General features: G+C 57.3%; 58 protein-coding genes and 3 pseudogenes (1 of these 61 cut by a window edge). 21 read left to right on the top strand and 40 right to left on the bottom strand.

The genetic code is table 11. From position 1 onward, the window contains the following. Positions 1-52 precede the first annotated feature (52 nt). The 9 genes and pseudogenes from RQI55_RS11740 to RQI55_RS11700 all read right to left on the bottom strand — a co-directional run bounded on the left by RQI55_RS11740 (position 53) and on the right by RQI55_RS11700 (position 11,590). On the bottom strand, positions 53-2,053 hold the full coding sequence (locus RQI55_RS11740) for an acetoacetate--CoA ligase (RefSeq protein ID WP_311272588.1): 2,001 nt from the start codon (positions 2,051-2,053) through the stop codon (positions 53-55). A 39-nt stretch (positions 2,054-2,092) separates the two neighbouring features. Continuing rightward, positions 2,093-2,947 carry an HAD family hydrolase gene (locus tag RQI55_RS11735; protein WP_311272587.1) on the bottom strand — a complete coding sequence of 285 codons (855 nt, stop codon included), beginning with the start codon at positions 2,945-2,947 and terminating at the stop codon, positions 2,093-2,095. Next, positions 2,944-4,413 carry a hypothetical protein gene (locus tag RQI55_RS11730; protein ID WP_311272586.1) on the bottom strand — a complete coding sequence of 490 codons (1,470 nt, stop codon included), beginning with the start codon at positions 4,411-4,413 and terminating at the stop codon, positions 2,944-2,946. The genes RQI55_RS11735 and RQI55_RS11730 overlap by 4 nt, the downstream gene beginning before the upstream one ends. A 1-nt stretch (position 4,414) precedes the next feature. Continuing rightward, on the bottom strand, positions 4,415-5,797 hold the full coding sequence (locus tag RQI55_RS11725) for an acetyl-CoA carboxylase biotin carboxylase subunit (RefSeq protein WP_311272585.1): 1,383 nt from the start codon (positions 5,795-5,797) through the stop codon (positions 4,415-4,417). Between the two features lie 3 nt (positions 5,798-5,800). Beyond that, entirely contained in the window at positions 5,801-6,280 is a 480-nt protein-coding gene (locus RQI55_RS11720) for a biotin/lipoyl-containing protein (RefSeq protein ID WP_311272584.1), read from the bottom strand. Position 6,281: 1 nt separating this feature from the next. Beyond that, positions 6,282-7,346: pseudogene (locus tag RQI55_RS11715) on the bottom strand (PEP/pyruvate-binding domain-containing protein). Positions 7,347-7,357: 11 nt separating this feature from the next. Next, positions 7,358-9,169 (bottom strand): PEP-utilizing enzyme, encoded by a 1,812-nt coding sequence (locus tag RQI55_RS11710; RefSeq protein ID WP_042618930.1) that lies wholly within the window; start codon positions 9,167-9,169, stop codon positions 7,358-7,360. A 288-nt stretch (positions 9,170-9,457) separates the two neighbouring features. Continuing rightward, the gene (locus RQI55_RS11705) at positions 9,458-10,264 is read right to left on the bottom strand and encodes a helix-turn-helix domain-containing protein (RefSeq protein WP_042618929.1); all 807 of its coding nucleotides are present in this window, start codon (positions 10,262-10,264) and stop codon (positions 9,458-9,460) included. 141 nt (positions 10,265-10,405) lie between these two features. Further along, positions 10,406-11,590, bottom strand: coding sequence for an MFS transporter (locus tag RQI55_RS11700; protein WP_155398920.1), 1,185 nt, complete (start codon positions 11,588-11,590; stop codon positions 10,406-10,408). A gap of 482 nt (positions 11,591-12,072) precedes the next feature. Between RQI55_RS11700 and RQI55_RS11695 the strand changes: the two genes are divergently transcribed. Then, the gene (locus RQI55_RS11695) at positions 12,073-13,017 is read left to right on the top strand and encodes a LysR family transcriptional regulator (protein ID WP_311272582.1); all 945 of its coding nucleotides are present in this window, start codon (positions 12,073-12,075) and stop codon (positions 13,015-13,017) included. A gap of 275 nt (positions 13,018-13,292) precedes the next feature. After that, positions 13,293-14,195: an alpha/beta hydrolase gene (locus RQI55_RS11690; protein ID WP_042618927.1), complete on the top strand. Its 903-nt coding sequence runs from the start codon at positions 13,293-13,295 to the stop codon at positions 14,193-14,195. Between the two features lie 126 nt (positions 14,196-14,321). Here the strand turns inward: RQI55_RS11690 and RQI55_RS11685 are convergent, their stop codons facing one another. Next, positions 14,322-14,981 (bottom strand): TetR/AcrR family transcriptional regulator, encoded by a 660-nt coding sequence (locus RQI55_RS11685; RefSeq protein WP_269082244.1) that lies wholly within the window; start codon positions 14,979-14,981, stop codon positions 14,322-14,324. Here RQI55_RS11685 and RQI55_RS11680 point away from each other — a divergent pair. Further along, complete coding sequence (locus RQI55_RS11680) at positions 14,962-15,267, top strand: hypothetical protein (RefSeq protein WP_311272918.1); 306 nt, start codon at positions 14,962-14,964, stop codon at positions 15,265-15,267. The two genes, RQI55_RS11685 and RQI55_RS11680, sit on opposite strands and share 20 nt — an antisense overlap. 35 nt (positions 15,268-15,302) lie before the next feature. Here RQI55_RS11680 and pcaD read toward each other — a convergent pair whose 3' ends face one another. The 11 genes and pseudogenes from pcaD to RQI55_RS11625 form a co-directional block, all read right to left on the bottom strand. Beyond that, positions 15,303-16,085 carry a 3-oxoadipate enol-lactonase gene (gene pcaD, locus RQI55_RS11675; protein WP_042618955.1) on the bottom strand — a complete coding sequence of 261 codons (783 nt, stop codon included), beginning with the start codon at positions 16,083-16,085 and terminating at the stop codon, positions 15,303-15,305. Continuing rightward, complete coding sequence (locus RQI55_RS11670) at positions 16,085-16,795, bottom strand: ABC transporter ATP-binding protein (RefSeq protein ID WP_042618925.1); 711 nt, start codon at positions 16,793-16,795, stop codon at positions 16,085-16,087. Before RQI55_RS11670 ends, pcaD begins: the two co-directional genes overlap by 1 nt. Then, positions 16,792-17,550, bottom strand: coding sequence for an ABC transporter ATP-binding protein (locus RQI55_RS11665; RefSeq protein ID WP_192064885.1), 759 nt, complete (start codon positions 17,548-17,550; stop codon positions 16,792-16,794). Before RQI55_RS11665 ends, RQI55_RS11670 begins: the two co-directional genes overlap by 4 nt. Beyond that, positions 17,547-18,554, bottom strand: a complete 1,008-nt coding sequence (locus RQI55_RS11660; RefSeq protein WP_042618923.1) for a branched-chain amino acid ABC transporter permease — start codon at positions 18,552-18,554, stop codon at positions 17,547-17,549. Before RQI55_RS11660 ends, RQI55_RS11665 begins: the two co-directional genes overlap by 4 nt. A gap of 2 nt (positions 18,555-18,556) precedes the next feature. Further along, a complete protein-coding gene (locus RQI55_RS11655) occupies positions 18,557-19,429 on the bottom strand; it encodes a branched-chain amino acid ABC transporter permease (RefSeq protein WP_042618922.1) in 873 nt (290 codons plus the stop codon). A 54-nt stretch (positions 19,430-19,483) separates the two neighbouring features. Then, positions 19,484-20,869, bottom strand: a complete 1,386-nt coding sequence (locus tag RQI55_RS11650; RefSeq protein WP_311272581.1) for an ABC transporter substrate-binding protein — start codon at positions 20,867-20,869, stop codon at positions 19,484-19,486. A gap of 15 nt (positions 20,870-20,884) precedes the next feature. After that, positions 20,885-21,376, bottom strand: a complete 492-nt coding sequence (gene benB / locus RQI55_RS11645; RefSeq protein ID WP_042618918.1) for a benzoate 1,2-dioxygenase small subunit — start codon at positions 21,374-21,376, stop codon at positions 20,885-20,887. A gap of 103 nt (positions 21,377-21,479) precedes the next feature. Next, the gene (benA, locus tag RQI55_RS11640) at positions 21,480-22,850 is read right to left on the bottom strand and encodes a benzoate 1,2-dioxygenase large subunit (protein ID WP_042618917.1); all 1,371 of its coding nucleotides are present in this window, start codon (positions 22,848-22,850) and stop codon (positions 21,480-21,482) included. A gap of 68 nt (positions 22,851-22,918) precedes the next feature. Further along, positions 22,919-23,847: pseudogene (gene catA / locus RQI55_RS11635) on the bottom strand (catechol 1,2-dioxygenase). 83 nt (positions 23,848-23,930) lie between these two features. Beyond that, positions 23,931-24,221: a muconolactone Delta-isomerase gene (gene catC, locus RQI55_RS11630; protein WP_042618915.1), complete on the bottom strand. Its 291-nt coding sequence runs from the start codon at positions 24,219-24,221 to the stop codon at positions 23,931-23,933. A 3-nt stretch (positions 24,222-24,224) separates the two neighbouring features. After that, positions 24,225-25,376, bottom strand: a complete 1,152-nt coding sequence (locus RQI55_RS11625; protein ID WP_042618914.1) for a muconate/chloromuconate family cycloisomerase — start codon at positions 25,374-25,376, stop codon at positions 24,225-24,227. A 94-nt stretch (positions 25,377-25,470) separates the two neighbouring features. Here RQI55_RS11625 and RQI55_RS11620 point away from each other — a divergent pair, with 94 nt between their 5' ends. The 3 genes from RQI55_RS11620 to RQI55_RS11610 all read left to right on the top strand — a co-directional run bounded on the left by RQI55_RS11620 (position 25,471) and on the right by RQI55_RS11610 (position 27,855). Beyond that, a complete protein-coding gene (locus tag RQI55_RS11620; protein ID WP_042618954.1) occupies positions 25,471-26,427 on the top strand; it encodes a LysR family transcriptional regulator in 957 nt (318 codons plus the stop codon). A 166-nt stretch (positions 26,428-26,593) separates the two neighbouring features. Next, positions 26,594-27,103, top strand: a complete 510-nt coding sequence (locus tag RQI55_RS11615; RefSeq protein ID WP_052496888.1) for a DUF417 family protein — start codon at positions 26,594-26,596, stop codon at positions 27,101-27,103. Between the two features lie 71 nt (positions 27,104-27,174). After that, on the top strand, positions 27,175-27,855 hold the full coding sequence (locus RQI55_RS11610) for an FMN-binding negative transcriptional regulator (RefSeq protein ID WP_082249932.1): 681 nt from the start codon (positions 27,175-27,177) through the stop codon (positions 27,853-27,855). Positions 27,856-27,897: 42 nt separating this feature from the next. On the opposite strand, the gene RQI55_RS11605 is transcribed toward RQI55_RS11610, so the two are convergent. Then, the gene (locus RQI55_RS11605; protein ID WP_162196036.1) at positions 27,898-28,353 is read right to left on the bottom strand and encodes a MarR family winged helix-turn-helix transcriptional regulator; all 456 of its coding nucleotides are present in this window, start codon (positions 28,351-28,353) and stop codon (positions 27,898-27,900) included. Between the two features lie 146 nt (positions 28,354-28,499). Here RQI55_RS11605 and RQI55_RS11600 point away from each other — a divergent pair, with 146 nt between their 5' ends. Further along, positions 28,500-29,021: a YkgB family protein gene (locus RQI55_RS11600; RefSeq protein ID WP_042618912.1), complete on the top strand. Its 522-nt coding sequence runs from the start codon at positions 28,500-28,502 to the stop codon at positions 29,019-29,021. A 96-nt stretch (positions 29,022-29,117) separates the two neighbouring features. Beyond that, positions 29,118-30,035 (top strand): YeeE/YedE thiosulfate transporter family protein, encoded by a 918-nt coding sequence (locus RQI55_RS11595; protein ID WP_162196035.1) that lies wholly within the window; start codon positions 29,118-29,120, stop codon positions 30,033-30,035. A 30-nt stretch (positions 30,036-30,065) separates the two neighbouring features. Here RQI55_RS11595 and RQI55_RS11590 read toward each other — a convergent pair whose 3' ends face one another. Further along, on the bottom strand, positions 30,066-30,689 hold the full coding sequence (locus tag RQI55_RS11590) for a TetR/AcrR family transcriptional regulator (protein WP_052496887.1): 624 nt from the start codon (positions 30,687-30,689) through the stop codon (positions 30,066-30,068). A 138-nt stretch (positions 30,690-30,827) separates the two neighbouring features. Between RQI55_RS11590 and RQI55_RS11585 the strand changes: the two genes are divergently transcribed. Genes RQI55_RS11585 through RQI55_RS11575 form a run of 3 tightly spaced genes read left to right on the top strand, consistent with a single transcriptional unit; the run spans position 30,828 to position 31,636 of the window. Further along, entirely contained in the window at positions 30,828-31,169 is a 342-nt protein-coding gene (locus RQI55_RS11585) for a hypothetical protein (protein ID WP_042618910.1), read from the top strand. Next, positions 31,117-31,470 carry a ketopantoate reductase family protein gene (locus tag RQI55_RS11580; protein ID WP_082249935.1) on the top strand — a complete coding sequence of 118 codons (354 nt, stop codon included), beginning with the start codon at positions 31,117-31,119 and terminating at the stop codon, positions 31,468-31,470. The genes RQI55_RS11585 and RQI55_RS11580 overlap by 53 nt, the downstream gene beginning before the upstream one ends. Beyond that, the gene (locus RQI55_RS11575) at positions 31,421-31,636 is read left to right on the top strand and encodes a hypothetical protein (RefSeq protein ID WP_052496886.1); all 216 of its coding nucleotides are present in this window, start codon (positions 31,421-31,423) and stop codon (positions 31,634-31,636) included. Before RQI55_RS11580 ends, RQI55_RS11575 begins: the two co-directional genes overlap by 50 nt. A 70-nt stretch (positions 31,637-31,706) precedes the next feature. Here the strand turns inward: RQI55_RS11575 and RQI55_RS11570 are convergent, their stop codons facing one another. Beyond that, the gene (locus RQI55_RS11570) at positions 31,707-32,678 is read right to left on the bottom strand and encodes an MBL fold metallo-hydrolase (RefSeq protein ID WP_042618909.1); all 972 of its coding nucleotides are present in this window, start codon (positions 32,676-32,678) and stop codon (positions 31,707-31,709) included. A 103-nt stretch (positions 32,679-32,781) separates the two neighbouring features. Here RQI55_RS11570 and RQI55_RS11565 point away from each other — a divergent pair, with 103 nt between their 5' ends. After that, positions 32,782-33,717 carry a LysR family transcriptional regulator gene (locus RQI55_RS11565; RefSeq protein ID WP_042618908.1) on the top strand — a complete coding sequence of 312 codons (936 nt, stop codon included), beginning with the start codon at positions 32,782-32,784 and terminating at the stop codon, positions 33,715-33,717. A 35-nt stretch (positions 33,718-33,752) separates the two neighbouring features. On the opposite strand, the gene RQI55_RS11560 is transcribed toward RQI55_RS11565, so the two are convergent. Next, positions 33,753-35,018, bottom strand: coding sequence for an FAD-dependent oxidoreductase (locus RQI55_RS11560; protein WP_042618907.1), 1,266 nt, complete (start codon positions 35,016-35,018; stop codon positions 33,753-33,755). Then, positions 35,011-35,829, bottom strand: coding sequence for a shikimate dehydrogenase (locus RQI55_RS11555; protein WP_311272580.1), 819 nt, complete (start codon positions 35,827-35,829; stop codon positions 35,011-35,013). The genes RQI55_RS11560 and RQI55_RS11555 overlap by 8 nt, the downstream gene beginning before the upstream one ends. A 111-nt stretch (positions 35,830-35,940) precedes the next feature. Between RQI55_RS11555 and RQI55_RS11550 the strand changes: the two genes are divergently transcribed. The 8 genes from RQI55_RS11550 (at position 35,941) to RQI55_RS11515 (ending at position 43,337) form a co-directional block, all read left to right on the top strand. Then, positions 35,941-36,873: a LysR substrate-binding domain-containing protein gene (locus tag RQI55_RS11550; protein ID WP_042618905.1), complete on the top strand. Its 933-nt coding sequence runs from the start codon at positions 35,941-35,943 to the stop codon at positions 36,871-36,873. Continuing rightward, positions 36,866-37,777, top strand: coding sequence for an alpha/beta fold hydrolase (locus tag RQI55_RS11545; RefSeq protein WP_042618904.1), 912 nt, complete (start codon positions 36,866-36,868; stop codon positions 37,775-37,777). Before RQI55_RS11550 ends, RQI55_RS11545 begins: the two co-directional genes overlap by 8 nt. Then, positions 37,764-38,717: a LysR family transcriptional regulator gene (locus tag RQI55_RS11540; RefSeq protein WP_042618903.1), complete on the top strand. Its 954-nt coding sequence runs from the start codon at positions 37,764-37,766 to the stop codon at positions 38,715-38,717. Before RQI55_RS11545 ends, RQI55_RS11540 begins: the two co-directional genes overlap by 14 nt. A 129-nt stretch (positions 38,718-38,846) precedes the next feature. Then, positions 38,847-39,869, top strand: a complete 1,023-nt coding sequence (locus tag RQI55_RS11535) for an ABC transporter substrate-binding protein (RefSeq protein ID WP_042618902.1) — start codon at positions 38,847-38,849, stop codon at positions 39,867-39,869. Positions 39,870-39,918: 49 nt separating this feature from the next. Then, complete coding sequence (locus tag RQI55_RS11530; RefSeq protein ID WP_042618901.1) at positions 39,919-40,686, top strand: ABC transporter ATP-binding protein; 768 nt, start codon at positions 39,919-39,921, stop codon at positions 40,684-40,686. Next, positions 40,679-41,518: an ABC transporter permease gene (locus tag RQI55_RS11525; protein WP_042618900.1), complete on the top strand. Its 840-nt coding sequence runs from the start codon at positions 40,679-40,681 to the stop codon at positions 41,516-41,518. Before RQI55_RS11530 ends, RQI55_RS11525 begins: the two co-directional genes overlap by 8 nt. Positions 41,519-41,547: 29 nt before the next feature. Beyond that, positions 41,548-42,579: a zinc-binding dehydrogenase gene (locus RQI55_RS11520; protein WP_052496885.1), complete on the top strand. Its 1,032-nt coding sequence runs from the start codon at positions 41,548-41,550 to the stop codon at positions 42,577-42,579. Next, positions 42,579-43,337: a hypothetical protein gene (locus RQI55_RS11515; RefSeq protein WP_052496884.1), complete on the top strand. Its 759-nt coding sequence runs from the start codon at positions 42,579-42,581 to the stop codon at positions 43,335-43,337. The genes RQI55_RS11520 and RQI55_RS11515 overlap by 1 nt, the downstream gene beginning before the upstream one ends. A gap of 181 nt (positions 43,338-43,518) precedes the next feature. On the opposite strand, the gene RQI55_RS24225 is transcribed toward RQI55_RS11515, so the two are convergent. From RQI55_RS24225 to RQI55_RS11470, 10 genes and pseudogenes are all read right to left on the bottom strand, one after another. Next, positions 43,519-43,842 (bottom strand): transposase, encoded by a 324-nt coding sequence (locus tag RQI55_RS24225; protein ID WP_409233723.1) that lies wholly within the window; start codon positions 43,840-43,842, stop codon positions 43,519-43,521. A gap of 77 nt (positions 43,843-43,919) precedes the next feature. Beyond that, positions 43,920-44,039 (bottom strand): annotated as a pseudogene (locus tag RQI55_RS24220) (transposase); the annotation flags it as partial. An 80-nt stretch (positions 44,040-44,119) separates the two neighbouring features. Then, complete coding sequence (locus RQI55_RS11505) at positions 44,120-44,359, bottom strand: hypothetical protein (protein WP_042618897.1); 240 nt, start codon at positions 44,357-44,359, stop codon at positions 44,120-44,122. 135 nt (positions 44,360-44,494) lie between these two features. Continuing rightward, complete coding sequence (locus RQI55_RS11500) at positions 44,495-45,361, bottom strand: sugar phosphate isomerase/epimerase family protein (protein ID WP_042618896.1); 867 nt, start codon at positions 45,359-45,361, stop codon at positions 44,495-44,497. A gap of 11 nt (positions 45,362-45,372) precedes the next feature. After that, positions 45,373-46,056: a nucleoside triphosphate hydrolase gene (locus tag RQI55_RS11495; RefSeq protein ID WP_042618895.1), complete on the bottom strand. Its 684-nt coding sequence runs from the start codon at positions 46,054-46,056 to the stop codon at positions 45,373-45,375. A 54-nt stretch (positions 46,057-46,110) separates the two neighbouring features. Next, complete coding sequence (locus tag RQI55_RS11490) at positions 46,111-46,959, bottom strand: sugar phosphate isomerase/epimerase (RefSeq protein ID WP_311272579.1); 849 nt, start codon at positions 46,957-46,959, stop codon at positions 46,111-46,113. A gap of 1 nt (position 46,960) precedes the next feature. After that, on the bottom strand, positions 46,961-47,956 hold the full coding sequence (locus tag RQI55_RS11485) for an ABC transporter permease (RefSeq protein ID WP_042618893.1): 996 nt from the start codon (positions 47,954-47,956) through the stop codon (positions 46,961-46,963). Next, positions 47,956-48,969 carry an ABC transporter permease gene (locus tag RQI55_RS11480; RefSeq protein ID WP_042618892.1) on the bottom strand — a complete coding sequence of 338 codons (1,014 nt, stop codon included), beginning with the start codon at positions 48,967-48,969 and terminating at the stop codon, positions 47,956-47,958. Before RQI55_RS11480 ends, RQI55_RS11485 begins: the two co-directional genes overlap by 1 nt. After that, the gene (locus RQI55_RS11475) at positions 48,962-50,452 is read right to left on the bottom strand and encodes a sugar ABC transporter ATP-binding protein (protein ID WP_042618891.1); all 1,491 of its coding nucleotides are present in this window, start codon (positions 50,450-50,452) and stop codon (positions 48,962-48,964) included. Before RQI55_RS11475 ends, RQI55_RS11480 begins: the two co-directional genes overlap by 8 nt. A gap of 118 nt (positions 50,453-50,570) precedes the next feature. Then, positions 50,571-51,545 (bottom strand): substrate-binding domain-containing protein, encoded by a 975-nt coding sequence (locus RQI55_RS11470; protein WP_042618890.1) that lies wholly within the window; start codon positions 51,543-51,545, stop codon positions 50,571-50,573. A gap of 239 nt (positions 51,546-51,784) precedes the next feature. Here RQI55_RS11470 and RQI55_RS11465 point away from each other — a divergent pair, with 239 nt between their 5' ends. Then, on the top strand, positions 51,785-52,864 hold the full coding sequence (locus RQI55_RS11465; RefSeq protein WP_042618889.1) for a LacI family DNA-binding transcriptional regulator: 1,080 nt from the start codon (positions 51,785-51,787) through the stop codon (positions 52,862-52,864). A 196-nt stretch (positions 52,865-53,060) separates the two neighbouring features. Here the strand turns inward: RQI55_RS11465 and RQI55_RS11460 are convergent, their stop codons facing one another. The 4 genes from RQI55_RS11460 to RQI55_RS11445 all read right to left on the bottom strand — a co-directional run. Next, the gene (locus RQI55_RS11460; RefSeq protein ID WP_042618888.1) at positions 53,061-54,017 is read right to left on the bottom strand and encodes a FecR family protein; all 957 of its coding nucleotides are present in this window, start codon (positions 54,015-54,017) and stop codon (positions 53,061-53,063) included. Between the two features lie 121 nt (positions 54,018-54,138). Continuing rightward, entirely contained in the window at positions 54,139-54,681 is a 543-nt protein-coding gene (locus RQI55_RS11455; protein ID WP_042618887.1) for an RNA polymerase sigma factor, read from the bottom strand. Between the two features lie 280 nt (positions 54,682-54,961). Further along, entirely contained in the window at positions 54,962-55,756 is a 795-nt protein-coding gene (locus RQI55_RS11450; RefSeq protein WP_042618886.1) for an ABC transporter ATP-binding protein, read from the bottom strand. Next, positions 55,743-55,990, bottom strand: partial view of an iron ABC transporter permease gene (locus RQI55_RS11445; protein ID WP_042618885.1) — the 3' portion only. The gene runs 739 nt beyond the window's last position; the window shows 248 of its 987 coding nt (coding positions 740-987); its start codon lies beyond the right edge, outside the window; its stop codon occupies positions 55,743-55,745. Before RQI55_RS11445 ends, RQI55_RS11450 begins: the two co-directional genes overlap by 14 nt.

Below are 55,990 nucleotides of genomic sequence, written 5' to 3'. Positions count from 1 at the left end.
TAGAATGCTCTTCCCGCGAACGCTCCGCATCAACAACCTTATCCATCTCAGTTTAAGACTTACCCAGATATCGCTCTGCGAATTCTGCAAACCACAGAATCGCAGATGGATCGCGCATCGCGCCTTGGCTGACGGCCTTTTCGATGCTTTCTCCCAGAAGGAGCTTTCTGATCGGAACTTCCATTTTCTTGTTTGTCAGCGTGTAGGGAATGGTTGGTACGGCAATGATTTTGTCTGGAACATGCCGGGGGCTGCGCTCGCTTCTCAGCCGCGTGTTGATGGCACGTGTCAAATCTGCGTCGAGCGTGATCCCCGGCGCAAGAGCCACGAATAACGGCATATAATAGCCACCATCCTTCGTTTCCACGCAGACGATGACACTGTCAGTAATCTCGGCCACACCATCGAGCGTACGGTAAATTTCGGCGGAACCGATGCGAACGCCGAAGCGATTGAGGGTCGCGTCGGCGCGGCCGTGCAGGTGGCAGCCGCCACGCGCATTGATGGTGAGGGAGTCACCATGGCGCCAGACACCGGGGAAGTGGTCGAAATAGGACTCACGATAACGCTTGAAATCCTCGTCACCCCACAGAAACAGCGGCATGGATGGCATGGGTTTGGTGATGACCAGTTCACCAGCCTCGCCAATGATTTCGCGCCCATCCTGATCGAAGGACTTGATATCGGCACCTAGCGTTCGTGCCTGAATCTCACCGGCATAAACGGGCAGCGTCGGGCTGCCACCCACCAACCCACTGCAGAATTCCGTTCCGCCCGATTGCGATGTCACCCACAAATCCTCGTCCAGCGTTTCGTAAAGCCAGGCAAATGTCTCGGGCGTGGCAGGCGAGCCGACAAGGAAGATGTTTTCCAGCCCCGGAAGATGGTATTTCTCCTTGGGAACGATGCCAAGTTTACGCGTATTGTCGATGAACGTCGGGCTTGTGCCGAATGACTGAACATTGGCCTTCTCCGCGAGCTTCCAGAGAAAGTCCGGCTCGGGATGAGCGGGGTGACCATCATAAAGCACGGCGGCGGCATTCATCAGCGGTGCCCACATCAACGTATTCCACATCATCCACCCGGTGGTGGAATAGAAATACATCGTCCTTCCCGGCTTCAGATTGAGGTGAAAGGCTGCGGATTTATAGTGCTCTAGAAGAATGCCAATATGCCCGTGAACAATCGGCTTCGGCAGACCCGTTGTGCCGGACGAGAAAAGTATCCAGAGAGGGTGACGACCGTCCACATATTCATATCGGAAGTTGGCAGGATTGATAGGCGGGCTGTCCAGCAGATCATCGAGATGGACGACCTCGGCGCTGAGATCAGCGGGCGGCGCGTCTTCATTCAGGTAATTGAACCAGACAATTTTCTCGATGCTCGGCACGGACTGTACGATCTCGCGTATCTGCGTCCGGCGGTCAAAATCCTTGCCCGCGTAACGATAGCCATCGGCTGCGAAAAGCAGTTTCGGCGCGATCTGCCCGAAACGGTCAACGACGGTTTGCGTGCCAAACTCCGGTGCGGCAGCGGACCAGACCGCCCCTATCGCCGTTGTCGCCAACATGGCGATGACGGCTTCGGGAATGTTCGGCATATAGGCGACCACACGATCGCCAGCCCCTATGCCCATTGCGCGTAGCTGTTGGGCAAGGATACGCACCTTGCTACCCACTTCCTGCCAGGAAACGGAGGCGTAATCACGTATTTCCGAGCAGTGGTACAAAAACGGTCGGGATGAATCCCCGGAATTTTCATGCCGCAACACATGCTCGGCGTAATTGACGGTGGCACCGCGAAACCATTCGGCACCGGGCATTTCAAGTGAACTCAGCACGGTCTCGATGGGGCTGGGTGAATGGATCTCGAAATAGTCCCAGATCGATTTCCAAAAGCCGGGCAGGTCTTCGACCGACCATGCCCAGAGTGCCGCATAATCGGCAAAATCGAGCCCACGCTCTGATTTCAGCCAATGCATATAGGCCGCGATATTGGATCCATCCGCGAAGTCTGCGGAAGGCGTCCAAAGTAATTGCCCCTCAGCAACCATAACCGATCTCCCTTTCAAGCCGGCATCGCCGGTTCTGGCCTAGGCCGCGTTCACAAGACCAGTTGCAAACAGGTCGGCGATTGAATCGAGTACAAAATGTGCGGCCTGATTTTCAGCCAGCGCGGCGAAGGCATCGTGCTTGGCAATACCCGTGGTGACACCGATACCAATGGCACCGGCTTTTCGCGCCATGGCAATCTCAAGGCTCGGGTCGTCGCCAACGACCGCAACTTCGCCGGGTTTTATACCCATCTGCAAGCATGCAAGACGAAGGCCATGGAGCGACGGTTTGCCAAGAACGGTTGTCCTTGCCCTAGTCGTTGAGGTGATCATGGCGGCGATGGCTCCGGACACGCCCAGAATGCGACCACTGGCACCAGCAAAGAATGGCGCATCGGAAACGGTGAACAGTTTTGCCCCGTTCCAGACCGCATCGCAGGCTGCTTGAAGATCGGGCATGGTGAACTCGGGATACCAGCCGATGAGAACGGCCTGAACCCCGCTTAAATCATCTCCCCGGCGCACGACGTCTATCCCTCTCTCGGTGAGGGAATGCGATACGCTATGCCCGCCCAAAACAAGGACTTTTTCTATTTTCTTTTTGACGAAGTAATCCGCAGCGACCACAGATGGCGTCAGAATGCTGCCTTCGGCAAAGTTGAAACCTGCCGCTGCGAGCAGATCGCGATATTCCTGGGGCGTCTGGAAGGTGCCATTGGTAAAAGGCACCATGGGAATACCAAGCCTGTTCAACCGATCCACGACGGCAACCGCGCCATCGAACGGGTTGAAGCGGCCCTTCTTTTTGTCCATCAGAGCGAGCGTGCCATCAATATCGAGAATGAAGCCCTTTACAGCTTGCATAGATGTCGGACCCAGGCTTGAGCTGCTCATTTTTGCGCCCCCTGCAACTCCAGACGAACACCCTTGGTCTCGACCACGATCTGCCTGTAGTTCTTGCGCTTTGCCAGACCCCGCAGAAGTTCGAGCTGTGTATTGCTTTCGGGATCATAGGAACGCACCGCAGGGCCTGCCGCAATCATGGCATCCACCTGCTCGCCGGGCATCACTGCGCGCAGCAGAAATTCCTCGTCGCTGAGGTCTTTGCCAAACCGGGCGCGAAGCTCTGGCAGTGAGGCCATTTGCGCTTCAGCCTCCAGTTCTTTCGCACGTCGACTGGACTTGATGCGATCTTCAACCTCAGGATCGAGCGGGCTACCGGGCTTGCCGAAACGACCGCTCACATAGCGGATGACCTCATCCGGCACATTTTCATAGCGTTTGCCGGACAGGACATTCATGACCGCCTGAGTGCCGACGACTTGCGAAAACGGTGTGACCATGATGGGATAGCCAAGCTCTGCACGCACGCGCTCGGTCTCTTCGAGCACCTGCGGCAGCAGGTGCAAGCGCTTCATTTCACTCAGCTGCCTCTTCATGGTCCCAAGCATTCCACCCGGCATCTGATGCTTGAAATAGCTGGCATCAAACTCCTGCGGCACACCGCATTCAAGACCTTCGGCCTCAGCCAGCGCTTGAAAATAGGCACTCATTTGCGCCAGCGCCTCGTCATCCACATCCACAGAATGGCCCATGTGCCGAAGGTTCGCGACCACACGTTCCGCAGCAGGCTGGGATGTGCCGTTCGCTGCCGGGCCTGCCGAGACATGGAGTGCTTCGATACCCATTTCCGCAGCCGCCAGATAGGAAAACGGTGCCAAGCCGATTGTGCAATGCGAGTGCAGCTCCAGCGGCATTTGCCCCTTCCCGGCCTGGATGGCGGGCAACAGGGTTCTCGCGCGCTCCGGCGTTAAAAGACCGCCAGGATCCTTCAGATACATGCGCGAGAATAACCCGGAGGCTGCCAGTTCGCTCGTTTTTCTCGCATAGTATGCATCGTCGTGAAAGGGGCTGACCGTATAGGTCAGTGCCGCATTGCAGTCATCGATGCCGGACTTGCCGACAAGCTTTGCCATGGCGATCATTGCGGACGTGTCATTCATCGGGTCCATGATCGCAAAGCGGTCTATGCCGCAATTGACCAGCAACTTGAACGCCAGCTGCATCAATTCCTGGCTGGCACTTTCCCACGAAATGAAGCGCATGCCGGTGGTCAGGAAGCTGAGTTTTGTGCTTGGCATCAGCTCTCGCATGACCCTGATGCGTTCCCAGGGATTTTCCTTCTGGAAGCGAACGGCAACGGCCATATGGGTGGATGTAATGAGATCGACAGCAGCGAAACCCACGCGCTCCATCACGGGTGCCATGGCCGCCTGCATCCCGGTCTTGAGCGCCGTCGCGCCCCAAAGGCTCTGATTGCCGTCCCGCACAGTCGTATCGACGAGTTCAACTCTGCTCATGTCAGCAATCCCGTCTCATTGTTTCAAGTGCCTGTGCAAGTTTGCCGGCATTGACAAGGTTTGTGAGGAAGTTGGTATCGACGGCACCTGCGGCGAAGGCCGGATGGGCCAGAACAACCTGATGGAGTTCCCGGTTTGTGTCGACGCCGTTCACCACCGCCGACTTCATGACGTCTTTCAGGGTGCCAATCGCCTCCTGCCTCGTGCGCCCCTTCGCGATCACCTTGGCAATCATCGAGTCGTAGTAGGGCACAACGAAAGACCCCGCCTGAACGAAGGTATCGACGCGAATATCAAGGCCCGCAGGAAACCATACCTCAGTGATCCTTCCGGGACTGGGCTGAAAATCCCGGTCGATGGATTCTGCGTTCAACCGGCATTCGATGGCATACCCGTCGAACGTGATATCCTCTTGACCGAATCTCAGCGCGTTTCCGTCTGCAACCCGGATCTGCTCTTCAACCAGATCAAGCCCGGTAATGGCTTCAGTCACCGGATGCTCCACCTGGATGCGCGCATTCATTTCGAGGAAATAGAATTCTTCGCGTTCGCAATCGACCAGGAATTCAACGGTTCCGAGGCTCTTGTAGCCGAGATGTCGGCTGAACTTCAAAGCGGCTTCGTGGATCGCGTGGCGGAACTCATCGCTGAGATCAGGAGCAGGCGCTTCCTCTATGACCTTTTGATAACGCCGCTGGACCGAGCAATCGCGCTCACCGAGATGAATAACATTTTCTCCATCGCCCAGCACCTGAACTTCCACGTGGCGCCCCGCCGCGACATAGCGTTCCAGATAAACGCGCCCGTCTCCAAAGGCTGCTGAGGCTTCGGCCATTGCCATATCGACCATGGCGCTGAGTTCGCCGGGCGTGTTGACACGCTTCATCCCACGGCCGCCGCCGCCAGCCACGGCCTTGATCAGCAGAGGATAGCCGGTCGCAACGGCCATCGCCTTTGCCTCTTCAAGCGTTTCGACCGGCCCACCCGGAACGACGGGGACACCAGCGGCTTGCGCGTGAGCGCGTGCCTTCAACTTATCGCCCACAGCAAGGATCTGATCTGCAGTTGGCCCGATAAAGATGATCCCATTGTCGGCACAGGCCTCAGCGAGCCTCGCATTTTCCGACAGGAATCCGTAGCCCGGATGCACCGCGTCACAACCCGTACCGGTTGCGGCGCTTACGATGGCTTCGATTTTGAGATAGCTCAGAGATGATGGCGCAGGACCTATGCAGACAGTCCGTGTTGCCAGCCGCGCACCCAAGCTGTCGCGATCCGCTTCAGAGACCGCAAGGACCGTCTCGATACCCAGCTTTCGGCAAGTCTGTATAATGCGAACAGCGATTTCCCCGCGGTTCGCGATAAGAATGCGTTGAATGGTCATGGCTCACTCCGGTCGCAAGCGGAGAATTGTCTGTCCAAATTCCACCATGGTGCCATCGGCAACTGCGATTTCGACCGCAATACCCGACAATCCTGATGTCACCGGGTTCATCAGTTTCATAACCTCGATGATCCCCACCACCGTCTCAGGTCCGATCTTCATTCCCGGTGTGACGAACGGTTCGGCACCGGGCTTCGGCGCACTGTAGAATATGCCGAGCATCGGCGCGGGCACGTTAATGCTGTCCCCCGAGGCCAGACCCACTGGAGCCGCAATCGCCGCCTCGGTTTGTTCGGCCTTGCTGTCGGGAGTGGTAACGGCGACAGGCTTCTGGCTCTCTGCGGGTGGCTGGGAGGACACCGCGCCTTTGCGCCTTGCCGTGAGCTTCAGCCCTTCGGTCTCGATATGCAGCTCGTCAAAATCCGAACTGTCGAGTATCGCGAATATCTCCTGGACATCCGCCTTTGTAAGCTTGTCGGCCATTTCAACCTCGATCTGTCAATGCACGGAGCACGTGCGCAAGTGGGTTGGCTGCGGCCACGATTGGGCCCTTTTGCCTGTCGCGCCCGCTCCAGACTGTTTCCGGCCGGGATTGCAGCAGCATGATTTCGCCGCTGTTCCGGCTGATGGCCCATTCAATATCCAGCGAGTGCCCTTAGTGCTTTTCCAGCAAACGTCCCGTACGCGCCAGCGCGTGGAGCTCTTCATCGCTGACGCTTGCAGCCGTTTGCTCAGCCTCGGCAACGGCCACTTCCGTCATTTCCTGCCTGTTGTAATCAGGCACATGCTTGACGAGTTTGCGCGAGATGTTGCGCTGCGTGATTTCGCCAGTGATCTTGCTGATGACGAAACGGTCCGGCGTAACCTCACCGCTGACGACGGAAGAGCCCACACCCCAGGCCGCTTCGAGAACAATAACGGTCTTGTCTCCGGTCGTCGGGCTGCGCGTGAACATGACGCCTGCGGTGCGGGCATCCACCATGTCCTGCACCACGACAGCCATGGCGACGTCATCCTCAGGCAAATCAAGGCGCAGCCGGTAGGTCACGGATTCCACGCTGTAGAGGCTCGTCCAACAGCGCTTGACGTGGTCAATGACGAAATCGGCTCCTTTGATCCACAGATAGGTATCCTGAAGACCGGCAAAGCTTGCATCCGCATTGTCTTCAGACGTTGCGCTGGAGCGAACGGCTACGGGAGTGAGACCATCCTTTGGCGACAGCTGATGATAGGCCGTGCCGATTGCTTCCTGCAGGGCCGCAGGCAAAGGTGCTCTCAGCATTGCCGCCCGGATCGCATGGGTCGCGGCTTCGATTTCATCGTGGCTCTTGTTCTTCAACTCGCTGATCCCTTGCCTGACCTTCCGGTCAGGGTCGAAGCTTTCCAGAAAGGCTTCAAAGGCAGCAGTGGTGACGACAAACCCGGGTGGAACCTTGGCTCCGGCTTTCACAAGTTCGCCAAGGCTGGCGCCCTTACCGCCGACTGTCGGGCGATCTTCAACGCCGAGATCGGCAAACCATCGCGTCAAGGGTTCAGAATGGACTGACATTGCACTCTTCCTTAATTGAGAATGGTCACGCGACCGGTGCTGCCATCGACGCGAATGCGTTGGCCGTCCTTGATCCGCCGTGTTCCACTCCCCGTGCCGACAACAGCAGGCAAACCGTATTCACGCGCGACGATGGCGGCATGAGACATGGTTCCGCCAATATCGGACACGGCTGCCTTGATGCGCCCGAAGATCGGCGCCCAACTCGGCGTTGTGACGGGACATACGAGGATGTCGCCATCCTGCAGTTTGTTGATATCCGCGACCGACTGGATGACTCTTGCCGTGCCCTCGACAACGCCGGGCGAGGCACCAAATCCGCAAAGTTCCATGTCGGAGTCTGTGCGTGACAGCCATGCCTGAACTGTCTTGGTGGTTACACCCCAGAGCATCACCACCATCGGGTCATTGATCGCCTCGGGAATGGGGCCGAGAGCTTCTGGCGCGTCCCAGTCAACCAGCTCAAGCATGCCTTGCTTGCGGGTTGCGATGATATCGGACCAACGCTCCCCGGCTGCAGGCTTGCCGCCGACGCTCCAGGTAAGACGCAGGTCGGACAGCACTTCACGGATTTCTCCCCGATTGAGGTGGAAGATATCCTCCTGATCCTGGATCAGATCGTTCTTGCAGAGCAAGGCACCGAATTCGCGGATCTTGTTAAAGAACACGTTGGTGAGCCAATGCTCGCAATAGAATTTGTGATCTTCCACATAGGGGAAAACCATATGTGCAAGCCCGAGCATCTGATCGAAGGTGCCGCGATCCTGATCCGTATCGAGATAGCTTCGGTACTCGCCGATGATTTGCTCACGCTGCGCTTTCAGCTGCTCGGTTGGCCGCTCCAGAGAATGGCCCGCCTTTAATTGGGCGACATAATTTGCCAGTGCGGAGAAAGGAATGCGCAGGTCATCATTCCAGCTTCGATGATGATGATAGAAGCCATCGCCGCTTGAGGTGTTGAACCAGGGATCGCGGATCTCGTCATATTTCGTCAGCCATTGTGCACCAGCATCGCCGCGCTGTTTCATGGCAGCCAGGACTTCTTCCGGCGTGCAGCCGGATGCGAGCACATCATCAAGGCCCAACTGGACGCTGAGCCGGGCCAGTACCTTGAGTTCATCGTCAGGCTTGAACATGAGGGAATCGACGCCGGCGACCATGTTTGCAATCGTCCGGTCTTCGATCTCGGGGAAGGCCTTCTTGCAGAATTCGAAAAAGGTCAGATAGGCGCCATATCCGAGGATCAGGAATTCCGAATGGTACTGCCACATCATGAAATAGTCTTCGAGCGCCTTGTCGTAACTCTTCAGCAGCAAAGCGCCGTCGGAATAGCCTCGGCCGCCAAGCACGGACTCTGCATCGTCGAATTCATAAAGCCCCGGAACCTCAATCGCCGCCATGGCCGCGATCAGGTCTTTCATCCGCGTATGCCATTCGCCGTACAGTCGTTCCCAGTTACCGAAATAAAAGAAGGCACGCTTTTCAAACTCACCAACGCGTCGACCAATTTCTTCCGGATCGGTGACAGAGTTCGCCGATATGTAAATACGGCCATTGACGATGCGGTGCTCGATGCCCTTGGACGTGGGAATGGCAAACATGCGCGTTGTCATCGCGCCAAGACCCGAATAGGCTCCTTCAGCGGTGATCGCATCAAAGGCGGGCATCGGCTCTGGGAAATGCATCTTGTTGTAGAACCAGAAGCGTTCGTCATCACCGGCACGGAAGCTGGTGAAATACGGATACATGCCGTCCACCTTCTCAGCGCCCTTGGCGCTTCCGATCTGCGACGGTAATGGAAAAATAGATGAAGTCGGGTTCATGTGTCAGAAATCCTCCCAATCTGACGGCGGAGTTTTGCGAAACCTCTCTTTCGGTTCCGGGCGGCGCAACTCCTTGCGCGCAGCCTGAAGTGCAGGCCGGTACGAGCCTCCTCGCTCTACCGGTAGTCTCCAAAATCCCTTTTGGGTCAATTGCTTACAAATCAGTCCGCTTGTTGATCGAGCGGTTTTCGTTTGCGTTGGTAATCTACGCAGGCAATAAAATGCGATCAATCGCGACAAGCGAAGGTTTCACCAGGTGAAACCTGAGGGCTATCAGCCTGGCACAATTCAGCCCTGTAGCTTGAGCGCAACAGTCCGGGCTGCCTCCTGCAGCGCGGGCAAGTGTGCATCGACGATCTGTCTGCGGTTCGCGACCTTTTGAATCCATGTCAGATTGATGCAGCCGAACACGCGCTCGCCAGACATGATCGGCACGGCAATGGAATCGCGGCCGTCATCGCTTTGTCGCCGGGGAATATCGAAGTCTCCGCCGAAGCGTGGATCTCTGATTCCGTATCCCAGGGCTTTCGTCTCTGCCAGAACCTTGTCGACCCATGCCGTATTCCGCGCGTTTATGTTTCCAATCCGTTGGCTGTGACGAAGACGGGTCAGGATCGCAGCCTTTTCGGTCTCGGGACAATGGGCAAGATAGGCCTTGCCAGTCGCCGACATCAGCATATTGACCTGAAACCCAACGGGTCCCAGCGGGATATGGTGAAAGTAGGACTTGGGCGAGTTGGTTTCGATGACCTCCATATGGTCGAGTCGGGCAACAGCCAGAATGGAGGGCCAGTCGATCCGGCTGGTCAAATCAGCCAGAACGGGCGAGGAAACCTCGACCAGATGCGACACATCATCGAGATACCGCGCCCGCTGCTGCAATGAATAACTGGCGAGATAGGCCTTATCGATGATTCGCTGCCAAACCAGACCTTCTTCCTGAAACGTGAGAAGAATACGCAGCAGCGTCGCTTTCGCCAGACCGGTCTCCCGATGAATATCGCCAAGGCTCATACCGCCCGATGCCTGAAGCAGTTGGAGAACCTCGATTCCGCGCGCCAAAGCCCGGATGGATTTTACGCCTTGCTTTTCCATCTTAGGTCAGCACCGTCTGATAAGACCGCATGTCCTCACCTACCCCAGGAAACAAGAGCTGTTTTTTGGGGTAGGTCAATGGAATGTGGCAATCGGTCATGTTGGCTGCTGTTTGCATTCTGATGGCCACCTCGGAACCTGCTAGACTGCTGCGACCGTTCGTTGTGTCTGCTTCTGCCGGGACAGCTCGCGCTGCACCAACAGCATCAATATGATTGATACGGTCGAGACACCAAGCGCTGCCCAACCGATGGCCCCAAACCCTATCGTCGCCACGATGCTCCCGCCCAAGGCTGGACCGATGGCTGAACCTGTCATCATCATGGCAGGCGTTGCGGCAACGGAACGCCCCGAGGGATCGATCTGTGACAGCAGACCAAAAAAGAAAGTGTGTGTGAAGATGGTGACTGCGGGAAAAAGCAGTACGGCTGCACCGAAAGGCAGGAAGGCGGGCGAATTCGTCATGACCAGAGCGACAATCGCCTGAAGAAACGGACCAATCATGACAACCGCAATCGCCGGCAGGCGTTTTTGCAGGAGAGCAGACAAAACACCCGGGAGAAGATTGACGAAGCCGAGCACGACGAAAACCATCTGGACCTGTCCGGCATCAAAGGAGCGCATGGCACCGACACGCTCAGCAAAGGCAAAGACCATTGACTGGTTGAGCATGAGGCACATGACCGACCCCATAATCAGAAACACGATTGTGGGTGTGGGTGCGCGGTCAGCTTTGTGGATGCTGTCGACCGGTTCCGTCTGGGCTACGCTCTGCGGAAAGAAGAACAGCGCTGCAACAGCCGCCACCGCCATAACACTCGCGAAGCCTACGAAGACGGTTTGCCCGCCGTGCTGCGCGATCTGGCCCGGCATGACGGCAAACATGAAGATCACCAGAAAGCCGATGACCGCGTTGGCAAGGCCAAAATGCCGGTGTGGATTGCTCGTGCGGCCCATACTGCCATGGACCATCGACAGCCCGGATCCCGTGCATAAACCGGCTATCGCATGGATGAAAAGCAGAGCGTTCAAACTATCCGGGGCGACGGAAAGGCGCGAGGCATAGATGAAGCAGATCGCAGAGGCGCCAAAGCCCCCGACGGCTATCCAGCGCTGCGGCAACTGATGAAACCTCGGTGCCAGAATCGCGCTTGCAACAACGATCCCCGCGAGGAACAGGGACACGGTCATACCTGCCTGCTCAGGCGCAAGATGATAGAGCGCCATCAAGGCCCCGAGCCATAGCGGCAGAGCCGCCAGATCGATCGTTCCGGCAGCATGCCCTACGTAGAGAGCGGCAATGCCGCGAAAGCTGTCTTTTCTCACCAATTTTTCCTCCTCCAAATGATAAACCACCGCCTCCCAGCGATGGGCCAATATTCCCCTAGAAAACCCAACCTCATCTCAGATCGATTTCGGAACCACGCTTTATGCAGCGTGCAGCAACGCAGAAGCCCCCACCCCTCCAGGCAGTGCATCGGATCGGTAAAGCAGCCCGAAGGCTTTGAAACGTGTTTCGTCGAACGCGCGGCTCAGCGCATGCGGATCATCTCGATCCACCTCCGCCCTCTTTCCAAGCGCGTCTTTTTCTTGGAAATGGGTGGCCTCCACCCAAATCAGGCACTTCGAAAAATGTTTCGATCAACATGCTGAAATCGCAGCCTGTGTGCCGTCCTCCCACGTGTTTCCCGGGTCTTTTTCCTACTCCTCGAAGAGCTAAGCAGGTTTTATGACATGATAGAAATCGATTGTTTTTATGGGAGCCATCCATACTATGGATGGAATTGCACCGACTGGGGAGGAGGAGAATGCGGTTCCAAGGTCTTGATCTGAACCTGCTGGTCGCACTCGATGAACTTCTCACGGAACGCAATCTCACGGTCGCAGCGAAAAAACTCAACCTCAGCCAGCCCGCCATGAGTGCGGCACTGTCACGGCTGCGCGCCTATTTTGGGGATGAGTTATTCACCATGCAGGTGCGCCGCATGGTTCCCACACCTTTTTCCGAAACCATCGCAACACCTATTCGCGGCGCCTTGATGCAGATAAGGGATATGCTGGCATCCCGTGAGCTATTCGATCCCTCGCTATCGGAAAGATGTTTCCGCGTTGCTGTGTCCGATTATGCGATGCTCATGCTGTTTTGCCGCGTTGTGGCGCGCATCAGCAAGATCGCGCCACGCATCACCTTCGATCTGGTTTCATTCGATGACAATCCTGATGAACTCCTCCGCCGCGGCGATGTCGACTTCCTGATCTTTCCGGATGTTTTCCTCTCCTCTGCCTCTCCGAAGTCACCGCTTTTTGAAGATCGATTGGTGGCCGTCGCCTGCCAGACCAACACGGAAATTGACGATTCTCTGTCCTTTGACCAGTTCATGTCCATGGGTCATGTCGCAACGCAATTCGGAAGATCGCACAAGCGTTCTATCGAAGCCTTCCTGATGCTCGAACATGGCTTGCAGCGGCGGATCGAGGTGGCGGTGCCAAATTTCGCGCTGATTCCGCACTTCGTTGTGGGAACGAACCGTATCGGCACAATGTGCGAGCGCCTGGCGGTGCAAGCGGCCGAAACATTGCCGTTGAAGATACTGGAATTTCCGATACCCCTTCAACGGTTTACGGAGTCAATCCAGTGGTCGGGGAGCGGGACAAACGACCCGGCTGCCGAATGGGTGCGCAACATCGTGATCGATGAGGCCAACCTGGCAATGTCGCCTTTCGTGCCCGGATTGCGACCCAAGACGCACTGAGTAACCTCGCGCACCACACGACCTCAGACCACGTCGAATCTACGTAGCTGTCGCAGAGCCAGCGGTCTGAACGCAAACGCTGAAATTGCCAGACAATCCTCAACTGTGAACCGAATACCTCACCGTATCGCCCGCCGATGGTGGGTGACGCGACTTTTTGACGTTTTAAAAACCGCCCGTTGACATTTGGAAACCAAGGTGTTTTCTAATTGCTTGTGCCAGTCGTGCGGTGAGGAGATCGCCCAGGGGGCAGACATTCACAACGGGAGAAGACCATGTACGAAGATCTTGAGTTTGAATTAGCCGATGTCACCTTGCGTGGCCGCCTTTACCTGCCAGAAAATGCAAAAGGCCCTCTTCCGGTCGTTATCGCGCATTCGGGAATTGGCAGCGTGGCGGAAGGTATTTACCGCGAGGCCCCATATTATACCGATGCCGGGCTTGCCGTTCTGTTCTACGATCACCGCCACTACGGCCTCAGCGGCGGCGAACCCCGTCAGCTCGCTGATCCATGGCAGTTCGGTCGCGATCTGCGCCACGTCATCACTCACCTTTCAGCACGCGCCGATATCGATGAAACTCGCATCGGACTGTGGGGAATAAGCCTTGGCGGTCAGATTTCCCTGTTCGTTGCGGGAACGGATCGTCGTGTCAGTGCTGTCGTTTCTCTTGTTCCGCCGGTTTCAGGCTATTCAGCACGCACACTTTTTGCTGCAGATGAGCTGAAGCAACTGGAAGATGCTGTCTATGCTGACCGCGAAGCGCAATTCCGAGGTGCGGCGCCCGTCAGAATCACGGTGTCCGGCGAACAGACTCCTGACGGTCCTCCCGTCATGTTCACCAATCCTGAAGGCATCAAATTCACCAAGCACTATCAGGATATCCCAAGTTTCCAGAATGAACTGGCCATCGCCTCTTTCGATTGCCTGTTCGAAATGGAAACACCGGCCTATGCCGCGCGCATCACAGCACCGCTATTGCTCATTCTGGCGTCTGAAGACACGGTCGCGCCGGTCGATGATGCGCGCAAGCTGTACGAAATGGTAACCTCCGACAAGGAACTCGTGGAGTATCCCGGCCAGCACTACGGCATTCTTGTGGAGCATTATCCCGAAATCATGGACCGTTGCATCAAATGGCTCGTCAAGAAGCTCGGTGTCGCTGGCTCGTCTAACTAAACCGTGCCATCGCAATAACGGCCCCTGCCAAGTGGCGGGGGCCGAACGCTATTCTCGAATAACGAGAAGCAGTGCGGCTGCGGAAGCCGCTTTCAAAGCTAGCATCGGGCGTTACCCGACTTGCGATCAAGTGTCTCGCAGCCCCAAACCACCGGCCATCATGGCGACAGCGGCCGCCGCTCTCCGCGCGGTTTCTTCTCTCTGCAAGTCCGCAGCCTTGTCCGGGAAACCCAGATAGCGAACGAGAGCATCGCCCAGCGTTGCTCCCAAGAGCAGGTCCGCAACAGAGTGCGGCGTGCCAGTGATCGATATCTGCTTGCGCCCGATCAGAAGTTCGAGGCGGCCCGCAACCAGATCTGTCATCACGTCATAGGCGTTCTCAAAAAAATCGTGGGTCACGTCTGGCAAGCTTCGAGCTTCCGCTATGGCAAGCCGCGCCAAGGCGATCCGTCGCGGTTCAAGAATGAAATGCGCGATAAAGGTCAAAGTGTCACACAAGATGCGACGGGGGTCATCGTCATCAGCGATCGGCGGCAGGTCAGGCACGCCGTCGCGAAAATTGACCACGGCGGTAAAAATTTCGCGCTTGTCGGGAAAAGCCTCATAAAGTGTGCGCTTCGACATGCCGGCGCACTGCGCAATGCGCACCATCGACGTGTTTTCGTATCCCAGTTCTATAAACAATGCTTCAGCGCAAGTGAGAATGCGTGCGCGACGCTCATGTGGCGTCAAAACAAGAGGGCGACCCGCGCGCGAAGCTGGGCTGTTGACTTTAGTGCATACCATCCCCAACAGAATGCCCATTTATGCCCCAAGACGCAACAATTTTTGTGCGTTTCGGCACGCTAGGCGATACCGCGCCGGCCCCATCGGCGCGGTCAAGAGTGGCCTTTGCCATGGCCTGCTGCCCTATCACCTCATCAAGGATGAATTGGAGAAGGGCACCATCGTGCGCCTGCATTTGGCTGAAGGGGGCGAAAGGCTCGTTCCACTCGGGCTGGTGATGGGCATATCCTCCCTGCGACCAACGCCTGTAGACGTGCTGGCCAACCTGATCCGCGACTCAGGGTGAGTGTTGCCTCCCCGCATCTGTTGCGCCTTACGCTTTCATGCAACCAGAAAGCTTCGGATTTCGCTCGCCACAGCCTCACTTGCGTCGATCATGGGAAGATGCCCCGCCTTTGGGACCGTTACGAAGCGGCTGTCTCGGATATCATGCGTCATTTGCTGCACGAGTGAAGGCGGCGTTGAAATATCCTCCGTTCCAGCCAGCAGAAGCACCGGCAGATCCAGTCGGTGGATCGATGCCGTCAGGTCAGCATCGCGCAACGCCGCGCAAGTGGCCATATAGCCTTCTTTCGGCGTCGCCTGAAGCATCCGCTTCCAGCCCTGCCAGGCCTCTGGCCACTCTTCAGCGAAGGATGGCGGGAACCAGCGGGCCAGGAAACTGTCGGCATGCGCCTCAAGCCCGTCTGCCTCGACAGTTTCAATGCGTGCAGCCCAGAGGTCGGCGTTGCCGATGCGGGGAGCGGTATCGAACAGCATGAGATACGAGACGCGCGCCGCATCTTTCAGCGCCGCATCCATGGCAATAAGGCCGCCGACAGAGACGCCGCAAAGTGCTGTTTTTTCCCAACCGAGCACGTCCAGCAACATCAGGAGATCGCCGGAGAGATCGTCAAGCCTGTAGGGAGCGACAACGTTTTGTGAGAGGCCATGGCCGCGTTGGTCAAAAAACAGCATCTCGAAATCATAGCGCAGGATCTGCTCGACCGTACCCCAGATGCGCATGTCTGAACCGAGCGAGTTCGTAAAGGCAATCCGAGGTTTGCCAGCGCGCCCACCGATCCGGTAATGCAGTGTGACGCCGGAAGAATAGAGAAATGGCATCATTGAACTCCCAGGTGACGCTCCAGCAGGTCGCCCTGCCCGGCCAGTTCCGCAGGAGTTCCGGCAAATACCAGCTTACCCTTGGACATGATGATCATTCGGTCGGCAACCCGGCTGAGGTTTTTCACATCTTTGTCGACCACAACGGTCGCGATCCCTTCGGATCGGATGATCCCCAGCGTCTTCCAGATTTCCTGTGCAACGAGCGGCGCAAGGCCTTCAGTTGCCTCATCGATGAGCAACAGATCAGGATTTGTCATCAGAGCGCGCCCGATGGTCAGCATCTGCTGCTCGCCGCCGGACAATTGATGACCGCCATGCCCACGCCGCTGTGCGAGCCTCGGAAACACGGAAAGGACCCGGTCTAACGTCCATTGGCGCTTGCCCGTGGGACCCGGCCGCGCTGCCATGACAAGATTTTCGATAACCGAAAGCGAGCCGAAAACGCCCCGCCCTTCAGGCACGATGGCAACGCCCGCCTGCGCGATATGCTCCGGCAATCGCCCACGGATGCTCTTGCCGTTGAGAGCGACCTCCCCCGCCACTTTCGGCAAGGCACCCACCAGCGACCGCAGGAAAGAGGTCTTGCCCATGCCGTTTCGCCCGAGAAGAGCGATCTGCTCGCCCGGGCTGATCTGCAGGTCAATCCCATGCAGCACCTGGCTTGCACCATAAAAGCCTTGAAGGCCCTCGACTGTCAGAAGTGTCATGCGGCGTCCTCCGTTTCTCCCAGATAGGCGGCGCGCACTCTGGCATCGCGGCGCACCTCTTCAACCGCACCGGATGCGATAACCTTCCCGTCCGCCATCACGGTCAGCCTGTCGGCGATGGCAAAAACGATATCCATGTCGTGCTCGACGAGAAGAATGCCCCGCCCGACAGCCAGTCCACGGATCACGTCTGCCATACGCTTGGCCTCGGAATGCCCCATACCGGCCAAAGGCTCATCGAGAAGCAGCACTCTGGGCTTCGTCGCAAGCACCATCGCGACCTCCAGCTGCCGTTGTTCGCCATGGCTCATCTGGCGCGCAACAGTCGCGGCCCGGTCCGTCAGACCGGTTTCCTGCAGGGCAGCCAGTGCCGCTTCTTCCGTCTCCATCTCGACCAACGTGACGCGCCGCATCGCGAGCGTGTTGTGCCTTGCGCTTTGTGCGGCGAGGCGAACATTGTCGAGAACGGTGCGTTCATGAAAGATGGTCGTCTTCTGATAGGAGCGCCCGATACCGGCGCGGCAGCGGCGGTGGGGGGCCTCCCCTGTCACGTCCTTTCCCTCGAGAAGAACGCGTCCAGCGCTGACCGAAAGATCGCCCGACAACAGGTTGATCAGCGACGACTTGCCAGCCCCGTTGGGTCCGATAACGGCATGTATTTCATCTTGACGCAGGCTGAGTGAAACATCACAGACGGCGAGCAGGCCGCCGAAGCGTTTGCTCAATCCCTCAACAACGAGCAGATCTTTGGTCATTGCTTGCCTCCCACAACAATTGGCTGCGTCACAGGCTCTGCGCGACGAAACAAGCCCTGCGGCCACATCATGCGCAGAATGTCCTGAAGACCGCCCGGCAGGAACAGGACGAGCGCCACGATCACGCCTCCATAGACCAGCTTCCATTGCTCTCCCAGATAGACCTTCAGAATGTCCTCCAGCATGACCAGGCCGACGGCACCGAAGAGCGGGCCAGTCACCTTGCGGCTACCGCCGAGAACCACCATGACCAGTGCAACAGCCGACATGTGCCATCCCAGCATCTGCGGCGCGACAAAGCCGAACTGTGCGGTGGACATGTAACCGGCAAGCCCGGCCATGACTGCCGAGATGATGAAGGCGACGAGACGGACGGCAAACACCGGAATGCCGAGTGACATGGCCCGCCGCTCATTGTCACGGGCAGCCGTCAGCGAATCTCCAAAAGGGCTCGCAAGCAGATGAGTGATCAACGCCCAGGACAAGGCGCAGCAGACAAGCGCCACTATGTAGAAAGTGAGCGGGTTTTCCAGATCAATGGAAAGACCGCCCAGCGTCAGCAGCGGCTTTACATAAAGGAATATACCGTCCGAACCGCCGCCGATGGAGGTGTCATGAAACAGGAAAAACAACATTTCCCCGAAGGCCAGCGTGACCATAATAAAGTAGATCCCGCGCGTGCGCAGCGAAAGCGCACCGATGACAGCCGCCACAACGGCAACCACGACAAGCGCAATGAAAAGCGTCCAGACAAGGTTGGGCGCCTCATATTCCGGCGTTACCAGCACGAGCACATAGCCTGCCAGCCCGAAGAAGGCCGCATGACAGAGGCTGACCATGCCGCCGAAACCGACATTTAGGTTGAGCGACATTGCGAGGATGCCGAGCAGCATCACCTTGGCGGTAAACTGCAAATAATAGTCACCGACCATCAGCGGCAGAAACAGAGCTGCAGCAAACATCGCCGCCATCGGCGCGCTGTTTTTCGAAAATAAGGGCATCATGATCAGATCTCCCGCTTGCCCATGATGCCGGTGGGCCGCCAGAGCAGCACAAGAGCCATGAGCAGATAGATGAGGACGCCGGCAAATTCCGGCAGGAAGACTTTCCCGAAGGTGTCGATAAGGCCGATCAATAGCGCCCCGATGGCGGCACCGGGAACGGACCCCACGCCACCCAGCACGACCACCACGAAGGACAGGATCAGCATACTGTCACCCATGCCCGGAAAGACGGTAGAGACTGGCGCAATCACAGCACCGGCAAGCGCCGCCAGCGCGATGCCAACGGCAAACACCAGCCGGTTGACCTTGTCGAAGGGAATACCGAGCGCCCGCGTCATGTCCCGGTTTTCCGCCCCCGCGCGAACGATCATGCCGATCCGCGTGCGGTTGATGACGAAGAAGATCGCGGCGGCCACCACAAGGCAAAAGCCGATCAGGGCCAAACGGTAATGCGGATAGGATTGCATGTCCGTCACCTGAACTGCCCCGGATAGCCACTCCGGCAAGGCGACAGATTGCACATCGCGACCGAACAGGATCTGGCGCACCTTGTCCAGCACAAGGATGAGACCAAAGCTCAGGAGAACCTGTGAAAGATGGTCACGCCCATAGAGCCGCTTGATGAACAGGCTTTCCAGCACCATACCGACAAGAAAGCTGATTACGAAAGCCGCGACAATGCCGAGGAACAGATTGCCGGTCGTCATGGTGAACCACCAGGCCAGATAGGCACCCAGCATGTAGAATGCACCATGGGCGAGATTGATGACACCGAGAATGCCGAAAACCAGCGTCAGCCCGCTGGCAACCAGAAACAGCACAAGCCCGTATTGCACGGCATTTAAAAGCTGGATGGCGAAAGTCGCGATATCCATGATCGTCTCCGAACGTTCGGGAAAGCGGGGCAGTGAACTGCCCCGCGGCAAAAATCAGGTCATCTTGCATCCGCGAGCCGGGTCCTTGACCGCTTCGCCCGCCACCGACACCAGCACGTTCTTGCCCCCGCGCACTTCGCGCAGATAGATGTTCTGGATCGGGTTATGGGCCGCCGAAAAGCTCATCTGGCCGCGCGGACTGTTGAGCTTTGCGCCCTGCATTGCGGCGAACATCGCGTCGCGTGCGCCAGTGTCGCCCTTGGTGGCGGCAAGCCCCACATCCAGCAGCGCCCCCGCATCAAAGCCCTGCACCGCATAGATGTCGCCGGTCTGGCCGGTTTTCTTCGCAAAATCGTCTAGGAACGTCTTGTTTGCGGGATTATCGAGATTGTCGGCATAATGCAGCGTCGTGCGAATGCCCTCGGCTGCCGCCCCTTGCGCTGGCAATGTACCGTCGGTCAGGAACCCGGTTCCATAAAGCGGGATCTTGCCCTGCAAACCGGCGGCTGCGTAATCGGTCACGAACTTCACCGCGCCGCCACCGGCAAAAAAGGCGTAGACGGCATCCGGCTTCAGCTGTGCGATGCGCGTGATCAGCGCCTGGAATTCCACTTCCGGGAAGGGCAGCGTCAGTTCCTCCACCACCTTGCCGCCAGCACTGGTGAAACCCTCGGCAAAGCCCTTGGCCATCTGCATGCCCGCAGCATAGCGCCAGGTGATACTGACCACATTGCGATGGCCTGCATCAAACATGACCTTGCCCATGGGATGGGACACCTGCCAGCTGGAGAAGGAGGTGCGGAATATGTTGGCAGCGCAGAGCGGGCCGGTTGCTTCATCGGCACCTGCATTGGGGATGATGAGCGGAACACCCGTATCACGCGCCACCTTCACCATGGCCATCGCAACGCCGGAATGCACAGTGCCGACAACGAAATCCACCTTGTCGCGTCCCACCAGCCGGTTCATGTTGTCAGTGGCTGTTTCCGGCTTCGATTCATCGTCCAGACGAATGAATTCGACCGGCCTGCCGCCCAGCATGCCACCCTTTTGCTCGACATAAAGGCTGAAGCCGTTGTCGACGAATTGGCCGAGCTTGGCGAAGGTGCCACTTGATGGCAGCATCAGGCCGATCCTGATCGGCGTGGCCTGGGCAATGGCTGGCCTCGGCAGGCCGACGCAATCGCTGCTGGGGCGCATCTGGCAGCTTAGGGCAAAGCCCTGACCACGCTCATCATCCGACAGCGCATCCTCGATGTAATCACCAAGCTCGAAGGAACCGGCCTCCACCTTGCACTTGCACGTGCCGCAAACACCATCGCGACAGTCCATCGGAATGTTCAAACGGGCGCGGTAGGCGGCATCCACCAGAACCTCGTTTGCGCCGCATTCGATGAAACGGGTGACACCGTCCTCGAAGTTCAAAGCCACTCTCGGCATGATCTGTTCCTCCGCTCAGACGTGGTAGATGTCGATGACGTGGTGGATGTAATCGTTGACGAGAACGATTTTCTTGGATGCGATCAGCATCTGGCCACCAGATACGTCGAGCGTGTAGAAATTCGTCCCGTAGTGGGTGTCGGTGGTCTTGTAGCGGAAGTTCTGCGTCATCCAGTTGAAGCGGATCTCGAGCTTTTCCGGCGTCTGCGACAGGATCTCGACATTGGAAATGTGGTGCAGCGTGCGCGGCTCCGGCAGGCTGGTGGCGCTGGATCTGTCGGTGCGGATGCGGAAGATGCGATCTTCCAGCCCCTGCTTGCTCGGATAGTACATCAGCGAGATTTCGGTCTGCGGATTTTCTGTCAACCGGTCGTCATCATCCCAGGCCGGCATCCAGAAATCGACATGCGGCGCATAGAGCGCAAGCCAGCTGTCCCAGTCACGGTCGTCGAGATAACGCGCCTCGCGATACAGGAAATCTTCCACCTCTTGGCGGGATATCGTCATTGTTCCTCCTCAGGCTGCACCAAGGCAGCCTTTCCCGTTGAGGCGGGCAGCGCCCTCCCGGCCCGCCCGCACCTCATCATGTCTTGAATTGCCTATGCGATGCTCAGAGTGTCGGGTCGCGCCCGATCGCCTTTTGCAGCGCCTGTTTCCAATAGCTGTGCTGAACGACGAATAAGCCTTCATCCTCGGTCTTTACGCCAGAAAGCAGCGGCTGCAGCCCGATGGCGGCAGCGCCCTCATCCGGGCCTTCGATCCAGTGCGCGGCACCACGGCTCAGGTCGTTCCATTCCGCATGGCGCGCCTGATAGCCGATCTGGCAGGAGCGGAATTCCTCCAGATCATCGGGTGTCGCCATGCCGCTGGCATTGAAGAAATCCTCATACTGACGAATGCGGCGTGCGCGTGCCTCAGCGCTCTCGCCCTTCGGTGCAATGCAGTAGATTGTCACCTCGGTTTTATCCACGGCAATCGGCCGGTACATACGGATCTGCGAGGAGAACTGGTCCATCAGGTAGACATTGGGGTAAAGGCAGAGATTGCGTGAACGGTCGATCATCCAGTCAGCCCAGGCCTGACCGAACTGATCCGTCAGTGCTCCGCGCTTTTCCGCCAGCGGCCGGTCTTCCGGGTTTGCCCAGCGGGTCCAGAGCAACAGATGTCCGTGCTCAAAGGAATAGAAACCGCCGCCCTGCTTGGCCCAGCCACCGGCATCCATGGCGCGGGTCACATCCTGGCCATTGGCCGCGGCAATCGCTTCCTTGCGGTGTTGCGTGGTCGCAGCATAGTTCCAGTGCACGGAGGAAACGTGATAGCCATCGGCACCGTTTTCCGTCTGCAGTTTCCAGTTGCCGTCATAGACATAGGTTGAGCTGCCGCGCAGGATTTCCAATCCATCGGGCGACTGGTCCACCACCATGTCGATGATCTTGCGCGCCTCGCCCAGATGGTCTTCCAGCGACAGCACGTCGGCGTTGAGGCTGCCGAACAGAAAACCGCGATAGCTTTCAAACCGGGCGACCTTGGTCAGATCGTGCGAACCGTTCTTGTTGAACTGCTCGGGATAACCAGCGCCATTCGGATCCTTGGCCTTCAGCAGCTTGCCCGCATTGGAGAAGGACCAGCCGTGGAAGGGGCAGGTATAGGTGGACTTGTTGCCACGCTTGTGGCGGCAAACCATCGCGCCGCGATGGGAGCAGGCATTGAGGAAACAGTGCATCTCGCCGTTCTTGTCGCGTGAGATGACAATTGGCTGACGCCCGATATAGCCGGTGAGGTAATCATTCGGGTTGGGGATCTGGCTCTCATGCGCCAGATAGACCCAGTTGCCCTCCCAGATATGCTTCATCTCCAGCTCGAAGAGTTCCGGATCGGTGAAGATATCGCGGCGGCAGCGATAGGTACCGGTCTCAGCATCATCGACCACGGCTGCTTCAAGCTTGTTCTCGATGTAGGGATCGACTGTCACGTCAAGCATGCTTTTCTCCTCCTAAACGGGGTGCGGCAAAGCCCCCACCCCTTCCAGTGACCAGACAGACAGGACGCTTACGCAGCCTGCGCCCGTTCGCGATCAACGATGGTGCCGACGACACCTTCGACGGCGGGCATCAGCACGAAGTCGAATTCAATCGTGGCGAATGGCTCCTGAACCTGGTTGTCGGCCATCGCCTTGGGATCGCTTACCCGCTCAACCGGCGGGATCAGATCGTCACGCGTGCCGAAGGCGAAATCGTCGAACAGATAGGGGTCGCCCTCGATGTTGATCTGTGTCGTGAGGTGACGGTGACCGGGCGCTTCCACGAAGAAGTGGATGTGGGCCGGCCGGTTGCCGTGGCGCCCGATGGCGAACAGCAGCTTTCGGTGTTGCCGCCCGGAGGCGTCGAATAACCGCTTGGCATGATGGAGCGGAAGCGATATCGTCCCTCGTCATCAGTGACGATCCGGCGGCGCAGGTTGTATGGTGCCTGCTGTGGATCGAAGTGCGAATAGTTGCCACGCGTGTCGGCGTGCCAGACATCGACCACGGCACCGGCCACCGGCTTACCGTTCTGGTCGCGCACCTGACCGTTCATGAACAGGACTTCGCCCTTGTCCGAACCGTCGTCGAGACGCGCAAAGTGCTGACACAGAGGCGCACCGGCGATATAGAGCGGGCCTTCGATGGTGCGGGGCGTGCCGCCCGCCAGACCGGCGCGACGCTCTTCCTCGTCCAGACGCAAGTCGAGGAAATGTTCAAGACCGATGCCGGGCGCAATCAGGCCAAGTTCGTTGCTGCGACCGGCTGCTCCGATATAGGCGACCGCGCTCCACACCTCGTTCATGCTGATATCCAGATCATCGATTGCCTGGAAGAGATCCGCCAACAGGCGGTTCATGATTTCCTTCAAACGGCCATCGCCGCCTTCCTCGTCAATTCCGCTTGCCCGTCGTGCGAGCGCCGCGATGACTTCCCTTTCGATTAGACCCTTTGCCATGACATCCTCCTTTGGCATGTGCGACCTCGGGAGGTCGCGATTGATGGGTTAGAAAACCGTCCCTCCCGAACGGTTCACGTATTTCAGCTGTCGTCGTCGCGGATTGACGAGGGATGCCTGCACAGCGGCGTCACCTTGATTTCCATGAACGGAAAAAGCGGCAGATTGAACAGGATGTCATGCAAGGCCTGCGGGCTTGCGACATCGAAAATACTCACATTGGCAAAGCGACCGGCAATGCGCCACAGGTGCCGCCACTCACCCGACCGCTGCAGTTCATGCGCCTGCGCTTTTTCGTTTGCCTTCAGGCGTGCGACTTCGTCTGCAGGAATGTCGTGCGGAATATTGACGGTCATTTCGACATGAAAAAGCATGATTTACCCCACCACACGTAAGGAATTGGCCGGTTTGCCATCGCGCCGGAACCGTGCGACAGCGGCTTCATTGAGATCGATCCCGAGACCGGGGCCTGTCGGCAGCTTCAGTTCGAAATCAGAGTAGTTCAGCGGTTCCTGCAGAATCTCTTCCGTCAGCAGCAGGGGTCCAAAAAACTCCGTTCCCCAGTGCAGATCCTTCACGCCAGCCATGAGCTGGGCCGCAGCAATCGTGCCGATGGGGCCTTCGAGCATGGTCCCGCCATAGATGCCGATACCCGCCGTCTCGGCAATGGCAACCACCTTGGCTGCAGCAAAGAGGCCACCAGCCTGTTCGATCTTGATGGAGAACACGTCACCCGCGCGCGCCGTGGCCGCTTCCAGCGCAGTTTCAGGGCCGACAAGCACCTCATCAGCCATGATGGCGATCGAAGATGTGCGCGTCAGCCTCGCGAGCGGTGCGATGCAAGCCACCGGCTGTTCGACCAGCACGCAGCCCGCATCAGCTAGGGCATCAATGCCCAAGCGAGCTTCGCGTTCGCGCCAGGCCATGTTCACATCCACGCGGATGGAAGCATGATCGGGCAGCGCTTTGCGGATTTCCGCCACATGGCGAACATCATCGGCAAGTGCGCGACGACCGATCTTCAGCTTGAAATCCTTGTGGCGGCGCAGATCCAGCATGGTCTGCGCCTCATCGATATCCTTGGACGTATCGCCCGACGCAAGGGTCCAGGCAACCGGCAGACTGTCACGGCGACGACCCCCGAGAAGTTCCGATAGCGGCAGGCCCAAACGACGCCCATGGCAATCCAGCAACGCGGTTTCTACTGCACATTTGGCGAAATGATTGCCCTTCACCGCAAGCGCGACGCGGTCCATCAACAACTGGATGCGCGCTGCATCCTGACCGATCAGAAGCGGCGCCACATAGGTATCAATGGTCAGCTTCATACCTTCGGGGCTTTCGGGACCATAGGCCAAACCGCCAATCGTGGTGCCTTCGCCAAAACCCTCAAAGCCGTCGGCGCAACGAACCCGCACGATCATCATGCTCTGGCCACTCATGGTCACCATCGACAGACGGTGCGGCCTGATGGTAGGCAAATCGAGTATAATCGTTTCGATCTCGACAATGCGACTTTCTACAGACACCACGTTTCCTCCCTGTGTGTTAGGGAAACTAGCGCTCTGCAGGGTGTCCGTCCAAAACTATAAAAGTGGCATTCGATACTCAAAAGGTATGAAGATGGAACTGAGACAGCTACGATACTTCATTGCGGTTGCACGCGAGAGAAACTTTTCCCGTGCTGCGGAAATCCTGCATATTGCCCAGCCGCCCCTTAGTCGGCAGATCCAGCAGTTGGAGGAAGAACTTGGCGTTCTTCTCATCGACCGCAGCCATCGTCCCCTGACGCTGACTGAGGCCGGGCGTTTCTTCTACCAGCAAGCCGGGCAAATCATCGCCAGAACAGAACATGTTCGTGAACAGACAAGGCGCATCGGCCTTTCGCAGCGGGAGCGATATATTATTGGCTGCGTTGGCTCGACGCTCTATGGCGGAATGCCGGACCTCGTCCGCCGGATGCGCATACGCTGGCCAAATCTTGACTTCGAAATCCGCGAAATGGCCTCAACCGAGCAGGTCACCGCGCTAAAGGAACACCGGATCGACCTCGGCTTCGGCCGGGTGCGCTTCAACGACCGGGAAGTAGAAAGACTGACATTGCGCGAAGAACGACTGGTTGTGGCCCTGCCCAAGGGGCACCCGAAGTCCTTCTCCCATGAACCGATTGCACTGACCGAATTGCAAAACGAGCCGCTGGTTGTCTATCCCTCGCAACCCCGACCCAGCTTTGCCGACGAGGTTCTCAACATGCTGGAGGAAGTGGGCGTCTCCCCATCACATCTCGATGAGGTGCGCGAAATCCAAACGGCGCTCGGTATCGTCGCGGCGGGTGTCAGCCTCTGCATCATTCCGGCGGCTTCGCAGCGGCAGCGACCGGACGATGTCTGCTACCGAATGATCAAGGACGAGAATGCGACCTCTCCCATCATCATGAGCTACCGGCGCGAAGATGCGGGCAACCGGATTGATGAAATCAAACAGATCATCCGCGAAATGTATGCCTCCAATCCCATCTGGCTGCAGCTCTCAAACGTGAAGATGGATGCCGGCCTCGAGCTACCAACCGAGGAACTTTGACATAAGCAACCGGCCATCCAGCAGTCTGCCACAGCGCTAGCGCTTTGGGGCCAAAGCACGAAGCATCACAGTTTATATGCGTGACGCATAGACATTAGAGTGATTTCATGTTTATATGCGCCATGCATGCATTTTTGCAGGCTCACTCAAAAATGGACGGTGAACAATGACCCTGCTTTCCCCAACCGCTGCAGCGGCCAAGCTCCTGAATTCCCAAAAAGCACATCATTTCACTCTCACCGCGGGTCGGGCCATTTCCCTCGCAGGTGTCGTTCTTCCGCTGCTCCTCATCGGGCTCTTGAAGTTTACTCAGGTCGAGGTAGAGGCGCTGAAGCCGCTGATCAGCGGCACGCCATGGCTGGCCTGGCTCTATCAGGTTTTCGGTTTTGCCGGGACCAGCTACTTGCTCGGCGTCGTGGAAATGATCACAGCCGTCCTGTTCATTGCGTCTCTCTGGTCGGTCAGTGCCGGGATCGTCGCTGGAGCGCTAGGCGCTCTCATATTTCTGACAACCGTTTCGACCCTATTCGCGCTCCCGATCTGGGATGCCTCTTCAGGCGGCTTTCCGTTCCTGAACTTCATCGGAACATTCCTGATCAAGGATGTCGCCTTGCTGGGTGTCAGCCTTGCGATCCTGGGAGAGAGCCTCCTCAAGAACGTCACCGCTGGCCACTGAGATCGTCGGGCGCTCGACCAAACCGATTTACAGAATCCAATTCGGCACCGAAAACCAGAAGAGGACCCACCATGCACTATTCAGAATACAAGCACACCGATCCCGCACTCCTTCGCGCCTTGGTCGAAACATTTCCATTTGCTGCCATATCCATTAACGGACCAGAAGGGCCGCGTATTGCCCATGCGCCATTGACCTTCCGGCCTAGAAACGCACCAGCAGGCGCACTTGAATTCCATTTGGCCAAGGCAAATCCGATTTCAAGCGACATGACGGTGGGCGTGCCCGTCACCATTCTGGTTCAGGGACCCGGGGCGGCAATATCGCCCAGTTGGTTCACGTCGAGCTTTCCTGATCCAGATTCGGATCGCAGCAGAACGGCCCCGACCTATAATTACATCAGCCTGATCATGCATGGGCGGCTTGCATTCATGGACGATGTTGCCCTGCAGCGCCAGATCAAAGACCTTGTGAATGCCAGCGAACCGCAGGGCGGATGGCAAACGGAGGAACTGGCTGCCGATCTCTGGCAGGGCTGGCGAAAGCTGATCCAGGGATATCGGCTTGAAATCACCAGCTTCGATTTGACCGCAAAGCTTTCACATGGCGACGTACCGGAAGACAGGCGCGGTGTCGTCGAAGGATTGCTTCAGCGTGGCGTGCTGGCAGACGAAAACATGGCGCATCTTGTTGGCGGCCATGATGGCACGTCAGCCTCTCTCCAATCGCTGATCCGCTCCTTGAAGCACTGACGCTCGAAGCCTGCGAAATCCATGCTGCATTCTCATGCCCTGTCATGCCTCATTTTTTGCCTGGAGGCTGCAAACGACAGGACAGTTCGGGCAGGAACTCAAATCGCAAAGCCTGCAAACTGAATAGGCATGATCGAGGTCTTCAACAAAGTTGGTGAGCAGTTTTTCCGTCAGCAGGCGATAGGTCTCTTTCTCAACTGACGTAAGAACATCCAAGGCGCCTGCGATGCGTTTAAAGCGTGAGGACAAGATAGCATCGCAGCGCGTGTCTCCGGCTTCCGTCAAGTGAAGGGCGACCGCCCTGCGATCGCTTGCGCTCGGCTGCCTCATGAAAAGGCCATCGGCCACGAGCCGATCCACCAACCGCACCGTGGCGGAATGAGAAAGGCCAAGCGCGCGCCGCATTTGCTCAATGGGCATGCCCGGTTCGTGCCGCAACAGCGTTATGGCCGCCGCAGCCTGACCCTTCTCCGGAGCCTGGTTTTCTGTTTCGCGCAACACCGCATCCGCCAAACCCAGAACCAGTGCGCCGATTACGTTTTCTGTCTTTTTCTCAGTCATGACGAATTAATATATGCGCCACGCATAGACATCAAGCGGAATTAATGTATGCTTCATGCATATAAATAGAAACGATAATAAAAATGACCCGGACAATCACATCCGCCGCCGACCGCGCCATCCTTGGCGTTGATCGCATCATCCCCGCCGGCACAATCACAAAAATCGGTCGCGGCGTTGCCCTTGCAGGCGTGGTCCTTCCGCTCCTGCTGATAGGCGTCCTTAAATACACGCAGATCGAGGTCGATGCCCTCAAACCCCTCATAACAAACACACCGTGGCTATCGTGGCTCTATCCAGTATTTGGCGAGGTGGGCGCAACCGCTCTGCTCGGTACTGCAGAGATTTTCACAGCCATCCTGCTGATCGCCTCCATCTGGTCGGCACGCGCTGGCGTCCTTGGTGGCGCAATCGGCTCGATGACGTTTCTGACCACGGTCTCGGTCATGTTCGCACTGCCGATCTGGTACGCGGACCTTGGTGGCTTCCCCTGGATCAATCCGGTCGGCCAGTTTCTGCTAAAAGACGTCTCGTTGCTCGGCGTCAGTATTTTCATTCTCGGCGAAAGCATCGCGCGCGTCAGAGCTCAGACATCGCTGACCTGAGACCGCATCGAAAACAGGGCAGCATCCTCAGGTCACCAACCGCTGCGCCCTTTACAGAACCTTGTCGCTTATCGCAGCCCCTATACTGGATCGATGATGACATATCTCGACGGCATTTCCATTCCCACTCTGGCGGCGCTCCTGATAGCGGGAGCGTTCGCACTTGGGGTCGCCATTCAGCATGGTACCACCTGCGCCGTTCGTGCCATGTCCGAACTCATAAGGGATCGAAGGGCAGACGGCTTGCTCGGTTTTTTCGAATGTGGGCTGTGGGCATTGCTTGTCGCATGGCTATTGACACCAGACATAGCTGTTCCGCAGTGGGGGCCTTTGGGGTCTCTCGGCCTCGGGGCCGTTCTGTTCGGGGCTGGGGCCACCATCAACGGCGGCTGCGCCTTCGGCTCCATTGCACGCCTTGGCGAAGGCAGGTCCGAGTTTCTGCTGACTGGAGCGGGGGCGTACATTGCCTTTCGCCTTCTTGACGCGATGGGAGCCGGCGCCATCGCGGCACCGGAACAAACCCCTCTTCCCGAACATGCCCTGCTTATCGTCGCGCTCGGTCTGCCCGGCTTCATCCTGCTGCGCTTTGCGCTGTGGAGACGGCCGCTGCGCGTCATTCTCAAGCTGTCATTTTTGATGGGCGTGATCGGATTGGTCGGCGCTTTTGTCGGAGCCCTCCACCAGCCATGGCCGTGGATGCCTGCATTGAGATATATCGGAACCTCGGATTGGCTGACGGCCATCGGCCTCACAGGACTGATTGCGGGAAGCATCGCGAGCGGAATATTCCAGGGACGGTTCCGGCTTGGAGTGCCGGGGCTCGCTGCGCTCCGCGACAGATTTACAGGAGGTTTGCTGATGGGAGCGGGCAGCACCTTGATACCCGGAGGCAATGACAGTCTGGTCCTGCAGGGAATACCGTCAGGTAGCCCATCGGCTTTTCTCGCTTATGCAATTCTTCTGGCCACGATCATAGCGATGTTGAAGCTCTTGCCACGCTTCAACGTCCACTAAGCGACCTCTACGGTTTACGGGACTGACGCGTTACGATCTGGCCGTATCGATGCCGGTTCCGTCGATCAGACCACGGGAGATTATCTGCCCAATCAGTTCATCCAGATTGGCGCCAGGCACATTCTGCGCCATCGCTTCAAGCCTGCCATCGATGATCAGCGTCGCCAATCCATGCATCAGGGACCAGCGCGTGCTTGCGACAACCAGCGTTTCGAAATCGCTCCTGTCTGTCGCTTTACCGGAAGCTTCACTCGAAAGAAGTGCGAATGCCGCAGGACCCGCAACGGATAAGGAGGGCGACGACCAGTTCAGGCGCTCTGAGCGGAACATCAGTAGAAAGACACCTGGATGTGCCCTGGCAAAGCGGATGTAACCGCGTCCCAGCGCCGTGGCGTAAACAGGGGAATCGGCCTGAGCGGCAGCCTCTTCCACCTCGGCCAGGACAGTCTCGCGCAATCGCACGAAGCCTGAAGCAGCCAACTCCGTCAACAGACCGGAGAGATCGCCGAAGTGATGGGCAGGAGCGCCGTGCGAAACGCCCGCCTCGCGTGCCGCCGCCCGCAAGGTCAGCCCGGCAATACCGTCGCGGTCGAGGATTGTTTCCGCCGCCTCCAGCAAAGCCTGGTGCAGCGATCCGTGATGATAAGGTTTCATGCCTAATCTTTACACTGACTAGATTGCGCTTGACCAGAGAAAATGATCCTGACATTGATTTAGACAGCGTCTAAATAAGGACATTTCAATGCCACTGAGCCCCCTTTCGGGTGGTGCCAGACGGCCAGGAGGACTGCGATGGAGAAGGTCTATGTATCGATCACCGGCCTCCAGCTGAAAGGCAGGCGCCATTTTTTCCGTTTCTGGTGGCATGCGATCAGGTCAATGGCTCAAGCCAAGCAGGCCGAGGGCAACATCGCCACAGATGCGCGCCTCATCAATGGCGTGCATCACACAAGAACCGTGTGGAAGGATGAGGGCGCAATGCGTCGATATCTGATCGCTGGCGCGCACCTGAAAGCGATGAAGGCCTTCGGCTCTATCGCGACAGGCAAGACACTCGGCTTCTACTGCGACAGCATTCCCGATTGGGACGAGGTGCACCGGGCATGGCAATCACGCGGCAGGCAAGTCGGATGATCAAAGACGCCCGCGATATCCCACCGGCCCAGATCCTACATGCCTTTGCCGAGAAAGAAAACGCGTTACAGAGTTTTCCACCCCGAGTGCGCTTCGCATCGCAGTCATTGGTGTTGGCGGAATCGGAAGCACATTCGCATTTCATCTGGCCCGTGCCGGCGGGCATGAGGTCACCGTCATCGCAAGGCCGGGTTCCGCCCGCCTTGGGCGATTGTTGACCGACACCGGAATCATCAGCATCACGGGTGAGCATGCGGCTGTCGGCGTCACCGACGCGTTGGACGAAGCTGTGCCGCTATGATCTTGTGGTCGTCACATTGCTCGCACATCAGGTGGATGCCGTGCTGCTTGCGCTGAAAAGACGTGCAGTCAGATACATCCTGTTCATGTTCAACAACTTTGACCCCGAGCGACTGCGCGACACCATCGGCATTGAGCGCAGGGCGATGGCACCGGCTTCATTATAAGTGTCGCCGCTGAACCAGGCTTAAAGTGCAGAGACGAGGCTCCATCCCGCAGGTGGAGCCTCATCAGACATCAGTAATTGGCGCTATAGACCAGCGGAACCCAATCATAGTTCGTCTCGTCCCGCCTGATATGGCCGATGCCCGGAAAGGCGTGATGGGCGCCTGCAACCAGATATTTTTGATCGGCTGCCTCGGCGAAAGCAACAGCGCGTGTGGCGGCAGCCGTCGTCTGGTCCACGTCAAAATCGACCGTGACCTCCGGATGGTCATATTGCAGCACGTCGCCATGCGCGATATCGCCCCAGAACACGATCTTTTTTCCCTGGCTTTCGACGATGATGCCACTGTGTCCGGGCGTATGGCCAGCGCGCAGCACCGAGCCAAAACCGGGCAAAGGCGCGGCATTGTCCTCAAAGGTTTCGAACTTTTTCGCATCGACATACGGGCTGACGCATTGCTCGGCCTGCGTAATCTGGGGACCCAGAACCTTGTCAGCCTTGGCTTTGGCATCCGCTTTCAACCAGAACTCGGCTTCGCGATGGTTGACATGCAGGATCGCGTTTTTAAACACGCGCTTGCCATTGGCAACGAGACCGCCGGAATGGTCAGCATGGATGTGCGTGAGGATGACGTCATCGATCTGGTCCGCTTTGTAACCCGCAGCCTCGATATTGGAAACGAGTTTGCCAAGCGCCGGTCCCATCAGATCGCCCGTACCGGCGTCGATGAGAACAAGCTTCTCGCCGGTATTGACCAGAAAGGCGTTGACCGAAATTTCCGAACCCGCCTGAAAATGATCGACAAGATAGGTTTCTGCGTCACCTTCGGTGATGCCCTTGTATATTTTCGACATTGGCAGTTTCACCGTGCCATCGGATACCGCGGTGATTTCATAGTTACCGAGTTTCATGCGGTAGAAGCTGGCCGCTTGCTTGCCAACCACGGGCGCCTTCGCAAAGGCGGCGGCGGGCAAGGTTGTCATGGCACTTGCAGCAAGGGCAGCGCCTGCTGTGCTGATAAGTAGGGAACGACGGGTTTGCATGGGAAACTCCTGGGCACTCGGCGGCCCGTTGACGACAAGGTCTTGGAACTGACCTTTTTAGCACGTATGCATGGACGCATTAGTAATAAAATCGATGCGGCTCATGACAACTATCGATCATTTCAATTTGCGATCTTTCGATCTCAATCTTCTGGTTGCTTTCGACGCCCTCATGGCGGAAGGAAACGTCACCAAGGCGGCTCGACGGCTGAAGATTCAGCAACCTGCGATGAGCCATTCCCTTTCAACGCTTCGGGTCCTCTTGCAGGACGAATTGTTTATTCGCGTAGGACAGGTGATGCAGCCGACAGCGCGGGCGCGCAGCCTGGCAGCCCCTGTCCGCCATGCTCTCCGTCAGGCGCAGATGGCGCTGACCGGCAACTTCGGGTTTGATCCGGCAACGGAAGAACGAACGTTCCGCATCGCCATGTCTCCCGAAATCGAGCTGTTGCTGATCCCCGAACTAACGATGCGCCTGCGCCGCGACGCACCCGGCATCAAGGTTTTGGCCAGAGTGTTCCCATACGAGGCAATGGAACCTTCACTGGAAGATGGCAGCATCGATATCGCGGTCGGCTGCACATACACAAAGACGAGCCGCCGATCCTTCGAGACATTGTACGAGCCGGAAATGGCATGCTGCTACAATCCAGCTCTGCTGCCTTTGTCGAACCCGGTGGAACTCTCGAACTATCTTTCCGCTGACCATGCGACGATCTCCCAGAACGAGACATTGCAGGGCTGCATCAAGGATGCGCTGGAATTGGCAGGCGTTGAGTTGAACGTGATAGCCGCAGCACCCGGCTATATGTCGGTTCTATCGGCGGCGCAGATCGCACCTGTCATTGCCACGGTGCCGAGCCGCATCGCTGATCGTTACGCGGCACTTCTCGGCCTCAAGGTCAGCCCGTTACCCGTCAGCCTTTCCTTTCCGCCCGTGAAAATGGTCTGGGCGAGCCACGCCGACGATGACGCTGCGAACGCCTGGCTGCGGCATATCATTCGCGACATCCTTGGTACGACGGGGGTCGGCAGCTAAAACTTAGATGCCCCTGACGCCGGTTCAACGCGCTATCAAATGATCGCGTTTTGAGAAGAAAGGTTCTTCCTGACATTGCAAGCTGAAACCGAAGCTGATGAAGCTCTCAAAGCGGCGGCAATACCAGCTGCCTGACCGGTGACGAATGCTGTACCCATGACTCTTAGAGAGCCATAAGCGGCGGTATCTGCGCCGACAACTCTGCCTGCAAGAAAGAGATTATCCGCGCCAGACACCTCGATTGCGCCCATTGGTATATCGGCAAAGCCCTCGCCACCGAGATCGATGAAGCGCGCCCGTCCAGGCGCTTCGTGAACCTCAATCGGCCAAGCGGCACGACCAATGCCATCTTCGCGCCGCTCACCTGTTTCAAGCGCTCGACCGGTCATATCCTGGCGCGAACGTGGGCGACGTGTTTCACGAATACCAATTTGCGGTCCCGTAGCTGCTATGAATGCATTTTCGAAGCCCGGCATCTGTCGCAGCAATTGCAGGTTCCTCCAGGCTTCCAGACGCGCCTGGCGCTCAGCCGCGCCTAGACTGGCACCGCTTAGACCGTCGGTCTCAAGATCGATCGTCATCCACCAATAATCGTTCGAGATTGGCAGCCGCAGCATCACACCGCCGTCCAAACGGTGGATTGGGCTAACGGAGCTGGCATTGTGCTGCGCAATCAGTTGCGCCATTCGTACACGGTCAAACGGCACGCCGGCCGCAACCCCACCAATGCGAACCGGCATCGAGGCCGGCTGGACGTGGTCGCCGGAAAGGCTATCGGTCGTCATCTCCAGCCCTGCCAAGGACGCTATCGTCGCCTCGCCGCTGGCGTCGACAAATGCTTCCGCGTTAATGTCATAGCTACCCGCATGATCGGTTACCGTAATGGCGGCAATGCCGTTCGATTGTCGAGCCAGAGCGGTGACGCGACTGTGCAGCAGGACATCCAGACCAGAAACATCGGTCATCAGGTCGAAGGCAAATTTGACCGCCTCTGGATCCAGCATGACGATCCAGTTGCCGCTGCTCGATTTGATGGGCGCAACATTCTGGCCAATTTTTTTAAGACTATCCAGCAACTCGCTGCCGATACCGCCTACCGCAAAAACAGGATTGGAGCCTTTGACAAAGAACCCGCAATAGGCAAGCACAAGCGAGTGAGCAGCCGCGCCACCTAGGAAACCGTAGCGTTCTATCAGCGCGACTTTCGCACCCAGCCGGGCAGCGGCCACCGCCGCACTCATGCCAGCCGCACCACCTCCGACGACCACGACATCGTATCGACCACCACGCGTGTTACACATCCGATGGCTCTCCTTCGATGACGCCCATCGCCTTTGCGAGCGCAAAGAGCTGTGCCTTGGCCATTTCTTCTCCGGTCTGGATATTGAGGCCTCGCTGCCTCGCCAACATCAGCAGAGGTGTGATTTTTGGACTTGTCACGACATCTGCCACCAGCCCGTGCGATGGCATCAATGATAGGATGCTATCCGGCACCGGCAGAGGATCGTCCGCCTGCATGCCGGAAGACGAAGCGTTGATGACGAGATCAAAAGCACGCTGGGGTATCGTCCCGCCAGATATCATGACGGATGGGAAAGCTGTGGCCAGCCGAGTGGAAAGATTGGCGGCGCAGTCTTCGTGGCGATCGGAAATAACCAGATGCGAAGCGCCAGCGGCAGCCAGCGCATAACCAATGGCGCTACCCGCAGCCCCTGCCCCGACCAGTAATATGGCTTTGCCTGCTGGTTCAAAACCATGCGCTTCAGAGGCCTTCAGAAACCCCAGCCCATCGGTCATGTCGCCGTAAAGCTGGCCGTCGGCATGTCGTCTCACCACATTTGCGGCGTCCAGAAATTGCGCTGTTGGGCTGAGGTCATCGACAAGGCCTGCCACTGCCCGCTTGTGGGGAATGGTAACAACGAAACCATCAAGATTCTGCCAGCCACGCACAGTTGAGACAAAATCGGCCACACTGTCGGGAACGAGATCAATGGCGATCATTGCCCTCTGCGCTCGCGCATCGGCAAAGTAGCGGTTGAAATTATCCGGTGACTTCACTTGGGCGATAGGTGATCCGATAATTGCCACCAGGCGTGTTTCGCTACCAATCATAACTATCTCTCCCCGTTTCGCAAAAAGGATAGGAAGCAAAGACTATTGACGCCAATATAAATTTCGGCCGATGACATAACCCGAATTTATAGGATGGAGGCGATCGCACGGATGGACAATCCCAAGCTCAAAGAGCGGCAGATCGAGATTTTTCGGACGATCATGGCCACCAATTCGCTCACGGCAGCGGCCCGCCATCTCGGCGTGTCCCAGCCCAGCCTGTCAACCGCCATCAAGCGGCTGGAAGATCAGCTTGGCATCGCATTGTTTGCCCGTATTTCCGGCAGGCTTGTGCCGACGCGCGAGGCGGATCTCATTCTTGCCGAAGTCGAACGTGTTCACCAGCAATCAATGATGCTGTCGGATGTGATCTACTCGATCGCCCGAGGTGACAGCTCGATTTTTCGCTTCGGTTCGACGCCAAGCCTTGGTATGCGGCTGATCCCCAAAGCGCTGAGACGTCTGCAACAGGAGGGAGCGGCTGCCACCTATTACAGCGACTCTCTATCCCAGCGGGACGTCCGCGATTACCTGCTCTTCGGTCAGGGTGCCTGTGTCGCGACGATAGCGGAGGTCAACGATCCCGTCATCGAGACGGCGCGGATCGCCAGTGCCGGCCTTGTCTGCGTGGTACCAGTTGACCATCCTCTCGCTGGCCGCAGATCATTGACGCCGCCGGAACTGGCAAAGGAACAGCTCATCTCCTTCGGCCCCACCACCACGCATGGCGCTCTGATCGATGAGACCTACCAACGCTGGGGCGTGTCACGGACAACGGCGGTCTATGTCCATTTCGTCGAGGCTGCGCTGTCTTTTGTGACCGAGCGGATCGGCATCACCATTCTTGACGCATTCTCTGCGATCGATTGCGAAACAAATGGGCTCGTGGCAATACCTGTCGAAAATAGCGTCACCGTTTCCGCCTATGTTCATATCTGCCGTCTTCGCCCGCGACAAAGTGGCGTCGACAGCCTGATCAACGCGTTGCGGGATATCGCCGCAGTTGCGATCAACTCACAAGCTGGACTGAAAACCGATGCATAGACGCGCAAACGACCTGTTTCCGGGCTTTAGAGAGACGCGTATCGAGACGTCAGACGTTGACTTTGCCGTTCTGACGAAAGGAAGTGGTCCCGCAATCCTCCTACTCCACGGCTATCCCGAGACCCGCACGGCATGGCATCGGATAGCGCCAGTACTTGCTGACACCCATACCGTGGTCGTTCCGGACTTGCCGGGCTATGGCGACAGCCGCATGCGTGCCAACTCACATGGCATGGGTTCCAAACGCCAGATGGCAAAAAACCTGCACGAGATGATGCTCGCACTGGGACATCAGCGCTTCGTCGTCATCGGTCATGATCGCGGTGGCCGGGTTGCCTATCGGATGGCGCTCGACTTTACCCAATCCGTCACGGCTCTCGTGTCTGTCACCGTCGTTCCGACGCCGGAAATGTGGGAAGGTGCCAGCAAGGCTTTCGGCATGGGTGCCTGGCACTGGTTCATGATGGCCCAACCCGCACCGCTGCCTGAAACGCTGATGGCGGCAGATCCGCGTTTTCTCATCAACGTGACGCTTGGTAAGATGGCCGAGAATATCCAACTCATCCATCCCCTGGCGCTGGAAGACTACAGGCTCGCATTCGACAACCCCGATGTTCGCCATGCCATGTGTGAGGACTATCGGGCTGGCGCCACAGTTGACGAAGCAGACGATCTGACCGACCGCACCTCAGGCCGTAAAATCCAGGTGCCGGTTTTGGTGCTGTGGGAAAAAGACAGGCTCTATGGCGGAGGCCGCAAGCCGCTCGACATATGGGCTGATTGGGCAAACAGGATCGAAGGAAAAGGCATTGGCGGCGGCCATCTGCTGCCCGAAACCGCTGCTGCCGAAGTGCTAGACCAACTCCTGCCATTCCTTGAGAAGACCACCAATGCCCCATGCTGAAGATGACAAAGAACCGGTTGCGCAGGGTTCTGGCGATGGGTTGCTGAGCCTGCGGCAAATGGAAGTGTTTCATGCGGTCATGCAGGCACGCTCAATCACCGGTGCATCCAAGGTTCTCAACGTTTCTCAGCCTGCCCTTAGCCGCACGATCCGTCGCATCGAGGACCTCTTGGCCATCGCACTCTTCACGCGCGACCGAAATGGCTTGGTACCAACGTCCGAAGCACTTGAGATATATGCCGAGATCGATCCTTTGATCCGGCAAATGACCGGTGTCGGCACGCAGATCGGCCGCATAGCCCGCGGCGAAACAGCGGTTTTTCGCGTCGGTTCGACGGCAAGCGTTGCGCGTGCCCTCGTACCTCAGGCTTTGCGAACATTATCCGTCGAGGTTCCGGGAATAGAGCTGTTCTTCGACGTCTTGCCTGTCGATCAAATCGAGGAATATCTGATTACCGGACGCGGCGAAGCGGTGGTGACGATTGCTTCGCCCGACCATCCGTTGATTGCCGTGGAGCATGTGGGGCGGGTCGATCTGGTGGCCGTTATTCACAAGAGCCATAGCCTTGCTGACAAACCCATCATTCGTGCTGCTGATCTGGCGGATATGGATTTCATTGCTTTTGCCGCAGGTGGCGCGCACCAAACCGTCGTTGATCTCTTTCTCAGCCGGGAAAAACTGAAGGTCAACACACGCGCAGTCGCGCGATTTTCCGATACCGCATTGGCGCTGGCGAACGAGGCGATGGGCATCGTGCTTGTCGACTACGTCACGACGCTTGGGCCAGTCGGCAGCAATCTCGTTGTCAGGCCCATAGAGAATGCACCGCAATTTTCGATATCGGTTCTGTGGAACCGTCGCCGCTCGCATTCGGCCAATTTGCGCAAACTGATTGAGATTCTGTCGCGGCGATTAGCCGACCTGCCGCCTTTCGTCTGACGAAACGAGGCCATCGACATGCCTCAAAGGCATGGGAGACATAATCTTTGTTCGTTGTCTTCCTATTCAGTCGGTGGCAATGAAAGCCTAGGACGCTTTAGAGACGTCATCTTTGGGAGGAGAATTGGAATGAACGTATTTTTGAGCCGCCGTCAGGCACTTATCGGCATGGGCGCACTCGGCACTGCTGCAACCTTCGGCTTGCCTGCACGCGCTGCGACCCGAAACCTCGCCGTGCTTCACCTTGCCAGCCATGCGCCAAGCTTCATCGCTTACGAGCGCGGCTACTACAAGGAAGCCGGACTGGATATCGATCTGAAATTCTTCGAGGCCGCCCAGCCGATGGCCGTAGCCATCGCTTCCGGCGATGCCGATTTCGGCGTGACCTCGATGAGCGGTGGCCTCATCAGCCTCGCCCAGAAAGACGCGATCAAAGTTATCGGAGGCGCGCTGACCGAGGAGAAGGGCGTTACCGGCGCGATCATCCTGGCATCCAACAAGGCCTATGAGGCTGGCCTCACGGACCCTTCCAAGCTTTCCGGCAAAAGCTTCGGCATCACCACGGCAGGCTCCTCCTTCCACTTCATGGCCCACAAGATTGCGGTCGCCAACAACATCAAGCTGTCTGACATGCAGTTGCGTCCGCTGCAGAAGCTGGGCGTCATCGTTGGCGCATTGACCACAGGCCAGATCGACGCCTGGGCAATCCAGCCGAACGTTGCCAAGAAAATGATCCGCGAAGGCGCTGCCAAACAGATCGGTCTGGTCTCCGACTACGCACCGGATTATCAGGTCACGACAGCCTTTACCTCCACAAAGAATGCGGCCAGTGAACGCGAGATGACGACAGCCTTCGTCAAAGCCTATTCGCGGGCGATTGCGGATTACAATGCTGCGTTCGTAGACAACAAGGCTGACGACGCCGAGCGGGATGCTCTGGCTAAAATCGTCCATAAATACGTCGAAAGCGACAGCCCGTTCGAAACCGCCAAGCAGAATCTCGTCGATGGCGCCATGCGCATCAATGCGGATCTGGCGCTGTCGCTCGGCAGTTGCGTTGAACAGCTTGATTGGTTCAAGGCGGAAGGCATGGTCAAGGACGCGATTACCCACGAACAGCTCTTCGACACGTCCTACGTCAAGACGATCTGATCAGACTGCTATTTTCGCGCAAGCCTCAAGGCGTTCGCATGGAGGACCTATGGACCTGAAGCTGAACAACATCAGCCACTCCTATGGAGCCGTAGAGGTTCTGAAAGACATATCGCTCGATATTCCACAAGGGCAGATCATCTGCCTGATCGGACCATCCGGCTGTGGCAAATCAACCTTGCTTCGGTTTCTCGGTGGCCTGGAGCGCCCAAGTGCAGGCGAGGTGTTGCAGGTCGGAAATCCTCCGCCCGGATCCCTCAATCCTCTCACTTATGTCTTTCAGCATTTTGCCCTGCTGCCGTGGCGTACAGTCGAAGGCAACATACGCCTTGTGCTTGAAGATCATGGCATCAGTGGGCGCGAGATGGATGAGATCGTCACAGACGTTCTAGACCGAACCCGCCTGTCGGATTTCCGAAAGGCTTTGCCGAAGCAGCTTTCCGGTGGCATGCGCCAGCGCGTCGCAATCAGTCGCGCGCTGGCCGTTCGGCCAGCCGTCATGCTGATGGACGAGCCCCTCTCGGCGCTTGATAGCCAGACGCGCGAGCTATTGATGGATGATCTGGTCTCGCTGTGGACACGGCAGCCATTTACCTCCGTCTATGTTACCCATAACCTCAACGAAGCCGTGCGGCTCGGCCACCGTGTTGTGGTGCTATCCCGCCGCCCCGGCCAGATCAGGGAAATCGTCGATATCGACATTCCCTTATCCGACCGCCATCTCGGCGATCCCGTGCTGGAAGAAAAACAGAAACAGCTCTGGGACCTGATGCGCGATGAGGCCATGGCTGCCGACAAGGAGTTGGTCAATGTCTGATGTCATTCTGAGTGCCAATGCTCCTAAACCGGTCAGCAAGTCCGTGCCCGTGCGCCCCGTAGCATTTCGAGGCGGCGGCTTTGCACCTATCCCGGTCCGTGGCATGGGCATCGCCGTCTTCATCGTCTTGATCGCGCTTGCCGAAATTGGAACCCGCAGTGGCTTCATTTCCAACCTGACTTTGCCACGGCCCTCCGCCGTACTCGATACCTTCGTGCAACTCTGGCAGACCGGTCTTTTGTGGAAACACCTGCTGCCGTCACTACAGCGGTTGTTCGTCGGTGCGTTCATGGGCATTGCGGTCGGCATCTCCGTCGGCGTCATGATTGGCCTGTTCAGCTATGTTCGCGCTGGTTTGGTGCCGCTGGTTGCCGCGCTGTTTCCGATTCCAAAGATCGCGCTTCTGCCACTCTTCGTCATATGGTTCGGCATCGATGAAACATCGAAATACGCTCTCATTGCCTTTGGCACATTCACGCCAACGGTGGTGGCAACCTACGGCGCAGTCGACAATGTCGATCGCACGCTAATCCGCATGGGACAGAGTTTCGGGCTGAGCTGGTGGTCGATCATCCGCAAGATTGTTCTGCCCGGAGCTTTTCCGGCCATCCTTTCCGGGCTGCGTGTGTCCATCTCGATTGCCATCATCCTGCTCGTCGCAGCCGAAATGCTGGGTGCGCAATATGGTGTCGGTTCCTACATCCTTGAGGCCGGCTCGCTCTATGATCTTGAAAAGCTTTTCGCCGGCGTCACGATCCTCTCGGTCATGGGCCTGATTGTGAATTTCGCTATCGGACAGGTCGAGAAGCACTTCCTGAGCTGGCGCGGCTGACACCAGAATTTACGAACGGAGATTTCAAAATGCTGGCATTGCAAAAGGTCCGGCCCGGTACCGGCGTGCGGTTCAACAGGATTGAACAGCCCGACAACGTAGCCACAGGCGAGGTGCTGATCCGTGTGCATTCCGCTGGCATTTGCGGCACTGACCTGCATATCGCACAGTGGACGCCGGGCTACGAGTCGATGGAAAATGCTATGCCCATCACCCTCGGTCACGAGTTTTCCGGCACAATCGAACGTGTCGGCCTGAATGTTCCAGTTGAGGCCATCGGAACCCGCGTCACCGCAAGACCCTCCACCACCTGCGGCCAGTGTGACCCGTGCCTGAAAGGCGATGAGGACAATTGCACGGCGCGCAAAGGCATTGGCATTGGCAGAAACGGTGCCTTCACATCTTACGTTTGCGTTCCCTATAGCAATTGCCACCTGCTACCGAACAGTCTCGATATGGATGTCGCGGCACTGACGGAACCGATGACGGTTTGCGCAGAAGCTGTCGAGACCGCCGAGGTTGCGGCAGACCAGACCATTCTCGTCATCGGGCCAGGCTTTATCGGCCAGGGCATCGCAATCCTTGCTCGTTCTCGTGGGGCGAATGTTGTGGTTATGGGCCGCGATGATAGGCCTCGCCTCGACCGGCTGCGAGCCGCTGGTTTCGAACATCTGATCGATACGAGCGATGTTGAAATGGAAACCGCACTTTCGGAATTTGCGCCGTTCGATGCAATTATCGAAGCGGCGGGCGTGCCAACGCTCGTTGCCGCTACGATGCCATTCCTGAAGAAGCGTGGAATTTTCACCATCGTCGGCATCCATCCTGAACCCGCCGAAATCAATCTCACCTCACTCGTGCGCATGCACCAACAAATACGCGGTTCTTACAGAGCGCCGATCGCAAGTTGGGATAGTGTCATCAGCTTCCTCGATGGCCATCAGGATTTAATGCGGAATCTGATTTCGCACACCCTGCCTTTAACTGACGCTCTCGATGGCTTTCAGGCTGCGCAAGACCATACCGCCTCTAAAGTTATTTTACGCATGGGAGAGGCTTGATGGCCGGAGCGATTCTCGCGATCTGGAACGACTATCCGGCAGAATTCGCCGAAGAATACACCTCATGGCACACGTTCGAGCATGTGCCGGAACGTTTGACAGTACCGGGCATGCAGGCCGCGCGCCGCTACGTATCGGCCAGTGAAATCGAAACCTATTTCACGCTCTACGATCTTGAGGATCTGAGCGTGATCGAACAACCCGCCTATATCGACCTCGTCCGCAACCCGACCCCCTGGTCGCTCAAGATGCGCCGACATTTCTCAAAGGTCCTTAGAATTCCAGGCAAGATAGCGGCAACTGGCGGACATGGAATTGGTGGAGCCGCTAACGTGCAGGCTTACTCCGTAGATCGTCGCGAAGCGCAAACATGGGTGCTCGCACTCGAGACGATGTTGCGACACTTGATCACGCAGTCCCACCTCGCCGGCTTCAGAGTAGCTCTTGCCGAACCGAACCAGATTTACGAGGTTTTTTCGCAGGATGAGGGGACTGACCCGGACACCATGAACGTTGTGATCATCGCCGAAGGCGAATCCGTTCAATCGCTTGCTGCCTTGCAGGAGACATTGACCGAGCAGATCAACGCCACGCTCCAACCTCGAAAAGTTCTGCGCAACGACCTTTTCACGCTGTTAATCAGCTACCGCGGCGACGAGTTTCCAACAGACAGATCAGAAATCGCCACGACCAGAGCTACGGCACATCTGTCAGAATGCACGGACCAAGGATCGATCGATTCGCACGTCTCGCCTTGAGGTCTGTGAGCAACAGAAACTGCCCCTGCTCAAATCAGCTACTGCAGCTCAGACATTCCCCTCTTGGATCACTCCAGAGGTGGTTCACCAAGAAGAAGAGCTTGAAGCTCTCTATGGCTGTCCGCAAAGCACTTAACGCCGGCTTGAGACAGCAGTTGGCACTGGATGTAACGATATCCAGCTATGACACGGACTCATTAAGTGAGGCGATCCATATTCTTACAGCTGCAAGCTTGAGTGCTGCCAGGTAGTTGTCTGCGCGTCTGTCAAATCGTGTGGCTAGGCCGCGCATCTGTCTGATGCGGTTGAAGAAACGCTCCACGAGATTGCGCTGTCGGTCTACCCATCGGCTGAAGCTGATGGTTTGCTTTCGATTGGCCTTAGCAGGGATATGCGCCCAACATTTTCTTTGCTTGACGAAGTTCCGGATAGCGTCGGTGTCGTAAGCCTTATCGGCCAGCAGGGTTGCTCTAGGCTTCACGTCACTCAGCAGCTTTTCGGCCATGGGTGCATCGGCGGCCTGACCGGCGGTAAGTTCCAGATAGCGTTCCGGCACATCTCGCGAAGACGAAACCGTCCTGAAACGGCAAAAATGCCGTTGATCACTTGACGATCGTCAACGCGTTCAATTCCACGGCTCTTGTGCGGCAAAAGCGGCTCAATGACCGCCCATTCTTCGTCGCTTAATTCATGACTGCGCATACCAATCTCCTTCCAAAGAGATCGAATCACACAACATCACCAAGATGAACCCGGTTTGTGGGGACACGGCCTAGCCTGCTTCAGGCCGAAAATTTGACGCTGACACCGCGCTGACGAAAATAGGCCTGCATCAGCTTACGCCCTGACCGGTTTCCATGCGGCAATCTGGATGGATCGAACACGGCCTCTTTGACGCCTTCAGCCGCCAATGCGAGTTTTAGGGCCGCAATATGCTCATCGAGCCCTGCATTATCTGCATTGAGCGATTCGTAAATCTTGCCAGTCAACTCGGCCACGGTATGTTCGCTCACGGTATTCATCCTTCAATCTTTGGACGGGACCGATACCACACATTGTTTCGCTGCAAAACATGCCAAAAGCAGGTCAACACAGTTTTCCCCCAGCGCGTGCTCGCAACCCTATCCGGCTGCGAGCACGACAGTGCCGTGGGGTTATCAACCCAGAACAAAGCGGGAGAATGCGAGAGAATCTCGCGCATCCTCATCCATTTTCGCCACGTCCGCGCCTTCGGTCAGATCTCTCCAGACCCTGATATCAGAGCCGATCGTTCCGCCGGTTTTCACAAAGGGCTCCATGACGACGACACCGTTGTAGTTGATTTCGCGCAGGGCTGCGCCGATCTCGTGCCACGGCATCCTGCCTTTTCCGGGTACCCGGCGATTGCTTTCGCCTGTGTGGAAGTGGCCGAGTAACGGGCCGGCGGTGCGGATCGCGTCGCCGAAGCTGTCTTCCTCGATATTCATGTGGAACGTGTCGAGCATCACTTTCACATTCGGCTTGCCAACCTCGGTCACGAATGCGACGCCTTCGGCTGCTGTGTTGAGCACGTGGTTCTCGAAGCGGTTGAGAACTTCGATGCAGAGATTGATGCCGAGATCATTGGCGAAATCTGCGATGCCGTGAATACCCTCCACGCCGCGCGCGCGATCCCCTTCCTTGTCCACAGGCTGCGAATAGTCCACCGGCCAGTAGGAATGAAGCGCACCGCCGATGGTCTTGATGTCGAGTTTAGCGACGTTCGTCAGCGTCTTTTCGAAGAATGCCTTGCCTGCCTGGCGCACGGCGACATCAGGCGATGACAGGTTCTTTGACTTGGACGGACCAATTCCGGCCGTCAGGATGATGCCATTGTCCTTTGCGCTCTGCTTGATTGCGGCGAGTTCAGCGTCGCTATAGTCGTTGATGTGATGAGCAGCGACTTCGATGACATCGAACCCAAGCTTTGCAACCTTCTCGATGTAAGGGCCGAATTTGGCGCTCCACTCATGTTCCCAGTAGGAGTAATAGATTCCGTGTTTCATCTGTGCCTCTCTCAATCGACGTGTGTCTTGGTGAAGGTTGGGGATTTGCCCGGATTTTTCACCCGAAGATCGGGCTCCAGGCTCGTTGACGCGACCAGAAGCCCGTTTGGAAGATCGTTTTCCTCGACCTTGCGGGTAATTTCGGCGTCATCCATATTGAAATTCTGCCATCGCGCACGAAGGCGTTGGCGCAAGTCATCTTCATCGACATCGACGAATACGGTGACATCGAAGATCGGCTTAAGAAGATTCCAGGGCGACTGGCTTGCGAGGAGATAATTTCCTTCGCATACGATGATGTTGACGGATTGCGGAATCAGACGCCCGCCTGCCCGGGCAATTTCGATGGCGCGATCAAACACTGGCACGGCAACGACATCGTCCTCGTTACGTTTCAGCCGCTCCAGCATGTGTCGCAGACCATGCACGTCGAACGTATCGATGGCGCCTTTGAACTCCCGGCGCCTCATCTCGTTGAGGACGGCATCATCGTAGTGGTAGCCGTCCATTGGGAATAGAGCCGCACACACACCGGCTTCTTCGTTCAGTACTTCCACCACACGCTCGGCAATGGTCGATTTGCCGGAACCGGGCGCACCGGCAATCGCGATCATCAGGCGTGGCCCTTTTTCCTGCTTGAAACGCTGGAGGGTTCTTGCGGCAATCTGGTGCGCATTGTCGTCAATTGTACTCAAGGTGCATCTCGTTGAATGAATGAAGACGTGGACGTCTGGACAAGTGAAAGGGGTTCAGAACAGCCGATACTGGTCTGCCTTGTCGCGCAGGAACGGCAGTCCCTTTTCCAGCACCTCTTCGGCGCTGCGGGCGACAGGGCGCCATGTCGAGATTGCGCCTGCCATCTCGACCGGCATGCCCGCAAAGCTTTCAAGCACCAGGAGCCCTTTGAAGCCGATAACTGACAGGGCTGCAAAGACTTCATTCCAGGCCACATTGCCAAAGCCTGGCGTGCCCCGGTCGCTCTCCGACATATGCATGTATTTCAGGTGATCACGGGCGGCGATGATGCCGTTGCCAATACCCTTCTCTTCCATGTTCATGTGAAACGTGTCGAGATGAATGAAGACGTTGTCCATTCCAATGCGCTCCACCAGAGCGACGGCCTGCTCTGCGGAATTGATCAGGTGGCTTTCATAGCGGTTCACCGCTTCGATGCCGAATTGCAGGCCCAGCGTTTTGGCATGTTTCGCAGCAGCAGCCAGCGCGCGGGTAAGGTTGTCATATTCACCTTGGGTCGGCCGCACGCCGGTGCGTTCGTTCGTGCCACCGAAGGTTACTCCTGTCAGCGCCTCGGCACCCATCTCGGACGCCTTGTCGAGCGCAGATCTGAGATGCTCTACCGCAGCATCGGGACGAACCGATGCCCATGCCGGTTCCGGCAGCACCAGAGAGCAGGTGGCGCGCAGATCATGCTTTTCCAGCAATGCACGACTGTGTTTCGTATCAACCGAGGCAATGTCGATCAGCGGTATCTCGATGAAGTCCTGCTTGTAGCGTGCAGCGCAAGCAATTGCCCGCTCTGCACCAGCGTGGTCCCAAACTGTGGACCACATCATTGCGTGAACACCAAAACCTTGCACGTCATGCCTTCTTTCTGCGCGATGCGAAATAGGTGGAAAACAGTGTGCGTGCCGCCATGACGACAATCATCAGCACACCCCAGAGCGCTGTCGCAAGATGCTGGTTGGCGCCCATCAGGTTCAGCCCGGAAGACAGAAGCTGCAACACGATCAGCGCGACGAACACGGGCAGGACCCGACCAAAACCACCGAACGGGTTGATGCCGCCCAGAAACGCTGCCAGCACCGTGATCAACAGATAAGATTCGCCGTGACCGACACGCACGGAGTTGAAGCGCGCCAGCATGATAATGCTTGCAACCGCGCACATGAGCCCAGACAACGTGTAGACGAGCACAACGATCTTGCGGGTGTTGAGGCCGGAATATCTCGCCGATTCCATGTTGGAACCGATCATCAACAGGCCGAAACCAAGCTTGGTGCGCGTCAACAGCACATGCCATAGAGCGACGCAGACGATGAAAATCAGAAGCGGTATCGGCAGGCCGAAAACGGAGCCATGGCCAATGGGTGCGACATAGCCCGGAAAGCCGGAGACATCGCCGCCACGCGTGAGAAATTCGCCAAGACCACGCAGAAAAATCATCATCGACAGCGTGATCAGAATGGGATGGGCGCGCGTGTAGGCAATCGCCGCACCGGTCAACGCACCCGCTGCACCGCCAGTGGCGAGCGCCGCCACGCAGGCCAGAAAAAACGTTGCTGGCGGAGCATCGACGCCGCCATAGGCTTGCAACACCCATGCGGCAGCAAGCCCGGAGAGATTGGCGGCAAAGGTGACGGACAGGTTGATACCGCCGGTCAACAGCGGCAACAGCATGGCCAGCGTTAAAAGGCCAAGCTCGGGAAGTTGGAAGGCAACCGAACCAAACGTGCCAAGCGATAAAAAGTTATCCGCCAGCAAACCGAAAATAAGCATGACCGCAACGAAAGCGATGCAAGGGCCTGCCATATCGGCCCCGAAAATGGCGTTGAATTTTTGAACGAAAGACTTCATCAACGCTTGCTCCCTTTTCTGGAAGAACCCTTCAAGCTGGCTGGTAAAAGCTTGTCCAACCGTGTGGAAGAAAGCGTAATTGCAACCAGAATGATCGCGCCGACAATCATCTTGAAGGCGAAGGGCGAAACACCCATCAGGTTGAGACCGTTTTGCGTGATCGAGACCATCAGCACGCCGAGAACGCAGCCCAGGACAGAGCCCTTGCCACCGCCCAGCCGCGCGCCGCCAAGCACGGTTGCCGCAAGGACATCAAGTTCACGTCCATACAGAGCGTTGGGCACCACTTCCTGAGCGTAATGCGCCTGCATCAGGCCCGCAATTCCGGCCATCAACCCCAGCCAGCCAAAGGAAATGTAGTGCATGGCACCGATATTGATACCGAAGCGGCGCGCACCCTCCGGATTATCGCCAAAAGCGTAAAGTTGTCGCCCGATGGTGGTGCGCGAGATCATGAACCATGTGGCCAAGCAGCAGAGGATCATCACCACGACGGGCAAGGTTAGCTCCACCCAGGAGCCGTCCGGCATCTCGCGCTCATAGAAGACGACACGATTGGAAAGCCAGTCCGGGAGATTGTAGATCGACACCCCCTTGGTGAAAAACATCAACAGGCCGAAGAAGATGTTGAATGTCGAGATGGTGGCGACGATCGAGATAATGCGGAAACGCCACACCAGGAGAGCGTTGATCAGCCCCAGCCCGATGCCAACGGCACCGGCAATGATGAAGCCCTCTGCCCAGTTACCGCCGCCCAAAGCAGTGAGCGCCAGAACCGTGACATACTGCACAACGGAAGCCGCAACCGCAAAGGAGATGTCGATACCACCGGATATGAGCACGACCAGTAGCCCGACAGCAAAGATGATGTTGACTGCCGAGACGTTCAGCACGTCGAACGCGTTCGCTACCGTCAAGAACCGGTCAGTGCCGAGCGAAAGCCCGGCGCATAGAAGGATCATCACCATGAGAAGTGTGAATTCGGTGGTATTTCCAAGAATTAGCCTACGCATAGATGGCAGACTCCAAGTTGGTCAGCGACACCTCACGCGGATCGTATGTCGCGTGGAACCGGCCCTCCACCATGTGGATGACCCGGTCGGTGTTGAAATAGACTTCCGGCGGCTCATCGGAAATTACGATGATGGAAAGGCCATCTGCTGCAAGTTTTCGAACGATCTCGAAAATACCGGCGCGGGCGCCGACATCGACCCCCACTGTCGGCGCATCGAGGATGAGGATCTTCGGTCCAATCGCGAGCCATTTGGCAATGGCAATGCGCTGCTGGTTTCCGCCTGATAGCGTTCTAATGGGATCTTCCGGCAGGCCGATCTTGACGCCGAGCGCAGAAATCCAGTTCGAGACGACGCTTTCCTTTTTTGACGGCGAGATAAGCCCGTTGTTCAGCAACCGGTCGAGCGACGCCATGACCAGATTATCGGCAATGGATTGCGGCTGGTTCAAACCGAGCGACAGGCGGTCTTCGGACAGATAGGCAACCCCTGCACGGATCGCGTCCCGGTTCGACCTGAAATGCGTTTTTTCCCCTTCGATGCGTATCTCACCCGACTGCGGCTGGAGCATGCCGAACAGCGTCAGGGCAAGCTCAGTGCGGCCTGCGCCCAGAAGGCCGGTTATGCCAAGCGTCTCGCCTCGACGCAGATCAAACGAGACATCCTGAAACTCACCTTCGCGGGTCAGCCCACGGACAGACAGCACGACAGGCTGATCGTCGTGATCACCCGCGATGACGGCGTTATCGAAATTGCGGCCAGTCATCAGTTCAGTCACGCGCGATTGGGTCATGCCTTCAACGGGAAAAACACCGACCAGCGCGCCGTCGCGCAGCACGGTAATGCGGTGTGAAATTTCCAGCACTTCGGCCAGTCGATGCGACACGAACACCACGGCGATGCCAGAGGCCGAGAGATTGCGAACGATATCTATCAGGTAATCTGCTTCCGATTGCGTCAAGGAAGCGGTCGGTTCGTCCATGAAAACGATGCGGGCATCCCCAACCAGAGCGCGGGCAATGGCCACGATCTGGCGTTGCGCGATGGGCAATTCCTTCAGCGGCCTGTGAATGTCGATCTCGACACCAAGGCGCGCCAGTGCGGCCTCGGCGGACTTCTCGATGGCGCGCTTATCGACTAGCCCATATTTGCCTTTCACGGCATGCTGGAAGCCAATGTTCTCGGCGACCGTCATTTCGTCGAACAGCGCCAGATCCTGCCAGATCACCTGAATGCCAAGCGATTGGGCAAGAGCTGGCGTCATCGCAGCAATCGGCTCGCCAGCAAAGGAAAGTTCGGCACCGGCTTCAGGTGTATATACACCCGTGATCACTTTGATCAGCGTGCTTTTGCCACAGCCGTTTTCTCCAGCAAGGCAATGCACCTCTCCGGGGTTAACCTCAAAGGACACGCCTTTCAGTGCGCGTACGCCGCCGAAAGTGACTTTGATATTCTTGAGGGACAGGAGCGGTTTTTCGCTCATAATCGCACATCTCTCCGGTCGCCACGCCTGGATTGCGGACGCCATAAAACTAGCATTTCAAGTGTGAATGGCGTCGCGTGACATTGGCGAACACGCGACGCCGCGGCCTTGGGGAGGATTAGAGGCCCATGGAGACGAGCTTGTCGATGCTGTCCTTGTCGATCTTCAGGAGTTGGTCGACGACAATTGTGTTTCCTTCGGGTGTGATGGTGCCGAGACCTTCGATCGTATCACCGGCTTTCGGAACCTGACCCTTGGCGATGTGGTCTGCAAGCGTGATGAAGACCTCGCCTGCCAGCTTCGGGTTCCACATGAACCCGCCTGTCAGCGCGCCGGATTTGATCAGCTTGGCGCCCTGTCCCGGAGAGAAAGGCCCAATGACGAAGACCTTGCCGTCCTTGCGGCGTTCCTCGACTGCGCGTCCAGCGCCAATCGGTCCTTGCGAACCAAAGGCAAGAAAGCCATGCAGATCAGGGTTTGCCGACATCAGATCCAGAGCCGTGGAGCGGCTCTTGTCGAGATCTTCTGCAACGCCGTAGCGGTCGCCGACGAGTTTCATATCCGGATAATTTGCCTTGATGTAGGCGATGGCTGCATCGGCCCAGGCGTTGTGAAGTGGCACGGTCAGAGAGCCGACAAATACAGCATACGAGCCCTTGCCGCCCATCTTCTCACCCAAAAGCTTGCCGTGGGCCTCACCAAAACCCTTTGCGGATGCCAGCTCGAAATCCCAGTCTGCGCCGAGTTGCTTGGGCGATTCATGGGTAATGACCTTGATGCCAGCGGCTTGCGCCTTCTTCAAAACTGGCTCCAGCACTTTCGCGTCGTTCGGCACGACACCGATGAAATCGACTTTCTGCGCGATTAGATCTTCGATGGCGCGCACCTGTAACGCAGGGTCTGCGCTCGTCGGACCGACCATGAAGCCATTGACGCCGAGCTTGGCGCTCTGCTCCTTGATGCCCGCTTCCATGGCATTGAACCAGGGAATACCACCAATCTTAACAACGACGCCCACCTTCGGCCCCTCGGCAAATGCCGTAGATGAAAGCAACACAAGCGACAGACCAAGGGCTGCAATTATTTTATTCATGGATGTACCTCCTCCAAACACTCGGCAATCGGTTCTGTCGCAGCGGTTCTCTATACCCCGCGCGCAAAATCTTTCATCTCGCTTATTCGAGATGCTCCCCTGCCACTCCCATAGCAACCACCGTAGCACAATCGATATTGCACAAATGCACAATCGATGGTGCAATAAACATAACATGACACGCTCTTTCGTCAAGAGGACAACTGCATCTATAGTGGGAATCAGTAGGGGGAATAAAATTGACGCAGCCGATTTCCAAGAAAGCCACCATCTACGACCTGTCGGTTCTATCAGGCGCATCGGCGTCAACTGTGAGCGCTGTCTTGAACGGCTCGTGGCGCAAACGGCGAATTTCGGAAGAAACCGCCGACAAGATACTTTCGTTGGCCAAGGCGCACCGCTACACCACCAACCTTCAGGCGCGGGGTCTGAGAAGCTCTAAATCAGGCCTCGTCGGTTTGCTGCTACCGATTTATGACAACAGGTTCTTTTCCTCCATGGCGCAAACTTTCGAGGCTCAGGCGCGTCTGCGTGGGCTCTCCCCCATGGTTGTATCCGGTCGGCGCGATCCCGAAGAGGAACGTCGGACCGTGGAGACGCTGATCTCCTACTCCATCGACGCCTTGTTCATCGCTGGTGCGACCGACCCTGATGGGGTCCATCACGTCTGTGCCCGCGCCGCGTTACCGCATGTCAACATTGACTTGCCCGGCAAACTGGCGTCGTCGGTCATTTCAGACAACAGGCATGGCGCAGAAGTTCTGACATCTGCAATCCTCGCCCATGCTGCACGCAACGATGCTTTGAGCCCGGAAGATGTCATTCTTTTCGGCGGCCATGACGACCATGCCAGCCGAGACCGCATCGCCGGCTTCCATGCGGCGAAAAACAGATATTTCGGAATGGACAGCAGTGGCGATATCGAGATCACAGGTTATTCGCCACGCATGACGGAACTGGCCTTCGAACGTTTCTTCGATCGCAAAGGCCGTTTGCCACGCTGCTTTTTCGTCAACTCCTCTATCAATTTCGAAGGCTTGCTTCGCTTCATGGGACGCCATGACGGAAAGACATTTGGCGACATCGTCGTCGGCTGTTTTGACTACGATCCCTTCGCCTCGTTTCTGCCCTTCCCGGTCTACATGATTAAACCCGACATATCCAAAATGCTCGAGCGAGGATTTGACCTGCTGAAAGAAGCCCCGGCACACCCGACAGTCACGATCATCGACCCGCAACTAGTGCCTCCACGCACAGCCCTGGAAGGCCCCTTGGACGACATTAAAGATCCCGCGCCGGTGGTTGGCGGCGCTCGATAACGAGACATCAGCAGCGCTTTCAACGCTTTTACCGGAACCAGCCGTTGACGGGATGTGAAGGCGATGCCTGCAGGACGCAAGGGGTCGCCTGACCTTGTCCGCTATCCGTCGAGCCGTCACCAGACCCATGATGACAATCCGATGTCCCACCCTGCATAGGGCAAATTCTGACCGCAGACTCTAAGTGCTAGCGCCGTTATTGGTGGATGACGATCAGCGGCCCGAGCTGTGTCGCTTTCACGCCGATAGCCTTAGTCAGGTATGCGAGTGCTCCTTGGGTCTCGCTAACCTTCATCGTGCCGCTGACACGGCGATCGGCCAGTGTCGAACCAGCAATTACGATCCGGCCATGGAAATGCCGGTTCATCTCTTCGACCACGTGGGAAAGCGGCGCATTGTCCAGCGCAATCTGGCCGCGCTTCCAGGCAAGCGCGACCCTATCATCAACCGCTAAGACGGCAGTCTCCTTTTTCTCATTGTCATAAATCGCCTGCTCGCCCTGCTGGACGCGGACAGATTTGGTGTGGCCGCCGTCGAATTCAAGCTGGACCGCGTTTTCGGTAACGGTCACCTCCGTATCATCATCCCCGTACCGAACGTCGAATGCTGTGCCCAAAGCAGTCACGCTTGTTTCACCTGCCATGACTGTGAAGGGTCGCTCCTTCGCATGAGCGACCTGGAAGAATGCCTGCCCTTTGAGAAGGTGGATGACGCGTCGCTCCGAGGTGAAATCCACGGCGATCGCGGATGATGCATTGAGCTGCACCACCGAGCCGTCATCCAATGTGCGAGAAGGCATCTCATCTGTCCCGGCGATCATGTCCGCCTTCAGACGCAACGGACCATCCAGCGCAAAGAAGGTGCCGGTCGCAATCGCGATCATGAACAGGGTAATAGCAATTGGCTTTGCCTTGCTCCGGGGCCTGATGTCGATGCTGGTCAGGGCAGGATCGGATTGAATCGCCTGCCTTGCTTCACCCATCAGACGTTCGGCCGCGGTGTAGGTCCGACAGTTATCCGGATCTTGTTCAAGCCATTCCTTGAAGCGCGCTCGATCCGTCGGTGACTGGTTTGGGTTGCTATTGCGCAAGATCCAGTCGGCCGCCTCGCGGTTCCGCGTTCTTTGAGCCTTATTCGCTCCTTTGATCGGCATAGGCATCTCCAGACGCATCCTTTGACCTCTAAACGTTCTGCGTCGTCGGTTTGGGACTCTTATATCAATTTAAGCCCGTATATGGAGCATTTTACGCCCGCACGGAGGTTTCCTTGGCGCTCTAGAGAATACGGTCAAGGCAATGGGCGAAAGCACGGCGCAGGTGCCGGTCCACCATGTTCCTTGAAATTTTGAGCTTCTCGCTGATCTGGTCCGGCGTCATATGGTGAAGTCGGTGCAGAATGAAAACAACACGGCGCCTTTCCGGCAATTCCCCGATAGCCTCGCGCAGTGTCGCAATCCGGGCTTCTATTTCCAAAGCGTGGTCCGGAGCGGCCCCGCCGCTTGCCACCAAAAGGGCTTCCCGCTCAGAGCCGGAGAAAAGTCGCGCTTCCTTCGTTTCCCGGCGTTGGTGGTCGATGCCAAGATTGATGGCAGCGCGACAAAGAAAAGCCTTGATGGAACGCTTGTTCTGGAGAACCTCAGGCCTGGAGGCGAGCTTTACGTAAAGATCGTGCACCACATCGCGAGCGGTCGAGCTCGGATGACCCCGCCGACGTACCGCGCTGGTAATCTCAGCATAGTGCGCCTCCATAGCACGGTTCAGCAGCTCGCTGCTGTCAACAGTATCCCAGACAAGGGGCGCGGGGGAGGAGCTCGACATTGGCACACGGTTCCCAAACCAAAATCAGGTTCAAGGCGAGACGTTGAACCATCGTGAAAAATGGCTAGCCAATCTCGAAAAGTCTCGCAAGTGCAATAGGTTAGAATAATTCCAAACGATTATTCGTGCTTTTCATAAATCAAGACAAAAAAACTCACCTTTATGTATGATTTCTTTGCCAGATTCTGGTTTGCATGTTTGCGCTGGAAAAATTGGGACGCGCCAGCGTCTTATTCGAAAGGTGAGAGCTGTGGTATTTTTGTGACGTGCGTTCGCGGCCTCACAGCGGGATGCAGAGCGGCGTTCCTGCAACCGGATCGCGGATAACCACTGTTCTCACATTGAACACATCAAAAATGGTATCGGCGGAAATAACCTCATCGGGCGTTCCGGCCGCCGTAATCCTTCCGCCTTTCAACATGACGATGTGCTGCGCAAAGCGTGCCGCCTGATTGATGTCGTGCAAAACTGCGACAACGGTCTTCCCGTGCTGTTCAACGAGCATTGTGATGAGCTTCATCAGTTCTATCTGATGCTCAAGATCGAGATAGGTGGTGGGTTCGTCGAGCAGGATTGCCTCACCCTGCTGCGCAAGCGTCATAGCAATCCAGGCGCGCTGGCGTTGACCGCCAGACAGGCTGTCGAGCCCGCGGTTGGAAAGGTCGCTCATGCCTGTCAGCGTGAGAGCCTCGTCACAGGCTTGCTGGTCATGACCAGACCACCGGCTAAAGAACTGTTGATGCGGATAGCGGCCCTGTCGCACGAGATCGGCAACCGTTAGACCCTCCGGCGCGACGGGACCCTGTAACAGGACGCCTACCTTTCGCGCGATGTCTCGGGTCGATAGCTCCCTCAAGTCGCGGCCATCCAGTCGTATGCTGCCGCCAGAAGGCTTCATGAGTGCCGCAAAGGTGCGAAGGATCGTGGACTTTCCGCTGCCATTCGGGCCGATGAGCGCAGTGAAGCACCGTTCTGGGATAACGAGATCCAGATCCCTTACGATGCGGCGTTGCCCATAGTCGATGTTGACGGCCACGCCTTCGATCTTGCCATAGCGCTTCTTATCCTTGGTCATGGCGGCGTACCCAAAGGAGATAGGCGAAAAATGGAGCTCCCAGGAGCCCGGTGATGATGCCTGCCGGAAGCTGCGCTGGTGGCAGGATGGTGCGGCCTGCAAGGTCTGCGGCGACAACAAGGCAGGCGCCGGTGAGAGCGGCAACAGGAATTATCCGGCCATGCGAGCCCCCTACCAGCCGACGTGCAATGTGGGGCGCGATCAGGCCAACGAAGCCGATGAGGCCAGAGACAG

It is taken from the genome of Rhizobium sp. WCS2018Hpa-16 (assembly GCF_031843705.1).
GTDB classification, from domain to species: domain Bacteria; phylum Pseudomonadota; class Alphaproteobacteria; order Rhizobiales; family Rhizobiaceae; genus Agrobacterium; species Agrobacterium tumefaciens_C.
Note: the sequence above shows the minus strand (reverse complement) of the source record. Positions and strands in the feature narration are given on the sequence as shown.

Bases quoted from the DNA above. Each gene is read 5' to 3' on its own strand.
- RQI55_RS11610 (WP_082249932.1), top strand. From the start codon at position 27,175: ATGCACTATTCAGAATACAAGCACACCGATCCCGCACTCCTTCGCGCC.
- benA (WP_042618917.1), bottom strand. From the start codon at position 22,850: ATGCTTGACGTGACAGTCGATCCCTACATCGAGAACAAGCTTGAAGCA.
- RQI55_RS11575 (WP_052496886.1), top strand. From the start codon at position 31,421: ATGCGGCTGTCGGCGTCACCGACGCGTTGGACGAAGCTGTGCCGCTAT.
- RQI55_RS11455 (WP_042618887.1), bottom strand. From the start codon at position 54,681: ATGTCGAGCTCCTCCCCCGCGCCCCTTGTCTGGGATACTGTTGACAGC.
- RQI55_RS11525 (WP_042618900.1), top strand. From the start codon at position 40,679: ATGTCTGATGTCATTCTGAGTGCCAATGCTCCTAAACCGGTCAGCAAG.
- RQI55_RS11690 (WP_042618927.1), top strand. From the start codon at position 13,293: ATGTACGAAGATCTTGAGTTTGAATTAGCCGATGTCACCTTGCGTGGC.
- RQI55_RS11550 (WP_042618905.1), top strand. From the start codon at position 35,941: ATGGACAATCCCAAGCTCAAAGAGCGGCAGATCGAGATTTTTCGGACG.
- RQI55_RS11530 (WP_042618901.1), top strand. From the start codon at position 39,919: ATGGACCTGAAGCTGAACAACATCAGCCACTCCTATGGAGCCGTAGAG.
- RQI55_RS11705 (WP_042618929.1), bottom strand. From the start codon at position 10,264: ATGGAAAAGCAAGGCGTAAAATCCATCCGGGCTTTGGCGCGCGGAATC.
- RQI55_RS11600 (WP_042618912.1), top strand. From the start codon at position 28,500: ATGACCCGGACAATCACATCCGCCGCCGACCGCGCCATCCTTGGCGTT.
- RQI55_RS11740 (WP_311272588.1), bottom strand. From the start codon at position 2,053: ATGGTTGCTGAGGGGCAATTACTTTGGACGCCTTCCGCAGACTTCGCG.
- pcaD (WP_042618955.1), bottom strand. From the start codon at position 16,085: ATGCCATTTCTCTATTCTTCCGGCGTCACACTGCATTACCGGATCGGT.
- RQI55_RS11450 (WP_042618886.1), bottom strand. From the start codon at position 55,756: ATGACCAAGGATAAGAAGCGCTATGGCAAGATCGAAGGCGTGGCCGTC.
- RQI55_RS11735 (WP_311272587.1), bottom strand. From the start codon at position 2,947: ATGAGCAGCTCAAGCCTGGGTCCGACATCTATGCAAGCTGTAAAGGGC.
- RQI55_RS11520 (WP_052496885.1), top strand. From the start codon at position 41,548: ATGCTGGCATTGCAAAAGGTCCGGCCCGGTACCGGCGTGCGGTTCAAC.
- RQI55_RS11685 (WP_269082244.1), bottom strand. From the start codon at position 14,981: ATGGTATGCACTAAAGTCAACAGCCCAGCTTCGCGCGCGGGTCGCCCT.
- RQI55_RS11725 (WP_311272585.1), bottom strand. From the start codon at position 5,797: ATGACCATTCAACGCATTCTTATCGCGAACCGCGGGGAAATCGCTGTT.
- RQI55_RS11535 (WP_042618902.1), top strand. From the start codon at position 38,847: ATGAACGTATTTTTGAGCCGCCGTCAGGCACTTATCGGCATGGGCGCA.
- RQI55_RS11595 (WP_162196035.1), top strand. From the start codon at position 29,118: ATGACATATCTCGACGGCATTTCCATTCCCACTCTGGCGGCGCTCCTG.
- RQI55_RS11485 (WP_042618893.1), bottom strand. From the start codon at position 47,956: ATGAAGTCTTTCGTTCAAAAATTCAACGCCATTTTCGGGGCCGATATG.
- RQI55_RS11500 (WP_042618896.1), bottom strand. From the start codon at position 45,361: ATGAAACACGGAATCTATTACTCCTACTGGGAACATGAGTGGAGCGCC.
- RQI55_RS11540 (WP_042618903.1), top strand. From the start codon at position 37,764: ATGCCCCATGCTGAAGATGACAAAGAACCGGTTGCGCAGGGTTCTGGC.
- RQI55_RS11470 (WP_042618890.1), bottom strand. From the start codon at position 51,545: ATGAATAAAATAATTGCAGCCCTTGGTCTGTCGCTTGTGTTGCTTTCA.
- RQI55_RS11650 (WP_311272581.1), bottom strand. From the start codon at position 20,869: ATGCCGAGAGTGGCTTTGAACTTCGAGGACGGTGTCACCCGTTTCATC.
- RQI55_RS11720 (WP_311272584.1), bottom strand. From the start codon at position 6,280: ATGGCCGACAAGCTTACAAAGGCGGATGTCCAGGAGATATTCGCGATA.
- RQI55_RS11505 (WP_042618897.1), bottom strand. From the start codon at position 44,359: ATGAATACCGTGAGCGAACATACCGTGGCCGAGTTGACTGGCAAGATT.
- RQI55_RS11620 (WP_042618954.1), top strand. From the start codon at position 25,471: ATGGAACTGAGACAGCTACGATACTTCATTGCGGTTGCACGCGAGAGA.
- RQI55_RS11515 (WP_052496884.1), top strand. From the start codon at position 42,579: ATGGCCGGAGCGATTCTCGCGATCTGGAACGACTATCCGGCAGAATTC.
- catC (WP_042618915.1), bottom strand. From the start codon at position 24,221: ATGCTTTTTCATGTCGAAATGACCGTCAATATTCCGCACGACATTCCT.
- RQI55_RS11590 (WP_052496887.1), bottom strand. From the start codon at position 30,689: ATGAAACCTTATCATCACGGATCGCTGCACCAGGCTTTGCTGGAGGCG.
- RQI55_RS11555 (WP_311272580.1), bottom strand. From the start codon at position 35,829: ATGATTGGTAGCGAAACACGCCTGGTGGCAATTATCGGATCACCTATC.
- RQI55_RS11655 (WP_042618922.1), bottom strand. From the start codon at position 19,429: ATGGATATCGCGACTTTCGCCATCCAGCTTTTAAATGCCGTGCAATAC.
- RQI55_RS11660 (WP_042618923.1), bottom strand. From the start codon at position 18,554: ATGATGCCCTTATTTTCGAAAAACAGCGCGCCGATGGCGGCGATGTTT.
- RQI55_RS11710 (WP_042618930.1), bottom strand. From the start codon at position 9,169: ATGAACCCGACTTCATCTATTTTTCCATTACCGTCGCAGATCGGAAGC.
- RQI55_RS11560 (WP_042618907.1), bottom strand. From the start codon at position 35,018: ATGTGTAACACGCGTGGTGGTCGATACGATGTCGTGGTCGTCGGAGGT.
- RQI55_RS11730 (WP_311272586.1), bottom strand. From the start codon at position 4,413: ATGAGCAGAGTTGAACTCGTCGATACGACTGTGCGGGACGGCAATCAG.
- benB (WP_042618918.1), bottom strand. From the start codon at position 21,376: ATGACGATATCCCGCCAAGAGGTGGAAGATTTCCTGTATCGCGAGGCG.
- RQI55_RS11460 (WP_042618888.1), bottom strand. From the start codon at position 54,017: ATGCCGATCAAAGGAGCGAATAAGGCTCAAAGAACGCGGAACCGCGAG.
- RQI55_RS11565 (WP_042618908.1), top strand. From the start codon at position 32,782: ATGACAACTATCGATCATTTCAATTTGCGATCTTTCGATCTCAATCTT.
- RQI55_RS11670 (WP_042618925.1), bottom strand. From the start codon at position 16,795: ATGACACTTCTGACAGTCGAGGGCCTTCAAGGCTTTTATGGTGCAAGC.
- RQI55_RS11665 (WP_192064885.1), bottom strand. From the start codon at position 17,550: ATGACCAAAGATCTGCTCGTTGTTGAGGGATTGAGCAAACGCTTCGGC.
- RQI55_RS11570 (WP_042618909.1), bottom strand. From the start codon at position 32,678: ATGCAAACCCGTCGTTCCCTACTTATCAGCACAGCAGGCGCTGCCCTT.
- RQI55_RS11695 (WP_311272582.1), top strand. From the start codon at position 12,073: ATGCGGTTCCAAGGTCTTGATCTGAACCTGCTGGTCGCACTCGATGAA.
- RQI55_RS11480 (WP_042618892.1), bottom strand. From the start codon at position 48,969: ATGCGTAGGCTAATTCTTGGAAATACCACCGAATTCACACTTCTCATG.
- RQI55_RS11615 (WP_052496888.1), top strand. From the start codon at position 26,594: ATGACCCTGCTTTCCCCAACCGCTGCAGCGGCCAAGCTCCTGAATTCC.
- RQI55_RS11545 (WP_042618904.1), top strand. From the start codon at position 36,866: ATGCATAGACGCGCAAACGACCTGTTTCCGGGCTTTAGAGAGACGCGT.
- RQI55_RS11585 (WP_042618910.1), top strand. From the start codon at position 30,828: ATGGAGAAGGTCTATGTATCGATCACCGGCCTCCAGCTGAAAGGCAGG.
- RQI55_RS24225 (WP_409233723.1), bottom strand. From the start codon at position 43,842: ATGGCCGAAAAGCTGCTGAGTGACGTGAAGCCTAGAGCAACCCTGCTG.
- RQI55_RS11475 (WP_042618891.1), bottom strand. From the start codon at position 50,452: ATGAGCGAAAAACCGCTCCTGTCCCTCAAGAATATCAAAGTCACTTTC.